Source organism: Bacteroidales bacterium (assembly GCA_013141385.1).
Classification (GTDB): Bacteria; Bacteroidota; Bacteroidia; order Bacteroidales; family Tenuifilaceae; genus UBA8529.
The window spans coordinates 57672-105943 of the sequence record JABFRB010000026.1 but is presented as its reverse complement, the minus strand read 5'-3'; the positions used below and the strand labels follow the sequence as shown (position 1 = coordinate 105943).

General features: G+C 37.0%; 38 protein-coding genes (1 of these 38 only partly in view). 15 read left to right on the top strand and 23 right to left on the bottom strand.

The window, feature by feature from the left end:
- Window positions 1-904 precede the first annotated feature (904 nt).
- Together HOO91_15885 and HOO91_15880 are read right to left on the bottom strand one after the other, a co-directional pair.
- Entirely contained in the window at window positions 905-4210 is a 3306-nt protein-coding gene (locus HOO91_15885; protein NOU19037.1) for a hypothetical protein, read from the bottom strand.
- A 30-nt stretch (window positions 4211-4240) separates the two neighbouring features.
- Entirely contained in the window at window positions 4241-4846 is a 606-nt protein-coding gene (locus tag HOO91_15880; protein ID NOU19036.1) for a hypothetical protein, read from the bottom strand.
- A 716-nt stretch (window positions 4847-5562) separates the two neighbouring features.
- Between HOO91_15880 and HOO91_15875 the strand changes: the two genes are divergently transcribed.
- On the top strand, window positions 5563-6204 hold the full coding sequence (locus HOO91_15875) for a hypothetical protein (GenBank protein ID NOU19035.1): 642 nt from the start codon (window positions 5563-5565) through the stop codon (window positions 6202-6204).
- A 149-nt stretch (window positions 6205-6353) separates the two neighbouring features.
- Window positions 6354-7178: a 4-(cytidine 5'-diphospho)-2-C-methyl-D-erythritol kinase gene (locus HOO91_15870; protein ID NOU19034.1), complete on the top strand. Its 825-nt coding sequence runs from the start codon at window positions 6354-6356 to the stop codon at window positions 7176-7178.
- A 172-nt stretch (window positions 7179-7350) separates the two neighbouring features.
- On the opposite strand, the gene HOO91_15865 is transcribed toward HOO91_15870, so the two are convergent.
- The 14 genes from HOO91_15865 to HOO91_15800 form a co-directional block, all read right to left on the bottom strand.
- The gene (locus HOO91_15865; protein ID NOU19033.1) at window positions 7351-8646 is read right to left on the bottom strand and encodes an amidase; all 1296 of its coding nucleotides are present in this window, start codon (window positions 8644-8646) and stop codon (window positions 7351-7353) included.
- 7 nt (window positions 8647-8653) lie between these two features.
- Entirely contained in the window at window positions 8654-9841 is a 1188-nt protein-coding gene (locus tag HOO91_15860; protein NOU19032.1) for a CoA transferase, read from the bottom strand.
- 125 nt (window positions 9842-9966) lie between these two features.
- Window positions 9967-12309 (bottom strand): xanthine dehydrogenase family protein molybdopterin-binding subunit, encoded by a 2343-nt coding sequence (locus tag HOO91_15855; protein ID NOU19031.1) that lies wholly within the window; start codon window positions 12307-12309, stop codon window positions 9967-9969.
- Window positions 12310-12311: 2 nt separating this feature from the next.
- Window positions 12312-12770 carry a (2Fe-2S)-binding protein gene (locus HOO91_15850; GenBank protein NOU19030.1) on the bottom strand — a complete coding sequence of 153 codons (459 nt, stop codon included), beginning with the start codon at window positions 12768-12770 and terminating at the stop codon, window positions 12312-12314.
- 7 nt (window positions 12771-12777) lie between these two features.
- Complete coding sequence (locus tag HOO91_15845; protein NOU19029.1) at window positions 12778-13656, bottom strand: xanthine dehydrogenase family protein subunit M; 879 nt, start codon at window positions 13654-13656, stop codon at window positions 12778-12780.
- A gap of 99 nt (window positions 13657-13755) precedes the next feature.
- The gene (locus HOO91_15840; GenBank protein ID NOU19028.1) at window positions 13756-14568 is read right to left on the bottom strand and encodes a cyclase family protein; all 813 of its coding nucleotides are present in this window, start codon (window positions 14566-14568) and stop codon (window positions 13756-13758) included.
- A gap of 55 nt (window positions 14569-14623) precedes the next feature.
- Entirely contained in the window at window positions 14624-16027 is a 1404-nt protein-coding gene (locus HOO91_15835) for a DUF1116 domain-containing protein (GenBank protein ID NOU19027.1), read from the bottom strand.
- A 38-nt stretch (window positions 16028-16065) separates the two neighbouring features.
- Window positions 16066-17613: an acyl-CoA synthetase FdrA gene (gene fdrA, locus HOO91_15830; protein ID NOU19026.1), complete on the bottom strand. Its 1548-nt coding sequence runs from the start codon at window positions 17611-17613 to the stop codon at window positions 16066-16068.
- Window positions 17610-18455: a DUF2877 domain-containing protein gene (locus HOO91_15825; GenBank protein ID NOU19025.1), complete on the bottom strand. Its 846-nt coding sequence runs from the start codon at window positions 18453-18455 to the stop codon at window positions 17610-17612. Before HOO91_15825 ends, fdrA begins: the two co-directional genes overlap by 4 nt.
- 138 nt (window positions 18456-18593) lie before the next feature.
- Entirely contained in the window at window positions 18594-18827 is a 234-nt protein-coding gene (locus HOO91_15820) for a biotin/lipoyl-binding protein (protein NOU19024.1), read from the bottom strand.
- A gap of 61 nt (window positions 18828-18888) precedes the next feature.
- A complete protein-coding gene (locus HOO91_15815; protein NOU19023.1) occupies window positions 18889-20433 on the bottom strand; it encodes an acyl-CoA carboxylase subunit beta in 1545 nt (514 codons plus the stop codon).
- Window positions 20434-21659: 1226 nt separating this feature from the next.
- The gene (locus tag HOO91_15810; GenBank protein NOU19022.1) at window positions 21660-22880 is read right to left on the bottom strand and encodes a radical SAM protein; all 1221 of its coding nucleotides are present in this window, start codon (window positions 22878-22880) and stop codon (window positions 21660-21662) included.
- A gap of 413 nt (window positions 22881-23293) precedes the next feature.
- The gene (locus HOO91_15805; GenBank protein ID NOU19021.1) at window positions 23294-24526 is read right to left on the bottom strand and encodes a toll/interleukin-1 receptor domain-containing protein; all 1233 of its coding nucleotides are present in this window, start codon (window positions 24524-24526) and stop codon (window positions 23294-23296) included.
- A gap of 994 nt (window positions 24527-25520) precedes the next feature.
- Complete coding sequence (locus HOO91_15800) at window positions 25521-25697, bottom strand: hypothetical protein (GenBank protein NOU19020.1); 177 nt, start codon at window positions 25695-25697, stop codon at window positions 25521-25523.
- Between the two features lie 29 nt (window positions 25698-25726).
- Here HOO91_15800 and HOO91_15795 point away from each other — a divergent pair, with 29 nt between their 5' ends.
- Together HOO91_15795 and HOO91_15790 are read left to right on the top strand one after the other, a co-directional pair.
- Complete coding sequence (locus tag HOO91_15795; protein ID NOU19019.1) at window positions 25727-26227, top strand: hypothetical protein; 501 nt, start codon at window positions 25727-25729, stop codon at window positions 26225-26227.
- 635 nt (window positions 26228-26862) lie between these two features.
- Window positions 26863-27690: a CHAD domain-containing protein gene (locus HOO91_15790; protein ID NOU19018.1), complete on the top strand. Its 828-nt coding sequence runs from the start codon at window positions 26863-26865 to the stop codon at window positions 27688-27690.
- A 39-nt stretch (window positions 27691-27729) separates the two neighbouring features.
- Here HOO91_15790 and HOO91_15785 read toward each other — a convergent pair whose 3' ends face one another.
- From HOO91_15785 to HOO91_15760, 6 genes are all read right to left on the bottom strand, one after another.
- Window positions 27730-30228, bottom strand: a complete 2499-nt coding sequence (locus tag HOO91_15785; protein NOU19017.1) for a TonB-dependent receptor — start codon at window positions 30226-30228, stop codon at window positions 27730-27732.
- A 523-nt stretch (window positions 30229-30751) separates the two neighbouring features.
- Entirely contained in the window at window positions 30752-32530 is a 1779-nt protein-coding gene (locus tag HOO91_15780) for an acyl-CoA dehydrogenase (GenBank protein ID NOU19016.1), read from the bottom strand.
- A gap of 21 nt (window positions 32531-32551) precedes the next feature.
- Window positions 32552-33316, bottom strand: coding sequence for a (Fe-S)-binding protein (locus HOO91_15775; protein NOU19015.1), 765 nt, complete (start codon window positions 33314-33316; stop codon window positions 32552-32554).
- A gap of 139 nt (window positions 33317-33455) precedes the next feature.
- Complete coding sequence (locus HOO91_15770) at window positions 33456-34775, bottom strand: 4Fe-4S dicluster domain-containing protein (protein NOU19014.1); 1320 nt, start codon at window positions 34773-34775, stop codon at window positions 33456-33458.
- A 93-nt stretch (window positions 34776-34868) separates the two neighbouring features.
- The gene (locus HOO91_15765) at window positions 34869-35840 is read right to left on the bottom strand and encodes an electron transfer flavoprotein subunit alpha/FixB family protein (GenBank protein ID NOU19013.1); all 972 of its coding nucleotides are present in this window, start codon (window positions 35838-35840) and stop codon (window positions 34869-34871) included.
- Between the two features lie 31 nt (window positions 35841-35871).
- Complete coding sequence (locus HOO91_15760; GenBank protein NOU19012.1) at window positions 35872-36621, bottom strand: electron transfer flavoprotein subunit beta/FixA family protein; 750 nt, start codon at window positions 36619-36621, stop codon at window positions 35872-35874.
- A gap of 332 nt (window positions 36622-36953) precedes the next feature.
- Here HOO91_15760 and HOO91_15755 point away from each other — a divergent pair, with 332 nt between their 5' ends.
- From HOO91_15755 to HOO91_15715, 9 genes are all read left to right on the top strand, one after another.
- Complete coding sequence (locus HOO91_15755; protein ID NOU19011.1) at window positions 36954-37475, top strand: hypothetical protein; 522 nt, start codon at window positions 36954-36956, stop codon at window positions 37473-37475.
- Window positions 37476-37609: 134 nt separating this feature from the next.
- Window positions 37610-38404, top strand: a complete 795-nt coding sequence (locus HOO91_15750; GenBank protein NOU19010.1) for a DUF2520 domain-containing protein — start codon at window positions 37610-37612, stop codon at window positions 38402-38404.
- A 13-nt stretch (window positions 38405-38417) separates the two neighbouring features.
- A complete protein-coding gene (locus HOO91_15745; protein ID NOU19009.1) occupies window positions 38418-38939 on the top strand; it encodes an HAD-IIIA family hydrolase in 522 nt (173 codons plus the stop codon).
- 11 nt (window positions 38940-38950) lie between these two features.
- Complete coding sequence (locus tag HOO91_15740) at window positions 38951-39913, top strand: geranylgeranylglycerol-phosphate geranylgeranyltransferase (protein NOU19008.1); 963 nt, start codon at window positions 38951-38953, stop codon at window positions 39911-39913.
- Between the two features lie 6 nt (window positions 39914-39919).
- Window positions 39920-40528 (top strand): septum formation protein Maf, encoded by a 609-nt coding sequence (maf, locus tag HOO91_15735; GenBank protein ID NOU19007.1) that lies wholly within the window; start codon window positions 39920-39922, stop codon window positions 40526-40528.
- 38 nt (window positions 40529-40566) lie between these two features.
- A complete protein-coding gene (locus HOO91_15730; GenBank protein ID NOU19006.1) occupies window positions 40567-42723 on the top strand; it encodes a S46 family peptidase in 2157 nt (718 codons plus the stop codon).
- 352 nt (window positions 42724-43075) lie between these two features.
- Window positions 43076-43540: an NADH-quinone oxidoreductase subunit NuoE gene (gene nuoE / locus HOO91_15725; GenBank protein NOU19005.1), complete on the top strand. Its 465-nt coding sequence runs from the start codon at window positions 43076-43078 to the stop codon at window positions 43538-43540.
- A 19-nt stretch (window positions 43541-43559) separates the two neighbouring features.
- On the top strand, window positions 43560-44723 hold the full coding sequence (locus HOO91_15720; protein NOU19004.1) for an NADH-quinone oxidoreductase subunit E: 1164 nt from the start codon (window positions 43560-43562) through the stop codon (window positions 44721-44723).
- A 26-nt stretch (window positions 44724-44749) separates the two neighbouring features.
- Window positions 44750-46540, top strand: coding sequence for a 2Fe-2S iron-sulfur cluster binding domain-containing protein (locus HOO91_15715; protein ID NOU19003.1), 1791 nt, complete (start codon window positions 44750-44752; stop codon window positions 46538-46540).
- A 297-nt stretch (window positions 46541-46837) separates the two neighbouring features.
- On the opposite strand, the gene HOO91_15710 is transcribed toward HOO91_15715, so the two are convergent.
- A complete protein-coding gene (locus tag HOO91_15710) occupies window positions 46838-47248 on the bottom strand; it encodes a hypothetical protein (GenBank protein ID NOU19002.1) in 411 nt (136 codons plus the stop codon).
- A 324-nt stretch (window positions 47249-47572) separates the two neighbouring features.
- Between HOO91_15710 and HOO91_15705 the strand changes: the two genes are divergently transcribed.
- Both HOO91_15705 and HOO91_15700 read left to right on the top strand, forming a co-directional pair.
- On the top strand, window positions 47573-47965 hold the full coding sequence (locus HOO91_15705; protein NOU19001.1) for a cytochrome c: 393 nt from the start codon (window positions 47573-47575) through the stop codon (window positions 47963-47965).
- Window positions 47966-47990: 25 nt separating this feature from the next.
- A protein-coding gene (locus HOO91_15700) for a hypothetical protein (GenBank protein NOU19000.1) crosses the window boundary here: on the top strand, window positions 47991-48272 show its 5' portion. Its footprint extends 597 nt past the window's final position; the window shows 282 of its 879 coding nt (coding positions 1-282); its start codon is at window positions 47991-47993; the stop codon falls past the right edge of the window.

The window sequence follows — 48272 nt, the reverse complement described above, 5'->3', positions numbered from 1 at the left end:
ACTCCAAGCACGAAAAGTCGTCTTTAAACCTGCCTGAAAATTCTATTATGTTTTCCCCTGTAAACTTCATGCGTTCTATGGTTAGAATGCAAATCTAATAATAGTATTTAAATAAACACCTCAATAACTTTTTTTGACATCCTTTCTTGTCAGTTTTAGCCCTATAGTTCCAATTGATAATCCTATCTACACACAAAACCCAGCGGTAAATAGGCCAAACGCCACCGCATCCCAACTATCGCAATTTGCGATACTCCAATACTAGGAGGTAATCTCGGGGTTCACGCCAAGAACGCCAAGTTTTCGCCAAGTTAGTTAATGAAGATCCTTTGTTTAACTCTGTCAGGGTTTTGAACCCTGACAGAGTTTTGTAATGAATATACATTCTAAAACAGATGCCATTCAAAATTTCATCGGATAGCAAGGAATAAATATATCAATATAAACACACCAGCTTAAACCCAAAAACCATCTAATCGCATTTTGCGATAATATAACCTTAGCTTGAAGTAAAATCTTATCTGCTTCATCAAACTTGTGGGTTCGGCTTTGAATGAAGAGAGGAATTTCACCCTGTTATGCTAAGCGGAACGAAGGAGCTTAGTTAAACGGGAGTTCGATATAAGAAGTCGCATTAACAATATAATAAACAAATATTTACAAATACAATATTTATGGATGGAACAATGGAACCGGAGCGAATCCCGCAGGGATCGACGAAGTCAACCGGAACTCGACGAAGTCAAATCAAGAGGTTGGATTTTTGCTTGTATCTTCCATTCTTTACTTCATCGAACTAGCAAGCTCGGTTCCATTGATTCAAATAAAATTGAAATATAGGTTAATACATTGTTTCTTATATCGAACTGACGTTAAATTAGTCACTTACCTAAGTTCCAAATTCCTAGTGTCCTCGAACTATGTACACTAGTTCTAAGCTTTGACTGGCTAAATTGCTATCATCGCCTTTGACCGGCAGGAATTTAGCACTGACCCTATATTTGCCAGCCTTGAGTTTCGGGCTAGTCCACTTCGCTTCTCCAAAGTTGTTGATAATTACCGGTTTGTCTATAGGTTCGCCGTTAAAGTAGAACTGTACACTGCCTATCCCGTCGCGCTGTTTCTTTTCATCATAGGTGAGCCGTTGACCGGTGAGGGTACGTTTGATGACAGCAACAAAGGTGGCGGGATCGCCTTCTTTAGTGACTTTACGTGCCGGATAAATTTCGGTTTTGGTGCCGGCCAGCTCCAGTTTTTGCGCCAGAAGATAAGTTTTCGCAAATCCGATTTCTCCTGTTACAACCACATCCATTACACAGTTCTTGCGGTTATCCGGATCAATGATTCTACTACAGATCTGCTCGGCCTCCTTACGTTCAATAGGCTTGACCATGTTCATATCGGGAAGTTTACAGGAAGTTGCATTCTCAAAAGGCCATCCCTCGATTGTAAAGGTCGCAGTGGAGGTGCCGGGAGCGTAATCAAACAGGCTAGATTTGCTGCTTACACGCCAGAATTTTGAAAATGTTTTGTTGAGCTGCTTATACCGATCCGATAAATTGCTCGGCTTTGGGCCTAGATAGGTGCCGTTAGACAAGCTTGGCAGCCACTGACCGGGTTCAATTAACCCCGCTATTCCCTCAGTTGCCGGCGTATTAAGCACGCTGATATTGAGATAGGCTATATTATGTGCACTCCACCAGCCTAGAGTGACAACCATTACGGATCCATTTGGAAAGTCCACTTCAATCCCATTCCCACTCGCAGTCTTTGAGACACGACCACCAACGCCAAGATTAACAGTGCCCAGAGCCTCAATGTCCTGTATGATACCATCAACACGCAACCGCATACGGGTTTCCTGTTCCTGCACCGGCCCATCAGGCTGGTAACTGATGCGGTGATTCCCCACACGGGCTGCCAAGGCCGTATTTACGGCCACACAACTGCTCAGGCCTGTATAACCATTGGCAAGAGGATTGGCTGTAGTAACTGGGGTTTGGCGTACTTGGATTTCGTAATCCATACCGTCCCTAAGCAGCGTATATTCACCAGCACCATGGAAATCATAATTGATACCGTTAACGGTCTTGATATGCGGGTCGCCATTGTCGCTCATATCATAGACAGCGCGGTCATTGCTGAGCATCACATCGTCAATCACAATACGACCCTCCGACGATCCGTTTGCGGGCCCTACGTCTAGACGAATCGCAACGATATCAGTCAAGTCCAGGCCCGATCCATTATTTAGGAAGTCGGTTAACCTAATACGGATGGTTTCCATCTCATTATGCCAACCGCCAGAGCGTTGATACGGTTGTTCAAGCCCTCCGCCAAATGCGCCTATGCTGATAGAACTCGAAACTGGAACGCCCTGCCCGTCTCTAAGAGTTACCTTAAATGTTAGGTCGCTCAGAACCGCCAATGTATTCGGATGCTGGGTGCCTTGGGCACCACGAAAAGACAAAAACAGATTATCCGTGAAATTGCGCTCTCCGACTGGAATCTCCCATTCGTAAAACCGATTATTCCCAGTCCAGTCAAAAACGACACCGCGACTCAAGTCAGTCGCACTTGCCTGTGTTGCACCATTAAATGGATCGGTGGAAGTCCAGGCAAAATCTGAATTATTGTCATCCAATCGGTCTTCAGTCACGTTGGATACGTCAAAGGATACCGGTGATCCAATACTGCTGATCCCTGTAGCAAACTGGGATTGATAATCATCGATAATAATCGTTTTTTGCGGATTGGATGGAGTATTAGGTGAAGCGTCAAGGTATTCATGGGTTACAACAATGCAGGGGTCTCCAGTTGGAACACCAATTGGGCGGAAGCTCTCATATTGCCGGGTCAAAAAATCTATTGACGGAATATTATCATCTACATAACGCTTTACCAAAGGCAGGAAATGGCCAAGCTGCACCAGGTGTGTATTGGCCTCACCGATGGGGCATGGGCCGGTAAACCAACTAGAACCTCCGCCGTTATGAAACCAAGCGTGACCTGTCCCTTGTACAACGGTTGATTGTCTATTGCCTGTTCCGCGGTCATGGAGGTGAAAAGTCTGGCACAAATCACAACCCGCTGATCCGTCGACATCAGAGTCGCCAGATGCTGTCCAGAGATGGAAATTTGCGTTATGTGGATTAGCCGTGTTAGTACCCTGAAAATCGGTTGGCAACATGCTGCTGATTAATTTGATGTCAACCATGTTGAAATAAGTTGGAGTGTATGTGCCATCAAACATTCGGTCATAGGCGATCGCCACCCCTTCCGCTCCACGGCTATGCCCGATCCAAACGATTCTGTCGACATCAATATTTCCAGTCAACGCACCTGCGCCTGGAATGGCGCCAGCATTAATCTGATCGATTAGCGCATCAGTATGACCAAGTGTGGTTGTCGAAGCAGTGACGACTCCTGGGCCCGTATTATTGCGGTGGCTCATGACCACATAACCGTAAGAGGCAAGGTGGTTCCCGATATGATTATAATTTTCATACCAGTGTCCGTTGCCGTGGGATACAATGATTAAGGGCAGGTTTTTACCGGTTGCGGCTATAACGCCAGCGACATTGGTAGGGAAGAATAGATTTTGCCCCTCAAATCCGCCAGGAATTCCGAAACTAGTCGCAACGGCTGCATTGATATTGTAGGTAAGTTCTGTGACCGCCTCTGGGCCGGGGGCGGTGGTATTGTGAACCATGTAAAAGCCGGCCTCATTATTGCGTCCGTCAATAAAGTCGTTCCCGTCAAGCAGGCCATTTTGATTAAAATCTAGAACAACATCATAGCCGACCCCGAGGCCGAGCCCTGCATTGGCACTCAGTTCGCCCGCATTGGCAACTACGAACGTATTACTTTGAATATTAGTGTTACTAAAAGTTACTGTCATCTTGCCGCCCAGTGTTACATCTGTGAGGGTATTGTTAGCGTTCCACCCGTTTGTCTTTTTCGAGGCAACGATATAAATATCACACACTAGACCTCCAATAGTAGGAAAACGTGTTGGATCAATAGCAATTTCGACATTGCGATTGACATTGATTGCCTTGACATATTCAAAATATGGATAAACACTAATCGAATTGCCGGCGAGTTCGGTTTTGGTTACTTGCGCCAAAGCGGAATGTTCAGTAAGTAAACTGACTAAAACAATCAAACCTAAACCAAATGTCCTTAGATTATGTTGGATGGGTTTCATGATATCATTTTTAATTTTTTAGCGTTTATCTTATTTACCGGTAACGGGTAATCGCCAGGATTCAACAATATGTTTTTCCTGTGGTGAGAATTCTAGTATTAGATCTCCAGCATTTTTGCGTAAAAGCGTGGTCAGGTCAGGAGCAGCAATCATTTCCTTGGTTCGGCTTTTAATATCGGATAATTTTAGGGCCGAAATACCTGAACGTTTGGCTTTGGTAAGTTCACTCGCAATCATTTTTGCGTCAATTCTTTCCGGTAAATCCGGTGTGCCAAACCATAAGGGTTCTTTCGATAGATCGATTTGCTCGGGGATGATTCCGATAACAAAACCGGATTCATTCCCTTGGTTGAGTCGTTGAACGGTGTGATTTCCGGCATATAATACCGGTTCCAGTACGTTTTTCGGCATCACCATCTTGGGGTCAACCTTTATCACCACCAACAGGCCGGATTTAACATCTGGATGATCGCTCTGCCAGTCATATTTAAATGACTGCTCCAGTTGGAAAGGCTGAATGCGCAAAATGTCGATAACCGACTGCGGTTTGAAGCCATCTGGAGTAGGTGTCTTAGTCCGACATCCACTGATAATAAAAAAGCCCGATAGGATAGCGACGTACAAGTACTGTCGCATGTCTAATATCAGGCGGAAACTTCTGTTTCGTTTTCGATTCACTACCATAGCTGTGCCTCCTTGTTTTTAAAGTTTAACGAAAAAGAATAGTTAATTTACCTCTGAAGCCTTCGACTTCGAAGTGTGAATAATACAATCACTATAATATATTATTTAGTAGCTAATGTACAATTAATATACACAATATGCAAGAATAAATGTTTGGTTGATGACGCTTTGGAGTTCTTAACGTTTTTTGGTAGTTTTATTGGCTGTCTAGGATAATAATTTAAGTTCTGTTCGTCAAAGGCTGTAAGTAAAAAGTTAAAATTATTGGGTTATGCATAGGTTAGCGAAACATACCCCTTCTTTCAAAAAAAATGCTCTTAGAAATGTTATCTAAGTATGAGAAACGAATTCGTACTCATTGGGATGATAACCAAAAGAAATAGTGTTTCTCTATTGTGGAGTTTGTAGGTGTACTTACTGAAAGAACCAGATAAATAAACGATTACATAGAACTGAACGTTATTAGTTCCAACTCCCACAAAACGCTCGGTTTCAATTGTGCTGATGATGTATTTGGTAGGTTCAACACATTTCGCTTACTTTACTTGCTTGGGACATGAAAATAGTTTCAACCGCCCAAATGCAGCCAACTTGCATAACATTACAGACAAGCATGAAACGAATAGTTGTTTTGTTAATTTATTAAACAATAAAAAACGAGAAGATTTTTGTTACTATTAGCTTTAGCATTCCCATTGGGGTCACAAGCTCAATACATTCTTACATTAAGTGATGTAGAGTTTAGCAATGGAACTATTACAGATTATAAGAATACAACAGAAAAAGATATAATTATTCCTCATTCATTAGGAGGGGAAACTGTACTTCATATTGGGACTTATGCTTATACATTGAAGTTTGGAAATTCTGCTGCGTCTTTAGAGGTAAAAGCGTCAAATTTGTCCGCAACCGACTTTACTTTTAGCGAAGAGCTAGCCACATCTACAAAATATTATTGGCAAATAATTGCTAGTGATGGTAAGAATGAAACGGTCAGTGGTGTTTGGGGATTCAGCACGGTTAGTAACCCCATTGTAAGTACTGTACCATCTACTCCAATTATTATTTCTCCGAAAATGGATACAAAAGCAGGAAATATCGAATTTATTTGGAGTGTAGTTGTTGACGATGGAGGACTGGAAAACATCACTTACATTCTTAATGTAAATGCAACAGAATATGAAGTTAAAGAATCTACAACTAAAAGCCTAAACCTTCCAGTTGGGATTTGTAAATGGTATGTTACTGCTTTTGATAAGGATGGAAATGGTTCTGAAAGCGAGCATATCACAATTACTTTAAGTAATTAGACTTGAATCGCTTGTCTGTAATACTTGGTTTAAGCATGATGCGAAAATCGAATTAATTTGTAAGTTTGAAAAAATATATCGTGGGATAAGAAAATTGGTTATAACTCCCCCGATTACGGAATCGTTTAATTAGTTTATGTGATTTTGAGATGATACTTTACCCCAACGCTAAAATAAATATTGGGCTTAATATTGTTGCCCGCAGAGAAGATGGATTCCATAATATCGAGACTATTTTCTTCCCTATAAAAGGATTATGTGATATTCTTGAGATAGTACATATCCCAAATCAAGAGCTGAGGGTTCGGTTTTCGCAAACAGGGCTGATGCTTAATGAGCCAAGCGAGAATAATCTTTGTGTGAAAGCTTATAATCTTCTATCATCATACATGGAATTACCACCAGTTGCAATTCATCTACATAAGCAAATTCCTTTTGGGGCTGGACTTGGTGGTGGCTCATCGGATGGTGCATTTACTCTTTCTGGTTTAAATAAAATTTCGGAAAATCCTCTTTCAAAAGAAAAACTGCTGGAGGTTGCATTGAAACTTGGTAGCGATTGTCCGTTCTTTATTTTAAACGAAACATGTTATGCTTCTGGAAGAGGCGAGATCTTAAACCCAATTGAATTAAATTTAAGCGGTTATCATATTTTGATGGTAAACCCTGGTATACATATTAATACTAGTAAGGCATACTCTCATTCTAACCCAAAACCTTCGGTTTATAATCTTCCGAAAACTATCTTTAATAGCCCGGAACAATGGAAGGGTGTTGTAGTAAACGATTTCGAAAAAATTGTATTTGCACTTTACCCTGAAATTGGCATAATAAAAGATAGATTGTACCAAATGGGGGCTATGTATTCTGCCATGTCGGGTAGTGGCTCAACTGTATTCGGATTATTTAAATCTAAACCAGATTACGCTGACGTTTTTAGTGATTATTACACTTTTTATCAGGAGATAAACTAACGTGAGTTCGATGTAAGCATAACATATTGATCCTAAGTATAGTGTTAGATTGTTTGCTTTGTCATGCTGAACGAAGTGAAGCATCTAGTCTCTAGGTAATTAGATCCTTTGCCTCGCTTAGGATGACACCTTACATCAAGTTGACATTAAACTACTAATCACAAGATTCAATTCATAAGAAATGCACAATTAATTTTAGTTTTGCAATTAAGTCCTCATCCTGATTAAAAGAGCCAACAAACTGTAATCCAATAGGTAGGTGATTAGAAGTTTTCATAGCAGGAACTGAGACTGTAGGCAATCCGGCATAAGTCCATGGTAAATTCATTAATGGACTTCCTGTTGAATCGAGTCCTTCAGTGGCTGCACTGCAAGAAGAAGGGGAGAGCCAAATGTCAATTTTATTTATTGATTTTATAACTTCCAATTGCGTTCTCAGCATTTCTCTTCCCGCTAAAGCATCTTGATATATTTTTTTTGTAATTGTTCTTCCTTCGATGATGAGTTTTTTAGTGTTTTCGCGATAAAGACCTTCGAAGTTTTCAAACCATTTTTCATGAACCTTTGAGAAGTCAACCGCAATCATACTTTTATGTGCTTTATTGATGGATTCAATATCGCCAAAAGTATCAACCTTTACTATTTTAAAACCCAATTGTTCCAATTGCTTAGTTTTCTCGTCGAATAAACTAAGTACCTCATCATTCGATTGTTCTAAATAGCTTCCAACCGCTATTCCAATTACGGGTTTTTGGTGAGAAGTTTTAGTGGCTGGATTCCAATGATTACAGAGAAGCGAGGCAACGATTTCAATACCTTGCAAGTCTTGTGTGAAAAAACCTATATGATCAGCAGAAACTGAAAATGGAATTACACCGTTTGTTGAAATTCTTTTATAGCTGGGTTTATAGCCATACACTCCGCAGAATGAGGCTGGTCGGGTAATTGAGCCAATTGTTTGGGTACCTAGAGCAAGAGGGGTGAGACCACATACAACTGCTGCTGCAGAACCACTACTTGAACCACCGGGAGTATGTGACAAATTGTGAGGGTTACAGGTTGGTCCTGGCTCAAAATAAGCAAATTCGGTGGTGACTGTCTTGCCAAGGATTAATGCTCCTGCATTTTTTAATGCTGTAACAACGGATGATTCTTGTTCTTCAAATAAATTTGTGGGAAGTTTAGATCCTGCCTGGGTTGGAAATCCGTCAACCCTAAAAAGATCTTTAACCCCAATAGGAATTCCAAATAAAATAGGTCTTTTATTTTTGTCGGGATATTTCTGTTTTAAATCTCGGGCTTCACGTAGCAGTCTATTTCTTCTTCCTATTTCAGGAATCAGAGAGTGAATTAATGGTTCTAAACGATCAATTCGGTCACAGATTGAGTTAATGAGATCTTCAACTTCAATAGTTTCATTTTGTATAGCATTAATCGATTCTGATAGCGAGAGATTAAAGATTTTCATATAGTTTTTATATTATGCCGTCTTCCTTTAGTTTGCTAATTTCAACCGAGTTCAAACCAAGCATTTGGGAATAAATTTCTGTATTGTGTTCACCAATTTCAGGAGCTGCCTTACGGTCAGGTTTTTCTTCAACTGAATTCATTTTAATTGGGTTGCCAGCAATTTTTATGGTTCCTGCCTTTGAGTCCTTTACCTCTACAATCATATTACGAGCTTTCACCTGATGATTTTCCATAACCTTATCGATGGTGTTTATTGGACCACAAGGAACTCCGGCACAATCAATTATCTTTAACCATTCGTCGGCAGTTTTCAAAACAAGTGTCTTCTCTAGTTCCAAATTCATCTCTTCAATATTTTTGGTGCGTAGAGGGTTGCTTTTGAACTTTTCGCTGTTAGCAAGCTCGGGGCGACCAATAGATTCGCATAGTTTTTGCCAAAGAATGTCATTCCCAGCAGCAATAACAAAGTAGCTATCACTGGCTTTATAAGCCTGAAATGGTGTAATAGTTGGATGTCGGTTACCTAGAGGTTCTGGTGATTTATTTTCAACCTGATACCGGGTAATGGCATTTTCGAGCATGGAAACCTGACAGTCAAGCATCGCAATATCCACCTTTTGACCAAGCCCTGTACTATTTCTTTGATGTAGGGCTGCTAGAATGCCAATTGCTGTATATAATGAAGCTGAAATATCTCCCAACGACATTCCAACACGAGTAGGAGGGGTATTGGGCCAACCGGTAATACTCATGATTCCTCCCATAGCTTGAGCTAAAATATCGTAAGCTGCCTTTGTGGAATCTGGGCCGGTATGACCGAATCCTGATGAAGCGGCATAGATTAATTTTGGATTTACAATTTTTAAGTCTTCGTAACCCAAGCCCAGTTTCTCCATAGTGCCAGGTCGGTAGTTTTCAATTATAATATCTACTTTTTTAGTTAGATCTTTTAGAATTTCTTTACCTCTTTTTGACTTAAGATTCAATGAAATGCTTTTCTTTTCACGGTTGATACTTAGAAAATATAAACTTTGACCATTTTTGAATGGTCCAAAAGAGCGTGCATCATCTCCAGTCTCGGGCACTTCCACTTTAATAACTTCCGCACCGAGATCACTCAAAATCATTGTACAAAATGGTCCAGCGAGTACTCGGGTTAGGTCAAGAATTTTAATATTTTCTAAGGGTCTCATTTATTCAAGGTGTTAATATTTAAAGAATAGTAAAAGTTTTTCTCACATTATCGCTGAAAAAAACGATTACTATTCTTTTTTAAAATATGATAGTCAACTATTAAAAGGGCATATTTGTTTCTTTTTTATTTCCCTTTTTTCAATATTTCTAGGCACACTTTCTCGGCAGTAATTGGCATCGTTTTTATTCTTACTCCAAGTGCATCATCAATTGCATTGGCAATCATAGGAGCAATTGGGATCATGGTGTGTTCTCCAACGCCTCGAGCACCAAAAGGCCCATCGGGTTGAGGTACTTCTACAATAATTGGAACAATTTCGCCAGGAATATCAAGTGCTGTTGGGATCTTATAATCAGTAAAATTAGGATTCAACAATTTTCCACGATGATCAAACTTCATCTCCTCGTATAACACTGTTGAAATGCCCTGTAAAATACCTCCCACTATTTGACCCTTTACCAAACTTGGATTCAGCGCTTTCCCAGCGTCAACTGCTTCTACAACTTTTTGCACTTTCATTTTCCCAGTCTGAATGTCAATTTCTAAAATTGCAGCAGCAGCACCAACTGTATAATGAACATTTGGATGTCCACCCTGACTTGTTTCAGGATTAGCATTGGTGGATGAATATTCAGGCATAAAAACTCCACGTCCAATCACAGGTCCACCCTTAAAGGTACCATCCTCCATCTGTATTCCATTAATAATGAAATCCTTTAGAGCAAGTGCGAATTTTGGATGTGTTGTGCATTTTACCTTTTCATCCTCGAGGTATAAAGTATCAACGGGTAAATATTTGGTTCTTGAGACTAGCGAGAAAATTTGATCACGGGCATCAATGGCTGCTTTTCTAACAGCATTTCCGCAACCCCATGTTATATGTGATGCAACAGTTTGCCATTCGTATGGATTTCGATCGGTATCTGGATTTTCGGTTCGAATTTTACTAGTTGGAACAGAAAGGATTTCTGCAGCTATCTGAGCCATTACAGTCAAAAATCCTTGACCAAGATCCATTCCCGATACCAGTAAGTTGATGCTTGCATCTTCGTTAAACTTCAAGAAACATGATGAGGATGCATTAGGTGGCATAGCTGGAGCTTTCCAGAAAAGTGAAAAACCTTTACCTAGAGCAATGTCAGGATCATTGGATTTCAGTTTTTCATTCCATTTGATTTCTTCGGCCACTTTATCAATGGCTTGTAGCAATCCATTTGGATTCATGTGTGCACCATAGGCGGTAAGATCGCCTTCTTTGATAATATTCCTGCGTCGAATTTCAATTGGATCTATACCAAGATGAGCAGCAATTCTGTTCATGTGTGATTCCAACCCAAAAAGAAATTCGGAATACCCAAACCCACGGTAAGGTCCACCTGGAGGAAGGTTTGTGTATATACAGTATGAATCAATAGAGGCATTTTCAACATTATAAGGGCCAATAGCTGAAAGTCCAACAGCATTAACAACGTTGGCCGCATATTCTACATAAGCCCCAGCATCCCAAAATAGATCATGTTTTAATGCGGTTATCTTTCCATCCTTTTTAACTCCAATTTTTAGTTTTGCCACAACGCCCAAACGTTGATAGGTGTTGTAAAACTCTCGCTCACGATTCCACATAACCTTTACAGGATGCCCTTGTACTTTCATAGCAATTGCTGCCGCAATAATTTCCATGGTAACACCGGCTTTGGAGCCGAATCCGCCTCCCACATGGGGTGCAATTACCCTTACATCGTTGTGACGGATACCCAGTGGAGCCAGTGCTTGAGCAAATAAATTTCGTTGTGTATGAGGCGATTGTGATGATGCCCATACTGTCAATCTTCCCGAGTGATCGTATTTAGCTACAGCAGCATGAAATTCGATAGCACAATGCGAATAGCGTGGAACTTCATAAGTATCTTCGAGTACATAATCGGCTTCTTCAAACCCTTTGTCAGCATCCCCTTTCCTAATTTTACGATGATGTGCGATGTTGGTATCGGCTTTAGGGAAGAACCATGGAACATGCTCGTAATTTTTTAATTCTGGGTGAAGCAATTCTGCTCCTTCTTTGATTGAATCAAGTGGATTCAATATTTTGGGTAGTGGGGTGTAATTTACCTTTACCAATTGAGCACCTTTTTTAGCTGCTTGTGGTGTACGTGCCACTACTGCTGCAATCTGCTCACCGTAAAAACGAACTCTGTCCTGAGCAAATATGAAGCGATCTTTCATGTAAAGACCAAAGTTGAATGGAAAATCTTTTCCAGTAACTACTGCCAGAACTTCAGGTACTTTTAAGGCTTCAGAAGTATCAATGCTATTGATTATGGCATGGGCATGTGGGCCTTCAACCACTTCGGCATACAGCAAATCTGGGCCAAATTCCAAATCATCGGTATATAATGCGGCTCCTGATACTTTTTCTTTACCATCAACCTTAACAACAGATTGACCTATGTATTTATATGCCTTCATAGTTAGTCCTTTTTGGTTAATTCAAGAATGGCTTCAATAACTGGAGTGTAGCCCGTGCAACGGCATAAATTGCCAGCAAGAGCTTCTTTTATCTCATGTTCGGAAGGATGCGGATTATTAGTAATTAATTCGGTAGCGGATAATATCATTCCGGGAGCGCAATAACCACATTGAAAAACATTTTTTTCTAAAAAAGCCTTTTGTAAAGGTGATAATCCATTTTTCGATATATTCTCAAGAGTTGATATCTCATGACCATCAACTTCGATTGCAAAGATAAGGCAGCTTCGAACTGTTTTTCCATCGAGCATCACAGTACAAGCTCCGCAGTCGCCATTGTCGCAACCACATTTTGGACTTTTTACCCCCATTCTATCCCTCAAAACATCGAGTAATGTTTCATTGGGTTCAACGTGAAGAAACCTTGTTTCTCCATTGAGTTTAAAGGATATTTTTTTCATAGCAATGCTACTGTGTAATTAACTTAGGTTGTTTAAATCGCTCAACGGCTGATTTTAAAGCCCTTTCGAACATAACTTTGGTCATGTGCATACGATATTCCTTGGTTGCACGAACATCAGTGATTGGAGCAATAACCGTTTCAATCATGGCTTTGGCTTCTTCTATGGTCTCTTTTGATATGCCCTTAGTGTTTAGAAGATTTTCAATTTTCAAGGAGCGTTTTGGAATTGGACCAACCGAGCCAAAAGCTACATGATATTTGTTATCGGATAGAACCAAAACCCCAACGTTTGATTGTGAAAGATCCTCGCCTGAATATCTCATCATCTTTTGATATGCACCTGCATACTTCTTCTCCGGAATAGGAATAGAAACATGTGTAACAAGTTCATTGTCTTGAATCGCTGTTTTGCGATTATCTATAAACCATTGCTGGATAGGAATAGCTCTTTCTCCATCGATGCTCATGGTATGAATTACAGCCTCGTGAACAAGAAGCGGAGCAGCACTATCCATACAAGCTACAGCCGAACAAATATTCCCCACCATTGTAGCCCTGTTTCTCACCCCTGTTGATGCTACAAGACCTGCCGCCTCGAATAGAATATTCAGTTTTTCTCTAATAAGTTGAGATTTTCTAAGGTCATTAAAAGTGACCAAAGAACCTATATGAAGCTCATTATTAACCATCTTGATGACTTCCCATTCTTTGATATTTTTAATATCAATGAGAATTTCAGGTACCCGAAAGCCCTGCTTCATCTGGTTGGCCAAATCAGTTCCTCCGGCTAGGATTCTGGCATTTTTACCATACTTCCCGAGGAGTTTAATCGCTTGCTCAGCGGTTTCTGGCCTTTCGTAGGCAAATTCGTAAGGGATTGCCATAATGTGAGGAGTTAAGTTTTAATCTTGTTATAGTTATAGCAAATATAAAATTTAATAACTCTGTATTCCAAAATGGAGTACAGAGTTGCAAAAACACTATTATCCTTCCATCGCTATTACACGGCACATCGATGATTCTAGCTCAATGCCACGAAGTGGGAAAAGTCCTATCCAAACTCGTTTGTTATTTACTTTATTGATATCGCCTCCAAGATTTTCAGCATGAACCAATCCTTTTGGGAATAATTTAAGGTGCATTACCTGATAGTAAACGTCTGGAGGAAACATCTGATCCCATGATTTTCCATAATCTGCAATCAGTTTCTCTTCAGCTTCTTTAAAACGTTTTGGGTGCCAGTCGCGAATAATGGTATTCATTGGATGGTCTGCGCTACCGCAATCAACTCCAATCCATTTAATTTTCATGTCCAATGCCCACTGATGAAATTCGGGACTTGGGCCTGGGTGTTTTACAAAATACCGTACTTCATCTGATTCTGGTTGATCCCATGCATAACGGTTGTAGCCTGTATTTATAATTAGGATATCTCCTTCTTTTATCTCCGCTTTTTTCATCAACATTTCTGGAGAATACAAACTATAATCAGAAACTTCATCGGATATATCAACAACTACACCAGGTCCATACCAGAAATCAAGGGGTGTATCACCAATGGTGCGTCCACTAGAATGAAAATGGATTTCGCCATCGATATGAGTTCCAACATGGTTACTGGTTTTGATAATTTGTCCATTAGCACCTTGCCCCATGTGAGCACCTGCTATCCTTTTAAAATATTGAATTTGCAAAGGCATATAGCTAGGCCATGGTGGGGTGTGTATACTTAAGCGTTGAGTCAAGTCGTGAATTTTCACTTCACCCATGAATTTGAAAACGTCTTCTGGTTTCATATCTATTAGTTTTAATTATTTATTAGATGTTTATGTTTTAAGTTTTTAGGATTACCTACTCAAATTGCTTTGCTAATCCTTCGTAGGCCTTTTTAAAGGGTTCCATAGGCGCACTGAGTACTCCTGCACCAACCTGACCAACGCCGGGATTTTTATGTGCAACCCCAGTATCGATAAATGGGGTGATATTTTTTTCTATCACCTTTCTTACATCTATACCAGTGGGAGTCCCTCTGAAGTTAAGATAGGGGATTTGGTAAACGTTATTTTCTCCTGCTGTAATTTCATACATATCTAAGGTGTATTGCACAGCATCTTTGGCTGTTCCACCTACGAACTGAACGATTGCTGGAGCAGATGCAATGGCAAATCCACCCAAACCTCCAGTTTCAGTGATGGCGCTGTCTCCAATATCAGGATTTGCATCATCTTTTGTATATCCCGGAAAAAATAAGGCGTCGGGTACTAAGGCTGGGCCAGTAAACCACTGATCGCCTGTACCTGCAAGTTGAATACCAAAATCAGTTCCGTTCCTTGCCATTACCACGGCTACGCTACTGAATGGGATATTACGAGCAGCATCTAAACAGGCTTTAGATGCTGGCATGGAAAGATTCAAGAAGAAATGGTCATTTCCATTAATAAAATTCAAAACCTTAATTGTATCCTCTTTTATTTCACTGGTTTCCACAATTGCAGGTGCCATAGTGCGATAAAGCAATGAAGTCCCAGCTCGATTACGATTGTGTACCTCATCTCCCATGTGAAGTGCCTGTGCAATAATATTTTTCAAATCAACTCTTCCCAACTTTGCTACTGCTGCTTTGAGGATGGGGTACATAATGGTTTCCATCCATTTTAGTTTTTCAATTACCTCTGAACCAAAAGCACCATAGCGTAAAACTTTACCTAAACCTTCGTTCAAAGTGCAATATGCAATATTTCCATAGGTTTCGTTTTTAATAATGAATACCGGCATGGAAGATGAAATAATTCCAGCCATTGGACCCACAGAAGCATGTTCATGACATGGTGCGTACTCAATTTTGCCCGATGATGCAAGTTTTTCAGCCTCTTCGGGATTTGCAGCCATTCCCTCATAAATTAAAGCACCCATTATTGCTCCACGAGTTGGTCCACACATGCGATCCCAAGTAATAGGAGGCCCTGAATGGAGGATTAGGTTCTTCTTCATCCCGGGTATAACATTTAGGGCAATATCTAAACCAACTAAAACGGGCTTTCCGTTTAAAATGATATTGAGAGCCTCTTGGTTCGCCTTATCTATCTTACTTTGATTAGCATCAATAATTCTTGAAGAGTTTTTATCAACATCTACAGGGGGTTTCCAACTAACTTGAACTACTTCAGTACCAACCTTTTCTAGATTGGTTTTGAATGATGCCAATCCAGTGTTAATTACTTTTAATGGTTGATTAAATAAATCATTAATGGCCATATTTTTGTCTTTAAGTACTGTTAATCTTAGGTATAATATCAGCGAATTAGTTTTGCTATTGCGCCAACAAGTTTGCTAGCAGCAACATTCGAAGGCATTACTAATGCCCCAGCCTTTTCCAGTTTGTGAATTACCTCATTCCTATTCTGAGGATCCTGATTGGTGCCAGTAACCGAACATATAAATAATAGTTTAGGCGATATTTCTAAAGCCTTACGAATTACTGGAACTAATTCAGAAGCAGGATCAAGATGAGATCCATAACCTAGAACTACATCCAATAAAATAATAGCAACCTCTTTATTCTCGGCTTCCTCAATTATCCTTTTATTTCGCAATGAAAAATCAATCATAGGATGTGGACGACCAGATGTAAACTCATCTTCACCCATGTCAAGTATAGTATTCCCCTCGCTTTTCCAAAGATTTTTTAGCTGATAATCTGGATTTAAAGGAGCGTTGCTATGAACGTAGCCAATAGTGTCTTTCAGAATCAGTTGAGTTTCATCACACAATGTTCCACCGCTGAATAACCCTCGGATGTATTTGCCCGAACAATTTTTAGCCAACTTTTCACTTTGAGCAAGTATTTCTACATCACGAAGTTCTATTTTATTCAAAGCTTTTTCAACTTCTATGCCTTTGGACAAACTGGCTGCGTAAATTGCCGCCTCTTCCAAATTATGGGCAGGAATTGCCCCAGCATTCCTTAAAGGCTTTGGATTTCCTCCAATTAGAATCGCGATTACTGGTTTTTTAATTTTTTTGATTTCATCGGAAATTTTCTGAAGTACTTCTTCGTGGGGTGGCTTGCTAATCAGTACTATAATTTTGGTTTCTTCATCTTGAGCAAGAGCCTTCATGGCTTCAATAAACATAATGCCACCAACCTCCTTTTTAACATCACGTCCACCAGTACCTATAGCCTGCGAAATACCTGCCCCCTCATTTGAAATCAGCGAACTAACTTCCTGCAAGCCTGTTCCTGATGCTGCTACAATCCCAATGTTTCCTTTCTGAACTACATTTGCAAATGCAAGCGGTATTCCGTTAATAATAGCTGTACCACAATCAGGTCCCATAACCATCAAACCCTTATTTCGTGCAAATTGCTTTAGCTCAATTTCCTCGCTGATACTTACATTATCTGAGAAAAGCATTACATGAAGTCCTTGCTGTAAGGCTTTCATTGCTTCACGTGCTGCATATTTTCCTGCTATTGAGATTAAGGAAAGGTTTGCTCCAGATAATTGTTTCACGGCTTGTTCTAAACTATGTGCCTTAACATCTCCAGTTTCATCGTGTTTGTTGCGAATATCTTTCAGCAATTGATCAACTTTTGCAAAAGCTTTAGAAATAGCTTCTTCCGAAATAGCTTTTATGCTGATAAGTAAATCGGTATCATTCGATTTATCAAAATCAGAAACCATTAACCCAGCTGCATTTAGAATTGCTCTATTCTCCTGTGTGCCCATTACTACTGAGGAATCCTTAATACCTTCCAGTTGATTGAGTTCCTTTGATACAATCATCAGGGAAACAGAATCGTAATAAGCTCCCTTTTTCAAAATACCCTTAACAATCATATAGCAATTTTATATTTAATTGAAAAAATATACCCAGTGAGTAAATCTGCTCCCGAAGTAGCTCCTAGTGAAAACAACTGAACGAGCTCATCTTTAGTAGTAGAAATTTCTGCGTCAAATAGCAAAAATAGAAAATTTTTTAAAATTCGGAAATAATTTGCCTCTTTTGCTTGAAACAAAAACGAAGATGTAAGTAGATTCTGACCTGCAACAGCCTGATAGATGTCGTTTTTTGCTTTATAAAGATTCTTTCTGTATTTGAATTCATTGTAATGCATTCCTAATAGCAGTCCGGCAATAAAATCATCGCCCGAAGGAGTTAAACCATACCCAGTTCCTTTAATAGCTTCAACTCCTTTTATTAATTCTCCGGAAAGTATAAGTTCTTTGCTTCTTAAAGCATTAATCATAAAGGCACGATCAAATCCAGAAGTAAAATTTGCTTCATATTGAGAATTTAGTAGAAAAAGTAAACTTTTTTCCGGGAATTCTTGTGAAAAAAGTATTGGTAATTGAAGTAGATTTTCTTCAAACTTTACCCCATCAATATTTTCAAAATTCAGGCTTGAATCGTATTTATTTATCGAGGATCGATTAATCCTTCGGTCATTAATAATTATCTCTGGAGGAGTAATGGTTAAGTTTATGATAAACTTTAAACTTTGTTCTGGGAGAAAAATTCCATGAGCGGCAAGTAAACTGATTTCTGATGTGATGAAAGCAATTTCATTCGCCTCGTTTACAAAATTGACGACCCTGGTAAACCTGGAATGTACTTTAAAATCTCCAAGTGGAAGAGATTTTCCAGCACAAGGTAAATAGATCGATTCACTATTGTTCATATGAAAATAGTTCAAACTACATACAGCAAAATCAAACTTGTTTAATTAGAAAAGCTGCCATTGGCAGCTTTTCTATCAAAACTTATTATGATAAAATGGGATCTTTACCTCCCATTTTTATCCTTGTTCATTAGATTGTTAATCTAAAACTACCATTACAAACCCCTTAACTACTCTATCGCCGGGTTTAACATTAACCTCTTTTACAGTAGTATTTATAGGAGATAAAATTCTGTTGTGCATTTTCATTGCATCTAAAATCACTAGAATTTCACCTTGCTTTACCTGTTGACCAACCTTAACTTTTACGTCGATGATTGTTCCAGGAATAAAGGCAGTTAATTGTTTATTATCGAGTCTACTTAATGCCATATACAAATTGATTTAGAAGATTCATTTGTTTTTCACTTTACATTTAACCATCCATTCAATTCTAGAATGGAGGAATTCCATGCTTTTTAGTTGGACGGTCAGCAACTTTAGTGCTTGAAACCTCTAAACCATGAAGAAGCAATTTGCGGGTTTCCTTTGGCTCAATTACTGAGTCAATATAACCTCTAGCGGCAGCAACATAAGGATTTGCAAATTTCTCCTTATACTCTTCTACCTTTTGTAGACGCATCTTTTCGGGATCTTTTGCCTCGGTGATTTCCTTGCGGAAAATGATATTCGCAGCACCTTCTGGTCCCATAACAGCAATCTCAGCACCTGGCCATGCAAATACAAAATCAGCACGAAGGTGACGTGAACTCATAGCGATGTAACCACCACCATAAGCTTTACGAAGAATCACGGTCAGTTTTGGAACAGAAGCCTCGCTATATGCGTAAAGTAATTTTGCTCCGTGACGAATTACACCAGCATGTTCCTGATCGATACCTGGAAGGTAACCAGGAAGGTCAACTAATGTACAAAGAGGGATGTTAAATGCATCGCAGTAACGAATAAAACGAGCAGCTTTATCGGAACTGTCAACATCTAGTACACCTGCCATTACAAGTGGCTGATTAGCAACGAAACCCACTGTTTCGCCATTTAGACGACCAAAACCAATTACGATATTTGCAGCCCATTTCTCGTGAATTTCGAAGAAATCAGAATCATCGGCTAGCGCTTTAATAACGTCACGAACGTCATATGGTTGCTTAGGATCGTTTGGAACAATCTTTTCGATATTATATTCTGGTTTAGGCTCTTTTGGTTCAAATTTACGAGCTTTACGCGAGTTGTTCCAAGGAATAAAAGTTATAAGTTTCTTAATCTGCTCGAAACATTCGATTTCGCTTTCTGCATAGAAGTGGGCGTTACCAGTTATTTCAGCATGAACCCTAGCACCGCCAAGATCATCCTGAGATATTTCTTCTCCAAGTACGGACTTAATAACCTCTGGTCCAGTAATAAACATCTTAGAGATTTTATCTACAACAAAAACAAAATCGGTTAATGCTGGTGAATAAACCGCTCCACCAGCGCAAGGCCCTAGTATAACCGAAATTTGAGGAATAATACCACTTGAAAGGGTATTTCTCCAAAAAATTTCGCCGTAACCAGCCAATGAATTAACACCCTCTTGAATACGAGCGCCCCCTGAATCGTTAATACCGATCAATGGGATTCGCATTCTCAAAGCGTAATCCATAATTTTAGTGATTTTTCGAGCATGCATCAAACCCAAGGAACCACCAGCAACGGTAAAATCTTGAGCAAATACTGCTACTGGAGCACTATAAATTGTTCCGGTTCCGATTATAACCCCATCACCATGAAGTATTTTGCCATCCATACCGAAATCACGTGCCTCATGCTCAACAAAGAGATCGTACTCATGAAATGAGTCTTCATCTAACAGGGCTATAACTCGCTCCCTTGCGGTGAGCTTGCCCATTGCTGCTTGCTTTGCAATGGCTTGTTCTCCTCCGCCCTGTAAAACTTCCTCTTTGCGTTTTTGTAATTCTTCAATCTTGCTTTTTAAAGGCATATTATTCTTTGTTAGTTAATAATAAGCTTACCGAAAAGAGATAACAACGGTAAATTCGATTACAACATTACAAAAACTAAGTTAAATACGGAAGAATATATCTCTTTATTTACGATATGTAATGATATAGTGCGGAATATCAATAAATTATATAAAGGAGTTGTGATTAAACTATAATTAATGACCTAATGAGTTTACGGATAAAAGCAACATAACACGCTCCTTTTCCTATGTTTTATTTATCACAATTTGCGATAGGTAAATAAGAGTAAAGTAGTTGAATTTACTGAGAATAAATTTTTTAGATAAAATAGAGTTAAATAGTTGTAAATAAGATTCATTGATTTAATAAAAGTATAAAATAGACGCTATATAGATTAAGCCGTTTTGAGTTTGATAAGAGTTCCGAACTTTTAAACAAGTTCGGACGCTTATCACAGATTTTGTAGGGTATTTACAACTATCGCAAAATGCGATATATTGTTTTTTCTAATTTAAAATTACCCCAAACTCTTTAAACAACCCCAAATTCCTTAAATAAGGGGTTTTAACAGATTTTGGTTGTTTTTTAAATTATTCTTAAAAGAAGAGTTGTGTGGTTCTTAAGCTCTAAATAAACCCCAGAGTTCCGAATTTTTTAAAAAGTTTGGAACTTTTATCAAGAGCAGCAGCGGAATTAAAAGCCGAACATCTGTTCCACGTTAAACTTTTACTAAGGTGCTAAAAACCTGCTTATCTGCGCATCAACCCCAATATTTTTAACCACGTGTTAGGCACTGGCATTTTATTACCTCATTAAATCTTTCATTTCAGCCGATAGTATCACGTCATTTCCTCTAATTATGATTTCAGGTTTTCGCTCTTTTGTTTTAAGATTGATGTCAACTATCACTAATTCCCGAAATTTGTCTGTGAGGTATTGTGTTTCTGATAATTATTTCGTTTCATTTTATAATGCTTGTTTGATGAAAAATATGTTTGTGCCTAACGTTTATTGTATGATTTCGTAATGGATTGCGGATTTCAAACCTATCCCAAAGTTGATGTGGGTGATACCACTCGCAAACCTCTGAAACTCTTATGAATTATACACGTTACTGGCATTCCGTTGTTTATTCTTAATCAAATTAGTTTGTTATATACTTCATTATCCAAACACAGCTAACAAATATATATTATTACTAAGTATTATAAAAAGTGAACTTCCTTTGTTATGGATTAAAGAGTTAATACTCTCGTAAGTCACTTTCAATATATTCAAATTGCCAAATTTTGAATAAAAGTAAATCTATTGGTGGGCTTTCAGGTTCATTTACTATTAGTTCATCAGTTTGCTTTTGACAAGCAACTGCAAGATTATTTTCAGTAAACGAGGTTAATACCTTATAAGCATAACTTGTCCCATTTATGTCAATGGTCATATTAATTGGTGTATCGGATATCTTACTATAAAGTTTTATGCTCTTATACGCTATTGAATCTCCCTTATATTCACGTATATATCCATTTTCAGTGATATCAGCATCAGGTAATATCTTTTTAATAAGCATACGTCGATACCCGACCTTTTGAAAGCGGTTTTTGTAATGAAAAGAACAATAGTTGATACCAATCTCAAGGTCTAATTTTTGAGCCTCATTTATAATTTCCAGTGCAGCCATTTCCGATTCTAAAACAAGAGGACGCTCGGCACTTATAATGATATAATTTCTTATAATCAGTTTGCTCACATTGTGTTGGGTTAACCTTAAATGATGTAAGTTAAGGTTCGTTACACCAACTTCAATCATCTGAGGCAACATAGCAATTATCTTTTCCTTTTCTTCTGGTATTGAAGGTATTTCGATAGTAATAACCGGGATAATGCCCTTGGCCATTTTTACTTTATCGAGGTTGAAACCTGTGGCGCCAATATCAAAGCGAATTTCGTTCAGGTTTTCATTAGCAAGGGCTAATAGTTTTGATTTATCTGCCAGTATTCCATTGGTATACATCCATATATATAAGTTTGAATTACATTTTTGCCGTAATACTTTTAGATATTCAAGTGTTCGGTCAAAATATAAAAGCGGTTCTCCACCACTAAAGCTCACTCCTTTAAACCCGAAATAATTGATGTATTGCGCATAATCGTACGGGTTATTAAAATCTAAGCCTTGAGTTGATGGCAGCTCATCATATTTTTGAGGGGCAGGACAATAAAAACAGTTTGCATTACATTTGTTTGTAATAAATAAGCAACTCCATTTACCTGAACCACATATTTGACAACCTTTGGAAATGTGATTAAGGTACGGTTTAGTCCCCTTAAATAGAGAAGGGGCTATCAGTTTTTCTAAATGACGCGTTCTTTGGTCATTGTAATCGTCTACCAGATATGGGTTTAACCATTTTATTTCGGGATATTCACGGAATTCATTTTTATTATTCGTCAGTAATGAATTCATCCATTTATATTTAGCTTCCATTAAATAATGTTAAATGATGAATATTTGGCATACTAGAATATGCCTTTTGATAAAAAAACTAAGTGTATGAATAACTGAGCTGGAAGCCTTATTGCTCAGAAAAAATATAACGGAACATTAAGAATTCTGCCAAGAGCAAGATAGGCTTATGTATTTTTGTTTTTAAAAACATATACATAATCTAATTAAAGGCGCAATGTGCATTTTTTTATTTCAAATATGGACTATATTTCTTAGTTTCTTACAATGAATGCCAACGTTTGCTGCTAAAAAACGGCGGGGAGTTCGAAGCAGCAATCTTGTCCCTCGTTAAAACTATAATTTAAAAACTAATTAAAAACTTATCTACGCCTCAGCCCCGCTGGATTTTAGCAGCTGTTAGCAGCCGCTATTTATTTAAAAAATTCATCTGTCATCTTATCAAAATGTTGTCTATCCAAGGATATATAAGGGTGTTGGGATTTTTGATTTTTCGCGCAAAATATCGAATGTAGCTTTTCCATCGCTTTGAAAACTGAATCTTTTGTAATCTCAGAAAATTCTAACGATATTTTTGCCTTATTATCAGGAATACTCATCGACTGTAATGAATAAATACTAGAATATTCGAATGGTGAATAGTTTTTATATAAAAGTGATTCCCTGTCAGAAATAAAACTAATATCGATTGAGAAATCAATAGCTCGACTTAATTGCTTGTGAACTAAATTTAAAATCAATATTAAATAAAAAATTGTAGAGAATGGTTGTAAAATAAATAAAAGCCAAATGTCTTGGTCTCCGTATTCTGAAAACTCATAATGAACTAATCCATCTTCAATACTCAATTTTTCATGCATTAAGTGATTATAAGCATCATAGTTATGAAGAGGTATCTCATAAATAATATGAGGTTGGTGACTTACTTTGTTATTATTATGTAAAATGTAGGGTAAAGTACCTTTCTCTTTATTAATTATGATATTAGAACTGATTTGCCTAAAAAGACTAGATTTATTTTGATCAATTAATGATGTTAACTGAAAATCAATTGTCCATTTTGCAAAAGTTTTCATATTGCACTTCACCAAATTAGCACTATCATCAATAAGAGATATTGAAGTTTTGATCGAAGATTTTGAGATAAAAGAAGGTTTCTTACCCAAAGGTGGTCTCTTTATTTCTGGCTCGTCATAAATAATTCTTAAAAGTGCTTCAAAGTCATTGTCAAATGTTAAATCTTTTGTCATATCGTGTGAAATAAATGACTTTAAAAATTTAGGTGCACATTCATCAAATTTTCCATTTCGGCGAATTGGAATAAACTTGTCATTTTCCTGCTTTTCATAGAACTCCTGAGTAATCATTGAATACTCATAACCGACACCTCCAAGTCTATTATCTGCTTTATCTTTATAGTTGGGAGTCATAATTAGCAAAACTTTGTCCGCTTGGTTTACTGACTTTTCCATAAAGTGAGTCATCGATTTACCAGCTTTCAAATCATAACGATCAAGAAATACATGAATTCTGTTGTCAGTAAGCATATCGGCTAAATGAAGAACCCAAACTTTGTGTTCTTCATTATCCCAAGAGTAGGATATGAACACTGTAATTACTTTATCAATTTCACCAATATCTGTCATTGTTGCGTGTTTTTATAGTGGCTGCTAACTCGTTTACATCCACACCAAAGGTGTGTTTATACACCTAGATATGGATGTTAAAACACACCTTTTGGTGTGTTTTATCTCAAAGTTAGCAAAAATTGCTAATCATGGGTTTATACCGCAGTAGAATTATAGAATATCCCTCTTGTTTATTCTATAATTTATGTTGGTAAGGTTGTCCACCATTTCATTTGGCAAAATAAAACTTGAATTTTACCCCCTGCCCCCTTGAAAAAAGGGGGTAAAACAGATTTTCGCATACTCCTTAACTTTCCTTCTAAAAACAAACCCATTTACAATACTCTATTAGCCCTCCTTTTAAGGAGGGTTGGGAGGTTGTTTAAAGGGTTTGGGAGTTGATTTTTCCTTGATGTAAACCCCAGAGCTCTTTTTTACCGTTGATGAATTACCCGTAAGCTAAATTTAGCTATTCTTTTATTTTTTTATTTTTCATAAGCTGAGTGGGATAATTTCCCATTCGTTTGGGAACGAACTGGTGGAAATAGGACTCCATCCAAACGGTTTGGGAGGGGGTTAATTCTTCTGGAAGTCCTTCTAAACCGTTTGGGAGCTAGCTGGTGAAAAAAAGACTCCGTCCAAACGGTTTGGGAAGAGGTTAAATCTCACCAAGGTGTATCAAAACCGTTTGGGAATCATCTGGTGGGGAAAAAGTTCCTCCCGCACGGTTTGGAAGGGATTAAATCTCCCATAGGTAGCATCTAAACAATCCCGAATAGCATACCTTTCTATTATTGGCATAACTTTTGGTCTGTGCCAGACCGCGGGGAACAACCTACCAGTAGCGGAAGGGCACGGAAATATCCCCGCAAAAATATTCACCTTTAAAATACAATTATATCATTAAATCACGTTTTACTGGCAACAGTAAATACAATGTTTAACCAAAAATTTACAGCTATGATTAGTACCGTAAACTTTTCACTTTTCCCAAGCGATGAGCTTTTTACCTTTACCAAGGGAGCATTAACCATTGTGGAGGAGAAACGATCAAAAATTCCAACGTTGGTTCCCTTTCTGGATAAGGCCAACCAGCAGCTTTCCCTTTACCAGAATGCCCTTGAGCGGGCCAGGAAGAACCCCTACACCCAGCTGCTGGCCGAGAAGGATGCCCTTCGCGATGCCTCATTTTTGGTGCTACGTACCTACACGGAGGCAATGAGCCACCGAACCAAGGAAGGGTGGTCGTACGCATCATCAAAAATACTTGAGGTAATCCGCCGCCATGGATGGAGTGCTGCCGCAATGGGCTATAAGGCAGAATCGGCAGCAATAAATAATATCACCTCCGAGCTGCGGGGCAAATGCGCTACCGAAATCACATTCCTAAACGCCGAGGAGTTTCTTGCCGAGCTGGAAGCCGATCAGAAGGTATTTGAGGAAACCTCCCACCAGAACGTAAAGAGTGCCCCAACCAACGAGCTTACAATATGGGATGTACGCCCCTCATTAACAAACTCATTAAAATCGCTTTTCACGTTTATCTCGCTGCTCAACTCATCCGCACCTACTCGTGATCTTACGGATCTTGAAACGGTGCTTAGCGAGCTAATTGTCCGTTCGCTGGCTACGGTGAAAGCTGCTGATACCCGCTCTGAGAGTCCGAAGAAGAGCTCCACATCCCATGAGGTGGCTAGCGAGCAGGAAACGGTTAATTAGGGGTTATCCTGTTCCTATTTTGTTTGAGCGAAGCCGTAAAGCTTCGCTTTTTGCTGTTTATATGTTAGAGTTTTGTTGCAGTTATGGTTCTGTGGGGTGTTTATAGCTATCGCAAAATGCGATATATTTTGAAGGGTTATTCAAGAAATTATTAATAAACCTCCCAACTCTCCTTAAGAAGGAGGGCTAATTGAGTTTTGGAGTTGGGGTTGTTTTTAGAAGGAAGTTAAAGAGTATGCGAGAATCTGTTTTACCCCCTATTTTAGGGGGAAGGGGGTAAATTAAAAGAATAACCTCCCAAGAAGGTGTCCAGAAAGTTGGAAAGAACTTAAACGCAAAGTGTACTTATAGCTATCGCAAAATGCGATATATTTTGAATGGTTATTTACGAAAATTTTAATAAACCTCCCAACCCTCCTTAAGAAGGAGGGCTAATTGAGTTTTGGAAATGGGGTTGTTTTTTAGGAATGGGTTGAAAGAAATCAATGTTTATAAGGGAATCTGTTTTACCCCCTATTTTTAGGAGGCAGGGGGTAAATTTTTCGAACTTTTTAAAAAGTTATGAACTCTCGTCAAACTCAAAACAACTTAATCTATATAATGTCTAATCTTAATTTATTTATTAACTTACTGGCATGCAAGCATTATTAATAGGGTATAGTGATAGTTCATTTAATTCTTTGAGGAGCAACCTCATAAATTTAAGCGAGGATTGCTCAATGGAATTAGTGCATAATATACGCCTTAATATCAAGAAAATAAGGGCTTTGCTAGATGCTCTAGATTATAGGGATAATTCTTCAAACTATATCCTTATTATGAAAAAGGTAAATTCACTTTTTGCCCGTTTGGGTTACCTCCGTGATGCTCAGGTTCAGGTGTCTCTTTTAGAGTTTTACAGAGAAAGGGTAGGAGAGGAGGTTGATGATATTATAGACAATATAAATAAGAGGAAGAAGAAGATAAATAGTAATCTTAAAAAAAAGATCCGAAAATTAAATCCTTTTGATATCACACTTCTGAATCAACGATTTGATGAAACAATTGAATGCCTTGATAATGAAAATCTAGAAGAAAAATTTCAACGAAAAGTGGAGCAGGGTTTCAATCAGGTTATTGAGTTAATCAGTGATAGCACTGATGAGGATGTGCTTCACCGTATTCGAATTCTTCTTAAAGAGTTGACATTTAATCTTTCAATAATGAAAAAGGCTAAGGTGAAAACGAAATACAATTCAACATTTTCAGTACTTCTTAACAGTATTCACAAAAAACTTGGCAATTGGCACGATCTCTTTGTGTTTTTGAGTTTAATCAATGAAATTGACGATTGTTGTGGACGAGCCATCAATTTATTACAAATTGTTGAATCTGATAAAGGGTTAATTCATCAGGAAATCGTTGAGGATTTAAAGAAATTGAGAGGAATCAAACCAAAAAAAACAAAAAGGGGAGATATATAAAACTCCCCCTTCTCATCAGCCCTAAAATCAAATCTAAACCTAGTTATCCATATCGTTTGAATCATCAATTTTAATATCACGGCGTTGCTTGTAATCGTTTATCCGGTACGAAAAACCAACGAAAACAATCTGACTTTCATGTCTCTCCATTTGATATATTGAGTAGGGATCGCCAGATTCGGTAGTGCCATAAGTTGTTGATCTGGACTTTCTTGAGTTGAAAACATCGCTTACCCTTACAGTTATGGTTCCCTTATTTTTAAGAATACTATAACGTAAGCCCAGATCGACCCAGTAAATTTCTTTAGATTTACCTTGACCTCCATCTCCGCCACCGCCAGGTCCATGGTTTCCACCACCACTTACGCCTGTAATAACAGGACTCCTGTAGTTTCCGTTAATTTGTAATTCAAGGTTTTTCGATAAGGTGAATGATGAATTAATCTTAGCGGTCCAGCTATTACTCTCGCTTGCACTTTGGGAAATAGTATTATAATCATAGCCATCGAGTTTAGCTTTAAAGAAACTGAAACTTCCATTAGCCCTAAACCAGCTCGTAAATGTTTTTGATGCAACTATTTCAACCCCAAGCATTGATCCACTAGATAAATTTGTATAGGTTGATTTTGTAGTATCAGTTCCTTCGGTTGGACCAGAAACAATATCTACTATTTGCGTTATTTTATCAACAGTGCGACGGTAGAATAAGGTTGTATTAATGCTCGATTTCTCAAGGGTTAACGAATGTCCTAACTCGTATGAACTCGTATATTCGGGTTTTAAGTATGGATTACCATAGCTAATATTATAGATATTTTCTTGATCTACAAATGGATTTAAAACCCTCCCAGATGGTCTATTTACCCTTTTACTATATGAAACCTGAACGGCATTTTTTTTATTAATATCCCACTTTAAATGGGCGCTTGGAAAGTAATTAAACAAAGAAACGTTTATTTTTTTATTTTGAGTCTCTTGTTCTATTGTCTTTAGCTGATCCTCAATTCTAATACCTCCTTGATAACTAATCGGGCCAATTGTATTTGAGTAAATAGCATATCCTGCATATACTTGATCTTTCAAGATGAAGAGATTTGAAAGATTTGATGTATCAGCCCAAACTGTTGGTGGTGTTATAAGGTTTAAGTATAAATAGTCTGCTCTTTGGTTTCTTATTATTCCTTTTATCCCGGTTTCAATTCTTCCGCCATTTCCTATTGGAGTTACAAAGTCGGATTGAAATGTTAAGGATTTATTATTTCCATCGGTATTAGACTTGTCTTGCTTTAAAGTACCTTCACGAAACATATTTTGATCTGAATTCCTTTCATATGCTGAATATTGAATATCTGTGGTGAACTCTCTACCCTGAGTATCAAATGTTTTCTTATAGTTCAAAGTAAGTTCTTTGCCGTTCATTTTATTCATCTCTTTCGTGCTTTGATCTAATAGAGGTAGGTTATTAAAGAGGGTAATAGCATTTTCATCTCCATTAAAGTTTCTATCGCTTAAAGAACCCGCAAGGGATAATGTGTTCTTGTTGTTGATAAAGTAATCAATGCCTCCTCTAAAATTGTTTGATAAGCCATTTCTGTTATCGTTTTGATTTTCGGTCTGGTTTCCAGCAATTGTTGTCCTGTCGCTAAAACCGCTACCAGTTGAGTAAAAATGGCGATAATCAAAATTTCCAAAAAAGTTTAATTTGCCTTTACGAACATTCATATTTACTGTTCCAGAATATTTATTGCCAGTACCGGCATTTAAATTAACCATACCATGATATCCTGGAGTTTTCTTCTTCTTTAATACAATATTCAATATCCCCGACATCCCATCAGGGTCATATCGTACAGAAGGGTTGGTAATAACTTCAACACTTTGTATAATGCTTGCAGGTAACTCATCGAGACTTACAATTTGGGAGGGTTTGCCATCTACAAGAATGGTTAAATTAGTACTGCCTCTTAGACTAACATTCCCTTGAACGTCAACCTCAACCGATGGAATATTCCTCATAATGTCTAGTGCAGTCCCTCCTTCGGCATTTATAGTTCTATCAACGTTTATTACCTTTTTATCCAGATTAGTTTGAAGCATCGATTTTTGACCAGTTACCACTATACCCTCCATATTTTGTGACGCAGGTTTAAGTTTAACTGCTTCAATTGTTACTTCTGGTTGCTTGGGGCTTATCATTACATTATTCATTCGATTGTTTTTATATCCAATAAACTTGAAATCAACGTAATATCTTCCAAAAGGCACTTTGTCAATCGAAAAATTTCCCTTCATATCTGTTACCCCACCAGTAACCATGGATGAATCGCGCATTTTATACAGAATAACATTTGCGTATTCAACAGGTAAGTTTGTTGTTTCATCTATAACAGAACCCTTAAATGTGCCAAATCCACTATCCATTGACATTCTACCGCTCCCTTGCTGCATTCTCTGTTGACCATCATGTTGTTGCGCTGTAGCGTAAATAGAGCATAATAACAGAGTGATTGATGCGGTTGTAAATAAAATTCTTTTCATCCGAATAAAATTTATGTTAAGTATGTAATTGGTTGTTTCCCAATATTTTTTAAAAACGATAATTATTTACAGTGATGGAACACCCATACTTTATTGACTTCGTCGAACTCGTAAACTCGGTTCATTCGTGTTTGTGCTAGCGACCTAACATGGGTGTTTCATTGATTGTTTTATTTTTTGATTAAAGACCAATTTGGAACATTATTATGACACTAAGGTTTAATATAACTTGTGCTGATTCATCAAAAATTATTGGATATTCACAAAAGGAAACTTAGGTGGATTTTAAATGTATTGCTTATCGTTACAGTAAGTACATTGCTTTCAATGGGTTGATTTTCCTATTATGCATGTGAATAGCAATGTAATTATTTTAGATAAGTTTGAATCAAGTTGAAAGGAAATTAGAAATAGTTATACCATAAACTTTGAAAAGGTTAGTAAATTATGTGCTGATATTATTGGCACAGATAATAAAAAAAGGCCTCCATGTGGAAGCCTTTCTATTTCAAAAAACTAGACTCTAGAATTTATAAATATTATCTGCAATCAGCTTATCAGCAATACGACGACGAGCATCTTTGGTGTTTACACCAGCAACATGGGTAAGAGTCTTGATAGCCTTATTTAATTTATCAGCCTCTTCGCCTTCGATGCTACTGTAAATTGCATCTTTAGCATTCTTGCGAATGTTATTTGATGCATCGTAAATAAATACATCAAGAATATCTCTGTTAACAGAGTTTGCACCTTTTAAACCTTCCAACTTCTGAATTCTTAACGCTAATGATTCAGCAATATAAAGTTCCATAATCATATTCGAAAGGTTGTTAACCACCTCTTGCTCGTTCATAAATTTCTTACCAAGAGTTTTGTTAGTACTGTAAATGGCTAACATGACGGCTTTCTTGTAGTTCTTTATATAACGAAGTTTTTGCTCAAAGTAATTTTCACCTGCTTTTGCACTATCATTAATTGCATCAAGGTTATTGTATAGTGCTTCGGCTGGTCCAAATAGGTCGTATTCACCTTTTAAAGCACGTTTGGTAGCACTTTCAACTACAAGTAAACGGTTAATTTCGTTGGTTCCTTCGAAGATACGGTTGATGCGTGAATCGCGGTAACCTTTGTCGACATTCATTTCAGCAGAATACCCCATGCCACCATGAACCTGAACACCCTCATCAACAACATAATCCAACATCTCAGAGCCATATACCTTTAGAATTGCATCCTCAACCGCATAATGGCTAATGGCGTCAATTGAAGCACGACCATAATCGCAACCTTCGGTTTTATACTGATCTAATAGAATATCAACATCTTTACTTACACGATATATTGCAGACTCATGAGCGTAAACTTTAATTACCATTTGGGCAAGCTTGTGCTTAATTGAACCGAAGGTAGAAATTAGAGAATTAAACTGTTTGCGCTCATTCGAATATTTAACTGTATCTGAAATGGTTTGCTTTGCAGCACCAATCACGTTAGCACCAAGTTTCATACGACCCATATGTAAAATACTTAGGGCAATTCTGAAACCTTCACCACGAACACCAATCATATTCTCAACTGGAACTTTTACATCGTTATAGTAGATTTGAGTTGTTGATGAACCTTTAATACCCATCTTGTGCTCATCTGGTCCAATTACAACGCCAGGCCAACTACTTTCTACAATAAAAGCACTCAAAATACGGTCGGTATCTATCTTTGCGAAAACCACTTGAGTATCGCAGAAACCACCATTGGTAATCCACATTTTTTGTCCATTAAGGATATAGTGTTTACCATCTTCTGATAGTTTTGCATTGGTTTTACCTGAGTTAGCATCGCTACCAGCTCCTGGCTCAGTTAAACAGTATGCACCAATTAACTCACCTGTTGCAAGACGTGAAACGTATTTTTCGCGTTGATTCTCGTTACCATAGTACATAATTGGCATAGTACCAATACCGCAATGGCACATGTAAGCAACAGAGAATGAATAACCAGCACCAGTTGTTTCAGCAACGAGCATCTGTGTTGTAAAATCTTGCCCAAAACCATTGTACTGCTCAGGAATGGCAACTCCTAACATTCCTAGTTCACCTGCTTTTTGTAAGAGGGTTTTCATTAAAACTCTATCACCCTTTTCTGTTTTTTCAAGATTTGGATAAACTTCAGCTTCAAGGAAATCGCGACAAGTTTGAGCAATCATTCTTTGCTCTTCGTTGAAATCTTCAGGAATAAAAATGCTATTGGCATCAACATCTTTCACTAAGAATTCGCCACTCTTAAGTTTAACTGTACTTTCCATTAGTTTAGGTTATTTTGTTTTTTATAATTCAAGTGAAATTGCAATTAACTCAGCAATATCATAATTCTTAATCTCCTCCTCTTTGTTCTTGTATTTCAGACCATCAGTCATCATAGTCATACAGAAAGGACAGGCTGTTGCGATTATTTTAGGGTTGGTTTTGAGGGCATCCTCAGTTCTTTCAATGAAAACCTCCTTGTTCCCTTTTTCTGCTTCTTTAAACATTTGAGCACCACCAGCACCACAACAAAGAGCGAAACTCTTATTCCTATCCATCTCAACGTAGTTTGTTGTAAGAGATTTAAGGATTGAACGTGGTTCATCGTAAATATCATTTGATCTTCCTAAATAGCATGGATCATGGTAGGTTATTCTATTGTTCTTAAGTTTGGATGCATCTAACTTTAGTTTACCTTCATCCATAAACTTATCGAGTAACTGGACGTAGCTGATTACCTCGCAATTTCCGCCTAAATCGGGGTATTCGTTTTTGAAGATATTAAAGCAATGAGGGCAAATTGTAATAATCTTTTTAACCTCATACATCTTAAATAGTTCGATATTTTGAAGAGCCTGCATCTGATAAAGCATCTCATTTCCAGCCCTACGTGCAGGATCGCCAGTACATGACTCCTCTTTACCAAGAACTGCAAAGCTAACATTTAGGTGTGTTAGTATTTTTGTAAAAGCTCTGGCCACCTTCTTATACCTATCATCGTAAGCCCCAGCACAGCCAACCCAGAATAGATATTCGGGTTTCTCACCCCTCCCAAAAAGGTCTGCCATTACTGGAATCTCTATTTTACGTGTTTCCATTTATTCATTGTTTGTTAATTGTGAAAACGTGCCTCGAGTTGATTATTAAACTATTAATTATTTAAACATTGTCTTATTGATCCATTGACACATTGGCACATTACTCTTTTTATTTCACATTCATTTCTAGATCTGCAGCCCAAAGTAGTCGGTCTTCAGATGAATACTGCCATGGAGCACCATTATTTTCAATATTGCTGAAAACAGCCTTTAATTCACCAGGTGCAGAACCCTCTTCCATTACTAAATAGCGTCGCATATCAATAATCAGTGTTGGATGATTAATATTTATCGGACATTCCTTAGCACAAGCGTTACAAGTTGTACAAGCCCATAACTCTTCTTCGGAGATATAGTCTCGAAGTAATGATTTGTTATCGGTATAATCCTTGCCGTTTTTTACAAGCATCGGCCCTTTCTCCTTCATTCTTGCTCTTAAATCCATAATCACTTTACGAGGAGAAAGTTTTTTACCAGTGATGTTTGCTGGGCAAACAGAGGTACAGCGTCCGCACTCGGTGCAGGCTAAAGAATCAAAATAGTTTTTCCACGAAGCATCCTCTGCATCCTTAACCCCAAAGCGTTCTATAGGTGCACCAGCAGCGGGGGTAGCAAATGCGGTATTGGGATCCATCATCAACTTTACTTCACGAGTAACATTGTCCATGTTTGGCAATTTTCCAAGAGGTTCTAATCTTGATAAGAAAACATTTGGAACCGACATGAAAACATGGAAATGCTTTGAATAAGGCAACATATTTGCGAATAGGAAGATCAACAGAATATGCATCCACCAAAAGATTTCATACTGAACCAAGGTTGAATCTGTCGTTAGACCTGAAAAGATTGCTGATAAGAATTTACTTACAGGATATACTCCTTCAATTGTGCCTCCAACAAGAGTTGTATGACTATAATATGCTGAGTTCATCCCTAAAAGTGAAAGCATCAGAAAGAGGATAATTGAAAGTGCAATGTTTGCGTCAAGATGAGAGATTTTCTTCATCTCAATGCCTTCAAAACGTTTGATGTGTAGGAATACTCTGCGGAATAAAAATACTAAAATGGAAATTGCGATTAGAAGAGCAAAAACGTCTCCTGAAGCCATTATGATATCATAGAATAAGCCTAGAAATTTCAGAACCTTATCTGTTCCAAAGAGTCCATCAATCACCATTTCAATACTGCCAATCAGAATAACGCAAAATCCCCAGAAAACAAGGGCGTGAAGGAATCCAATTACTGGTCGACGAAAAATCTTGGTTTGCCCAAATGCAACCTCCATCATCACTCCGAATCGTTTTCCAAAATCACGAACGGGGAATGCCTTCTTGGTAAGTTTAAAAAAACTAATTATTCTAAGGATGGTAAAGGTAAATGCACCAAGAGTGATAAGAAGTGCTATTGCAAAAACTATCTGTTTAATCATAGTTTAGTTAATATGTATCTATTTACTAAATGCTAAGTCGCCAAGGCGCTAAGAAAAATTTGCGACTTTGCGACTTTGCGTTTAAAATTATTACTATTTCCCCTTTACTTCTTTTACAGCCTCAACAAGTTTAGGAAGAACTTTACTGGCATCACCAATAATTCCATATTGAGCAGCACCAAAGATTGGAGCATCCTTATCGGTATTTATCGCAACAATATATTTTGAGGAGCTAACTCCTGCTATATGCTGTGTTGCACCCGAAATACCAATTGCAAAATATAGATTTGGAGCAATAATCTTTCCGGTTTGTCCGGTATGCTCTTCGTGAGATCTCCAACCCTCATCGGAAACAGGGCGTGAGCATGCAGTTGCAGCACCCAAAAGATTTGCAAGTTCTACAAGAGGTCCCCAGTTATCAGGAGATTTCATACCACGACCACCAGAAACTACTATTTCCGCATCGGTAATAAGGATTTTCCCAGTTTGTTTCTGAACATCTTTAACCTGCACTTTTATATTTGATGCATCTACATTAACGCTGATATTCTCAACAGATGCTCCATTAGCGGTCTCGATCAACTCGAATGAGTTTTGTGCTAAGGTTATAATTTTAACATCAGTCTTGAGTTCGAGATGTGCAAATGCATTGCCCGAAAACGCTCTTTTGTAAACTGTAAATGGGTTAGTACTTAAAGGAAGTTGGCTAACGCCAGCACCAATTGCAGCCTTTAATCTTACAGATAATCTTGGGGCTAAACCTTTACCCATATTATTATTAGAAAGGATAATAACCTTTGAGCCTTCTTTCTGTGCAATTTCCGCAATCACACTTGTATATGCTCGGTCATCCAAACTTTTTAAGGTGTCATTATTTATACTAACAACTTTTTTAACACCATAGTTGCCAAGTTTCTTTAACTCGCTTTCATCAACATTGCCAATAGATAAAGCAACAGCGTTAGTGTTGAGCATCTCAGCAACCTTTGATGCGTATGATGCTAACTCGAATGAAAGTTTCTTAAACTTCCCATCCCAATTCTCGGTAAATACTAGAACTGACATATCTTATTTTATTATTTACGATTGATAATGTTTAAATTACTTTAGCTTCGTTCTGAAGCAGTTCTATAAGTTGTTTTGGATTCTCTGCATCAACAAATTTACATGCAGCACGTGGTTTTGGCATTTCAAAACTAACAACCTGAGTTAATGGCTCAGCAGCAATTAGCTCATATAATTTGATAGGCTTTGTTCTTGCCATCATAATCCCTCTCATAGCAGCAATGCGGGGTTCCTTTGCAATACCCTTCTGAACAACAGCAACGAATGGAGTTGAAACATTAACAATCTCTTTACCACCATCAATCTCACGGCTAATAACAATTTGTCCGTTCTCAATTTTCAAACTTGATACTGAAGAAACCGAAGGATAATCAAGAAGTTCCGATAGCATACTTCCAACGGTTGAGCCATTGAAATCACTCGATTCAATACCGCAAATTATAATATCAAACTGCTCCTTTTTAATTACTTCTGCAAGTTGAGAGGCAACATAATAAGCATCAGCAGGTTCAGCATTAACACGAATTGCATCGTCAGCACCTATTGCTAAGGCCTTACGAATTGTTGGTTCAGAGGCTATTAACCCAACATGAGCAACGGTAACTGATTTCACACCAGTAGTTGAATCATCCTTAAGTTCAAGGGCTCTGGTTAGTGAAAGCTCATCCCAAGGATTAATAATCCATTGGATTCCCGTTGTGTCAAGTTTTGTGTTACCATCAACAAACTTAACTTTTGTTGTAGTGTCAGGAACATTACTGATACAAACTAAAATTTTCATTTGATGTTCAGATTTAAATTATATTAATTTATAACTATATATTAATGGTTTACAAGGTATTATTTGTTCATTTATTCATTAATCCTAAGATAAAACGAGCGTACAAAGATAAAATAAAATGGAAAACTATTACATATTGTTGATTCAATTGATAACTAGCATATTAAATTGTTCAATGGGTTGACATAAATCAAGATTGGTGGTGATTTATAACATATATGAGAATTTAATCAACACTAAAAGTACGTTAATCAATTTTATTTAAACACATATACCCAATTTCGTGTTTCTACGTAAAATCTATACTTAATCAAATATAGGAGTTGGATAACATGAATGAGCAGATTATTCTTTTGGTCAATATGTTAAAGGAGCGCATAAACCAAAACTTTAAAATTATTAGAGAGAACGAGGAGGTCATAAAAAATATTCTCATTCAACCTTTAGTTGAGAACAGGTCCGAACTCATCTCTAAAAGCTATAATATTAACCGTCAACTAAGAGACGAAAATCGTGATATGTTAAGAATTCAAGTTGAACTTGTTAACTATTTAAAAAAACTAAAAGAGGTTTATAAAAGCAATACTAATGATATAAATGTACGAAATGCTAGCATTGATGATGATGCATCAATGAACACTGACCAAAACGTGGAATACAGTTTTTCGATTAATGATGAAAATAATGACGACGATCTAGTATTTTCCCAGACCATAAGTGGTGAATTAATTTTCGAAAGTAGTCATCCAAAATTCAATGACGAGAGTTTCTTCCTAAGACTTATAAATTACTACAAAGAATCAGAATATTACGAAATGTGCTCACTCCTCCTAAAGTTAAAAGGAAAAAAATAGGCTAGACTAATTTCTACTAAAACCACCAAATAAAAATTTATCTGGTGGTTTTGTTTTTTTGTAGTTTTGCTTTTTATAAAGTGTGGTATTATTCCTTTAACTTTACCTGATTGCCAAACTGATTTCACTAACTGATGACTTTGGATAAAAAAAATAAAGTAGTTTTTATAGGTGCTGGGAATCTTGCCACTAACCTTGCCGTCGCACTTTTTAATTCAGATATCCATATTTTGCAGATATATTCTCGTAGTGAGACCTCTGCGAAGCAGTTAGCTGTACAGTTAAAATCAGCTCACACGTCAAAAATATCTGAAATAGATAAAAATGCAGATATCTACTTTATATGTGTTCCTGATAAAATCATCCCTGAAATAGTAAAAGAACTCATTATTACGAGAGGAATAATAGTACATACAAGTGGAAGTACCGGTATTCAAGTTCTTTCAAGTATTAAGTCAGAAGGATATGGTGTTTTCTACCCTTTTCAAAGTTTTTCAAAGAACAGGATTATCACATTTTCTGATATTCCCATTTGCCTTAATGCTAATAATGATAAGACATTTACTACTCTAAGTGATGTTGCATCGATGATTAGCAGTAAAGTTATTCGTGTGAACTCAGAAACACTTGCATGGCTTCATTTAACTGGAGTTTTCGTTAATAATTTCACTAATCACCTATTTGCAATTTCACATCAAATCTCAAGCGAAAAAGGATTTAACTTCGAATTGCTTAGACCGTTGATTGATGAAACTGTAAAAAAAGCATTTGACGGAGATCCAGCCTCTTCTCAAACTGGGCCGGCAGTCCGTTTCGATCAAAATACAATAAATCTACATATTGAAAAGTTAAAGGAATATAAACCTGAATTGGCAGAAATTTATAAAGCACTAACTTTAAGCATTCAATCACAAGCAACAAAACCTTGATTAATAATATATAATGCAGAATTTTAAAGAGTTACTTCGAAATGTAAAAGCATTCGCTTTTGATGTTGATGGTGTTTTTACCGATGGAACTGTAATTCTTCACCCCTCTGGTGACCTTTTACGTTCATCTAATACTCGTGATGGCTACGCAGTGCATGTTGCAATAGAGAAAGGATTCCCAATAGCTATTATTTCCGGAGGAAAATCCGAATCAGTCAAAGAGCGGTTTAAAGGTTTAGGAGTAACCGATATCTACCTAGGAATAAATGATAAAACTGAAGCTCTCGAGGATTTCCGTTTCAAATATGGAATTGAGCCATCGGAAATACTTTATATGGGAGATGATTTACCTGATTATGAGGTGATGAAAAAAGTTGGTATCCCAACTTGTCCTGCCGATGCTGCCCCTGAAATACGAGGAATATCAGTATATGTTTCGAATTATTCGGGAGGTAAAGGGTGTGTTAGGGATGTTATTGAGCAAGTTTTAAGATTAAACGATAAATGGGGTCCGGCGTCTACTAATAAACAGTAAAATATTTTACAATGATTAAAATTCTCAAAGTCATACGTATTAAAAACCTGTTGATTGTTGCAGCAACTCTCTACTTAATGAGATACTGTATAATACAACCCTTACTACAACTTAAAAATCTTGACTTACAGCTTAGTAGTTTTTATTTTTTTCTGCTTACACTGGCAACAGTATTTATAACAGCAGCAGGTTATGTAATTAACGATTACTTTGATACTCGTACCGATCTTGTTAATAGACCTCAAACAGTTATCATTGGTAGAAACTTGAGTAGAAGGACTGCAATATTACTCCATATCTTCCTCAATTTCTTGGGTGTAGTTTTAGGTACAATCGTTTCATTTAAAATAGATAAACCCATTCTATCATTACTTTTTATTGTAATTGTTGGAATTCTTTGGTTTTACTCAACAACGTATAAAAGACAATTTCTAATTGGTAACCTTATAGTTGCGATACTCACGGCCATTGTGCCAATGATCACCCTTCTGTTTGAACTTCCGAGATTATATACAGTGTATTGGGAAATGGTAACCCGTTTTGAGTTAAAACTGGGTATAATCACATACTGGGTAGGTGGATATGCACTTTTTGCCTTTCTTCTTACATTAGTGCGTGAGATAATTAAGGATATTGAAGATTTTGAGGGAGATCAAGCATTTGGACGTAACACAATACCAGTTTTTCTTGGAAAAAAAACTGCTAGGACTATTGCTGCGTCCTTACTTCTATTTACAATACTTTCTCTGGTTTTTCTTTTTGCTAAATACCTTAACTATCTGCCTTCCGGGAAAATAGACTACTACACACTAGTCTTCTTTCTTGTAGGTCTAGTTATACCTATGTTTATTTTACTTGTAGAGCTGTTAACTGCTGAGAAAAAAGAGGATTATCATAAAGCAAGCCGAATAAACAAGCTGATTATGCTTTCAGGATTACTCTATACAATTCTTTTTAAGTTTTTAATTATCTGAATATAAATGCTTAATGATATTCTAAAAGGGAAGCGACTAATCCTTGCCTCTAAGTCGCCACGTCGTCAACAACTACTTCGTGAGTTGGGTGTTGATTTTGAAGTAAGGGCAAATGGGGATGATGAAGAGCTCTATCCTAATGACTTGTCAATGACTGAAATTCCTGTTTACCTCGCCCAACACAAAGCCAAATCATTGCTTGGTAATCTTATTGAAAATGAAATTCTTATTACCTCAGATACTATTGTTTGGTGCAAAGGTCAAGTTATTGGTAAACCAAACGATGAGCAAGATGCTTTTAAAATACTATCATTACTCTCTGGAAATAAACATATTGTGGTTACTGGTGTATGTATATCGTCTGTAAAAAAATCCAAATGCTTTTACACCACTACTGATGTATATTTTAAAAAACTAACAAACGAAGAAATTTGGTATTATATCAACAACTTTAAGCCTTTTGATAAAGCAGGTGCTTACGGTATTCAGGAATGGATTGGATTTGTTGGAGTTGAACGAATTGATGGCTCGTACTTTAACGTAATGGGACTTCCTATACAGCAACTCTACACTGAACTTCAAGACTTTATAAACAAATCAAACATTAATAACTAAACGAATAATTATTTTCACAATAAATTAACTCTCTTAAAATGAAGAAAATATTACTTTTTTTCCTGCTCATCCAACTTATATCCTTCAATCTTATTGCTGACGAAGGGATGTGGCTACCTATTCTTATGGGTCAAAACATCGAGCAAATGAACAAATTAGGATGTAAATTAACAGCCGAAGATATTTATAGTGTAAATAACTCCAGTTTAAAAGATGCTATTGTACTTTTCGGACGTGGCTGCACCGGTTCATTGATTTCGGAACAAGGGTTAGTAATCACCAATCATCACTGCGGTTTTGGCTCAATTCAATCTCTTTCTTCTGTAGATCATGATTATCTTAAGAATGGTTTTTGGGCTACTGAAAAAAATCAGGAACTTCCAGCAACTGGGCTCACGGTTTCCTTTCTTGTAAGAATGGAGGACGTGAGCGAAAAGGTTTTTAAGGGTGTATTATCAAATACAAGCGAATCAAAACGAGATTCAATTATTGCTGTTAATCTTGAAGAGATAAAGAAAATTGCAAAAGAAGGTAATAGCTATAAGGTTGAAGTTAAACCTTTTTACTACGGCAATGAGTATTATTTAATGGTTTATGAAGTCTTTCAGGATATCAGGCTTGTTGGAGCCCCTCCATCATCAATTGGTAATTTTGGAGGAGATACTGATAATTGGGTGTGGCCAAGACATACTGGTGATTTTTCCATATTTCGTATCTATGTTAATAAAGACAACAAACCTGCACCATATTCTACTGAAAACATTCCCTATAAGTCAAAAAAATTCTTAACCATTTCTCTTAAAGGGGTTAAACAAAACGATTTTACAATGGTATACGGTTTTCCTGGAACTACACAGCAATTTTTAACATCTCAGGCTGTAGATTTAATTGCAAACTACCAAAACCCCAACAAAATCGCACTTAGAGATATTCGATTAAAAATAATTGACTCATACATGAAGAGTAACGATACTATTAATATAATGTATGCCGATAAACAAAAAGGAATTGCCAATGCATGGAAAAAGTGGATAGGAGAAAGCACTGGATTAAATCGATTTAAAGCCGTAGATAAGAAAAAGGCATTGGAAAATGATTTTGCCCAATGGGTTTCTTCAGATCCAAATCGAAAACTAAAATATGGTGAAGTTCTTCCAACATTCGGTAAACTATATTCTAAATTCAAGCCAATTGCAATTACTAACGATTTTAATAGAGAGGCTGTAAATGCTGTTGAACTAATCAGTTTTGCATCTAACTTCACTCCAATTATTATTGAGTATGGTAAAGAAACCCCAGATTCTAAAAAAATTGAAAGCCTTGTTGTTTCACTTAGATCAACAGCTAAGGCTTTTTATAACGAATTCTATCTACCTATTGATCGTGAAGTTTTTGCAAACATGATGAAAGCTTATTACGAAAATGTTCCTAAAGAAAATCTACCTCAATTCCTTTCTAGCATAGCAAATCAGTATCAAGGCAATTGGCATAATTTTGCAAACGAAATATATAGTCAAACAGTTTTTGCCGATAGTATAAGACTCCTTACATTCCTTAACAATTTTGATACCTCAGCAATCTCCACAATAAAAAACGACAATATTTATAGGTTATATTCCAGTTTCTTTAGTTCATTTAGCCAAAAAGTTGGCAAACGTTTCGGTGAAATATCAGATAGTTTAAACATCAATTATCGTAAGTATGTTAAAGGCCTAAAGGAGATGCAACCAAATAAATTTTTTCATCCTGATGCCAACTCAACGCTTAGAGTAAGCTATGGGAAAGTAGACGGATTTATTCCTCAAGAAGCAGTTGAATACTCTTACTTTACCACTATTGACGGTATAATTGAAAAGGGAAATAAGAAAGTGTATGACTATGTAGTACCTGAAAAGTTAAAGAAACTCTATATTGATAAAAATTATGGGAGGTATCAATCCAATGGAACATTACCTGTTGCTTTTATTGCAACAAATCACACTTCTGGCGGAAATTCTGGTAGTCCAGTACTTGATGCCGAAGGTAGATTAATTGGTTTAAACTTCGACCGCTGCTGGGAAGGAACAATGAGCGATATTATGTTTGATCCTAAAATCTGCAGAAATATTACCCTAGATATTAGGTATGCTCTATTTATTATTGATAAATATGCTGACGCAGCTTCCTTGCTCAACGAAATGAAAATTATTGAATAATTCTATTCTTTTAACCTTTATTAATCCCCAATAGTATGTACTTATTGGGGATTACCTTTTTCATTAAGCACTTTGGTTGTTTGTCAAATTAATGTATTGATATTCAAAAATATAAAAAAAATAATAAATTAATTATGTTAGAAAACACACCTTTTATATCTGATTGATAATCTCTCATTTAGATCAATATTTATATTATCAAACATGACAAAAATCATGGATGATACAAAGGTCGTTATATATATTTGTTCATGGATATCAGACGATTAAAACTATTTTATCTGTTATCACATTAACACTGTTATTTAATTAACAAATTAAATACTAATTCAAAAATAAAGGAGAATTAAACATGCCTGAAATTAAAGAACTGGTTAAAAACCTTGCTGGTAAACACGGGAGAACACGGGAAAGCCTTATCCCTATTTTGCAAGGCGTAATCCATGAAGAGAGGTACATTTCTGATGAAGCAATGACTGAAATTGCTCGCGAGTTGGATATTTCAGCCGCTCAGGTTTATGGTACCGCAACATTTTACTCATTCTTAGATACCCAACCTAGAGGTAAATATGTAATTAGAGTATGTAGAACTATTTCCTGTGCAATGAAAGGTAAAAACCTTATAACTCATGAAATAGAGGATATGCTTAAGATAAAAATTGGCGAAACAACTCAAAACAAGAAATTTTCTTTACTGGAAACTAATTGTCTTGGATGGTGCCACAAAGGACCTGCTATGCTTATTAATGATGAGGCATTCACCGATTTAACCGCTGAAAAGGTTCGTGAGATTATTAATCAGTACATGAAAAAGTAAATATTTAGGAGATAAAATTATGTCATATTCCAATCTTAAACGTGTTGACCTGATTTTCGACAAGGAATGTAATCCTAAAGAGATCATCAAAAACACTTGGGCAAAATCAAATGACCAGATAATCAATGAACTTCTTGAGTCAGGATTAAAGGGTCGTGGTGGAGCAGGTTTCCCAACTGCTTTAAAATGGAAATACACAGCCGAACAGCCAGAACCAGACAAATATATTATTTGTAATGCCGATGAGGGTGAACCTGGAACATTTAAAGATCGTGAAATCCTTTTCAAAGTACCTCAAAAGGTATTTGGAGGTATGGTTGTTGGAGCTAAAGTAATTGGTGCAAAAGAAGGTTTTATTTATCTACGCGGAGAATATCGTTTCCTTTTACCCGAACTTGAAGCACAACTTGAAATTTTTCATGCATCTCTCAAAGATCTAAAGATTGATTTTAGAATTAAAATAATTATGGGTAGTGGTGCTTACATTTGCGGAGAAGAAAGTGCTCTCTTCGAATCAATGGAAGGTCACCGTGGAGAACCTAGGAATAAGCCTCCTTACCCAACCATCTCAGGATTTCGCAGTAAACCCACTGTTATTAACAACGTTGAAACATTGGTTTACGCTTTCATGATTTGCATGCATGGTGCAAGAAAGTTTAAAGACTTAGGTACTGCTGATTCTCGTGGTTCTAAAGTATTCTCAATTTCAGGTGATACGCCCAAAGCAGGTATTTACGAACTTGAACTAGGTATGACCGTTGAACAATTCGTTGAAGAGTTCGGTGATGGTGATACAAAAGCTGTTCAGGTTGGAGGTGCTTCAGGATTCTGTGTGCCACGCAAGAAATTTAAAGAAACAATTATTGGATTTGAGGGCGTTCCTACAGGTGGATCGATGATGCTTTTCAATAGTTCTCGTTCCATGTTCAATGTACTTCACAACTACCTTGAATTCTTTGAAGAAGAATCCTGCGGACAATGTACTCCTTGCCGTGTTGGTTGCCAACAGCTTATTCTAGGAATTGAAGCAGTGAAAAAAGGAGAAAGACATGCTAACTACCTTGAGCATCTTCAAAAATTAGCTCAAACTATGAAGATTACAGCTAAGTGCGGTCTTGGACAAAGCGTGGCTAACTCGTTCTTCTCAATCGTAGAGAATTTTAAAGAAGAGATGATCTACTAAGCTTAAAACTCAAAAAAGATAAAATCATGTCAAAAAAGATAAATCTCAAAATAGATGGTATTCCAGTAGCAGTAGATGAGAGAACGACCATCCTTCAAGCAGCCAAGAGTCTCAATATTCATATCCCAACCCTATGCTACCACGACGATCTTTGTATTGCTGGTAATTGTCGTGTTTGCGTTGTTGAGATGAAAGGTTCAAGAACCCTTCCAGCATCTTGCGCAATGCCAGTTTCAGAGGGAATGGAAGTAATGACAAATACACTTAAGGTTCGAACTGCACGTAAACATATTATTGACCTTCTTTTAAGTGAACATAACGCAAATTGTACTACTTGCTATAAGAATGGTAAGTGTGAACTACAAGCACTTGCAGCCGAAAATAAGATTTCAGTTGCATCTTTTATAGATCTTGTTCCTCACAAAAATTACCAAATGGATACTTATTCTCCTTCAATCATTAAGGATGATAGTAAATGTATCCGTTGCCAACGTTGCGTAAGAACTTGTGAAGAGTTACAGCATGTTAGCGCTCTAAGCGTTGCCTATAAGGGCGATAAGATGAAGGTATCAACCTTCTTCGAGAATCCAATGTTTGAGGTAGTATGTACCAATTGTGGTCAATGCGTTAACCGCTGTCCTACTGGTGCACTCGTTGAGCGGAACTATCTTGATGAGGTATGGGCTGCAATCTACAATCCTGATAAACACGTTGTTGTTCAAACAGCTCCTGCTGTAAGAGTTGCTCTTGGCGAGGATTTAGGTCTTGAATCAGGTGTAATTGTTACTGGCAAAATGGTGACAGCACTGAAAAGACTCGGATTTGATTCTGTTTTGGATACCGATTTCACTGCCGATTTAACCATTATGGAGGAAGGATTTGAACTTCTTACCCGCTTGAAAAAAGCATTGGTAGATAAAGATCCAAGCGTAAAACTTCCTATGGCAACTAGTTGCTCTCCAGGTTGGATTAAATTTATTGAGCATACCTATCCAGAGTATCTTGGTAACTTGTCTACTTGTAAATCACCACAGCAGATGTTTGGTGCTTTAGCCAAGACTTACTATGCACAAAAAAGAAATATTGATCCTTCGAAGATTGTTTCTATATCGATAATGCCATGTACGGCTAAGAAGTTTGAATCAGACAGACCGGAAATGCGCTCAAGTGGTTACAAAGATGTTGATTATGTATTAACAACCCGTGAGCTTGCTATTATGATCAAACAAGCTGGCTTGGATTTCTCCGCCTTAGAAGAATCGCATTATGATAGCTTTATGGGAGCATCAACTGGTGCCGCTGTAATTTTTGGAGCAACTGGTGGTGTTATGGAAGCCGCTTTGCGTACAGCTTATGAAGTTGTAACTGGTCGTGAAGTTCCTTTTAATGGTTTAAATATTACTCCTGTTCGCGGTATGGAAGGTGTTCGCGAAGCTACTATCAAGATTGAAGGAACAGTTCCAGAATGGAACTTTCTTGAAGGTGCTGAGTTGAAAACCGTTGTTGCTCATGGACTAACCAATGCAAAAAAGGTGATGGATAGCGTTCGTGATGGTAAATCTAGTTACCACTTTATGGAAATCATGGCTTGCCCAGGTGGTTGTATTGGTGGTGGTGGTCAACCAATTCCAACAAATGCAGAGATTAGGAAGAAGCGTACTGAGGCTATCTTTGCTGAGGATTCTGGAATGAAGATTCGTAAATCTCACGAAAATCCTGAGGTAATTGCAATTTATAAAGAGTTTCTTGAAAAACCTCTTGGACACAAATCACACGAACTTCTTCATACACATTATAAAGAAAGAATTAGACACTAGTATAAGTGTTTTACTAACAAAAAGGGTGACAATTGTCGCCCTTTTTTAGTTAATATCAAACCATGAACATTATTTATTGGTAATAATGCCAAAATTAGTTGGTGATTTTGTTTTTATCTCATAAAAATTTCTTTAGAAATCCTCTCTCACAAATGGGTGGAGAGGTTTAAAGAAATTTTTTTCATCATCTATTGAAACACCCTCCAATAGAGTATCAGTAAACTCAATAAGAACAAGAGGTGTATGAGTTTTTAACAACTATTTTTGGCATATATACCATTTATTCGATTAAAACCATTATAGATATTTACGATCTACTTCAGGTATATCAAAATACTTCTCATAAAGTTTTTGATCTGGTCCAGTTTCCTGCATTTCTTTACCTTTAACAACATACGTGCACCTTTCACCTACTATCACAGAAAAAAATACTTCGGACTGAGCACCTGTATTGTCAACCATATACATTTTTAAGATGTGAGGATTCTCCTCTCTATTCAAGGTTGCATGACAAATTGGACAAAACACAGTATACTCATCACCTTCAACTATTTCAAATGATGGATGGGAGATTTTTCCGTAATTACCTATCTCAGGATTTAAAAAGATTAACCCTTTTTTATTAGATTTTGATTTTACCGAGATAACAAGAGAATTTTCAATTCTCAATTGACCTCTACAAATTGGACACAAGTAATCATTTGCCATAATATTTCTCTATTTAATAATTATTAGAAATAAAATTATCGATACAATTTACAATAAGCACATTCTAAAACAAAGATTAAAATTGTCCAATAAAAACTAAATCTGACTATGTAAATCTGTCTTTTCTCAATAAAATAGGCATTTCTAATTATATTTAATAATTATTTGCGAGTGCAGAAAAAATAAATTATCATTTTTAAAATTGATATATATCATTTCTAAAAATGACAAATAGCATCATCAAGGCAAGCAAATAGTTGCGATCTCAACACCTTCTAAATACTAATATCTGATACCTTTGAATCAAATTAATATAATTTAACTATGAATCAGAAAATAGTACTAACAAGACAGATTTTAGTTGCTGTTATTCTAGCATTCTCAGCAACTGCATTTGTTTCGTGCGAGAAATACGTTTACGATCCACCCAAAATTGACCTTACTACTCCAATTAGTTTCCAAAACGAGATCGCACCTATATTTAAGAGCAATTGTTTTAGTTGTCATAAGAGCGGAGGCCTTAATTTTACTGATGCTACGACAACTTGGACTTCAATAAACACTGCAAAATTCTTAACCTCTGGAAATCCAGAATCAAGTTTAATATACACGAAACTCACCACTGGTTCACATGAGACAAGATGTTCTATTGAAGATCGCAATACAATCTACGCTTGGATAAAACAAGGGGCAACTAATGATATTGGAACTAAGTAAATTAATTAATCTAAACATACAAAACATGAAAAAGATTCTTTTTACCCTATTGATGCTGGCTTTTATTGCACCAGCATTTTGCCAAGAAGAAGAACAAACTCAAAACGAGGATAAACCTGTAAAAAATACTTTTGAAGCCGTTACATTAATTGACAATCAAACGGTAATAACTCCATTTAAGGGAGCTTTAGAACTTCAAATACAGCACAGGTTTAGTTTGATTGAGAATATTCATAATCTTTATGGTATTTTCGGTTCCGCTAACACCCGTTTAGGCTTGAACTATGGTATTACTGATAAAATAATG

Coding starts and splice junctions, on each gene's coding strand:
- HOO91_15885 (NOU19037.1), bottom strand. CDS start 4,210: ATGAAACCCATCCAACATAATCTAAGGACATTTGGTTTAGGTTTGATT.
- HOO91_15880 (NOU19036.1), bottom strand. CDS start 4,846: ATGCGACAGTACTTGTACGTCGCTATCCTATCGGGCTTTTTTATTATC.
- HOO91_15870 (NOU19034.1), top strand. CDS start 6,354: ATGATACTTTACCCCAACGCTAAAATAAATATTGGGCTTAATATTGTT.
- HOO91_15865 (NOU19033.1), bottom strand. CDS start 8,646: ATGAAAATCTTTAATCTCTCGCTATCAGAATCGATTAATGCTATACAA.
- HOO91_15860 (NOU19032.1), bottom strand. CDS start 9,841: ATGAGACCCTTAGAAAATATTAAAATTCTTGACCTAACCCGAGTACTC.
- HOO91_15855 (NOU19031.1), bottom strand. CDS start 12,309: ATGAAGGCATATAAATACATAGGTCAATCTGTTGTTAAGGTTGATGGT.
- HOO91_15850 (NOU19030.1), bottom strand. CDS start 12,770: ATGAAAAAAATATCCTTTAAACTCAATGGAGAAACAAGGTTTCTTCAC.
- HOO91_15845 (NOU19029.1), bottom strand. CDS start 13,656: ATGGCAATCCCTTACGAATTTGCCTACGAAAGGCCAGAAACCGCTGAG.
- HOO91_15840 (NOU19028.1), bottom strand. CDS start 14,568: ATGAAACCAGAAGACGTTTTCAAATTCATGGGTGAAGTGAAAATTCAC.
- HOO91_15835 (NOU19027.1), bottom strand. CDS start 16,027: ATGGCCATTAATGATTTATTTAATCAACCATTAAAAGTAATTAACACT.
- fdrA (NOU19026.1), bottom strand. CDS start 17,613: ATGATTGTTAAGGGTATTTTGAAAAAGGGAGCTTATTACGATTCTGTT.
- HOO91_15825 (NOU19025.1), bottom strand. CDS start 18,455: ATGAACAATAGTGAATCGATCTATTTACCTTGTGCTGGAAAATCTCTT.
- HOO91_15820 (NOU19024.1), bottom strand. CDS start 18,827: ATGGCATTAAGTAGACTCGATAATAAACAATTAACTGCCTTTATTCCT.
- HOO91_15815 (NOU19023.1), bottom strand. CDS start 20,433: ATGCCTTTAAAAAGCAAGATTGAAGAATTACAAAAACGCAAAGAGGAA.
- HOO91_15810 (NOU19022.1), bottom strand. CDS start 22,880: ATGAATTCATTACTGACGAATAATAAAAATGAATTCCGTGAATATCCC.
- HOO91_15805 (NOU19021.1), bottom strand. CDS start 24,526: ATGACAGATATTGGTGAAATTGATAAAGTAATTACAGTGTTCATATCC.
- HOO91_15800 (NOU19020.1), bottom strand. CDS start 25,697: ATGAGGCATCGCGAAGGGCATCCTTCTCGGCCAGCAGCTGGGTGTAGG.
- HOO91_15795 (NOU19019.1), top strand. CDS start 25,727: ATGAGCCACCGAACCAAGGAAGGGTGGTCGTACGCATCATCAAAAATA.
- HOO91_15790 (NOU19018.1), top strand. CDS start 26,863: ATGCAAGCATTATTAATAGGGTATAGTGATAGTTCATTTAATTCTTTG.
- HOO91_15785 (NOU19017.1), bottom strand. CDS start 30,228: ATGAAAAGAATTTTATTTACAACCGCATCAATCACTCTGTTATTATGC.
- HOO91_15780 (NOU19016.1), bottom strand. CDS start 32,530: ATGGAAAGTACAGTTAAACTTAAGAGTGGCGAATTCTTAGTGAAAGAT.
- HOO91_15775 (NOU19015.1), bottom strand. CDS start 33,316: ATGGCAGACCTTTTTGGGAGGGGTGAGAAACCCGAATATCTATTCTGG.
- HOO91_15770 (NOU19014.1), bottom strand. CDS start 34,775: ATGATTAAACAGATAGTTTTTGCAATAGCACTTCTTATCACTCTTGGT.
- HOO91_15765 (NOU19013.1), bottom strand. CDS start 35,840: ATGTCAGTTCTAGTATTTACCGAGAATTGGGATGGGAAGTTTAAGAAA.
- HOO91_15760 (NOU19012.1), bottom strand. CDS start 36,621: ATGAAAATTTTAGTTTGTATCAGTAATGTTCCTGACACTACAACAAAA.
- HOO91_15755 (NOU19011.1), top strand. CDS start 36,954: ATGAATGAGCAGATTATTCTTTTGGTCAATATGTTAAAGGAGCGCATA.
- HOO91_15750 (NOU19010.1), top strand. CDS start 37,610: ATGACTTTGGATAAAAAAAATAAAGTAGTTTTTATAGGTGCTGGGAAT.
- HOO91_15745 (NOU19009.1), top strand. CDS start 38,418: ATGCAGAATTTTAAAGAGTTACTTCGAAATGTAAAAGCATTCGCTTTT.
- HOO91_15740 (NOU19008.1), top strand. CDS start 38,951: ATGATTAAAATTCTCAAAGTCATACGTATTAAAAACCTGTTGATTGTT.
- maf (NOU19007.1), top strand. CDS start 39,920: ATGCTTAATGATATTCTAAAAGGGAAGCGACTAATCCTTGCCTCTAAG.
- HOO91_15730 (NOU19006.1), top strand. CDS start 40,567: ATGAAGAAAATATTACTTTTTTTCCTGCTCATCCAACTTATATCCTTC.
- nuoE (NOU19005.1), top strand. CDS start 43,076: ATGCCTGAAATTAAAGAACTGGTTAAAAACCTTGCTGGTAAACACGGG.
- HOO91_15720 (NOU19004.1), top strand. CDS start 43,560: ATGTCATATTCCAATCTTAAACGTGTTGACCTGATTTTCGACAAGGAA.
- HOO91_15715 (NOU19003.1), top strand. CDS start 44,750: ATGTCAAAAAAGATAAATCTCAAAATAGATGGTATTCCAGTAGCAGTA.
- HOO91_15710 (NOU19002.1), bottom strand. CDS start 47,248: ATGGCAAATGATTACTTGTGTCCAATTTGTAGAGGTCAATTGAGAATT.
- HOO91_15705 (NOU19001.1), top strand. CDS start 47,573: ATGAATCAGAAAATAGTACTAACAAGACAGATTTTAGTTGCTGTTATT.